The 57390-nt window shown below is 65.9% G+C and carries 55 protein-coding genes and 1 tRNA gene (1 of these 56 only partly in view); 29 read left to right on the forward strand and 27 right to left on the reverse strand.

Annotated elements, in window-relative coordinates; translation table 11 throughout:
• Positions 1-78: 78 nt before the first annotated feature.
• The 3 genes from AWB95_RS05885 to AWB95_RS05895 form a co-directional block, all read right to left on the reverse strand.
• Positions 79-576: a methylated-DNA--[protein]-cysteine S-methyltransferase gene (locus AWB95_RS05885; protein ID WP_062539584.1), complete on the reverse strand. Its 498-nt coding sequence runs from the start codon at positions 574-576 to the stop codon at positions 79-81.
• Positions 573-2060, reverse strand: a complete 1488-nt coding sequence (locus AWB95_RS05890) for a DNA-3-methyladenine glycosylase 2 family protein (protein WP_062539585.1) — start codon at positions 2058-2060, stop codon at positions 573-575. Before AWB95_RS05890 ends, AWB95_RS05885 begins: the two co-directional genes overlap by 4 nt.
• A 63-nt stretch (positions 2061-2123) precedes the next feature.
• The gene (locus AWB95_RS05895; protein ID WP_062539586.1) at positions 2124-3728 is read right to left on the reverse strand and encodes an adenylate/guanylate cyclase domain-containing protein; all 1605 of its coding nucleotides are present in this window, start codon (positions 3726-3728) and stop codon (positions 2124-2126) included.
• Positions 3729-3777: 49 nt separating this feature from the next.
• Here AWB95_RS05895 and nucS point away from each other — a divergent pair, with 49 nt between their 5' ends.
• Together nucS and AWB95_RS05905 are read left to right on the forward strand one after the other, a co-directional pair.
• A complete protein-coding gene (gene nucS, locus AWB95_RS05900) occupies positions 3778-4449 on the forward strand; it encodes an endonuclease NucS (RefSeq protein WP_062539587.1) in 672 nt (223 codons plus the stop codon).
• 4 nt (positions 4450-4453) lie between these two features.
• A complete protein-coding gene (locus AWB95_RS05905; protein ID WP_084707056.1) occupies positions 4454-4750 on the forward strand; it encodes a hypothetical protein in 297 nt (98 codons plus the stop codon).
• A gap of 51 nt (positions 4751-4801) precedes the next feature.
• Here AWB95_RS05905 and mce read toward each other — a convergent pair whose 3' ends face one another.
• Positions 4802-5278, reverse strand: coding sequence for a methylmalonyl-CoA epimerase (mce, locus tag AWB95_RS05910; protein ID WP_062539588.1), 477 nt, complete (start codon positions 5276-5278; stop codon positions 4802-4804).
• 80 nt (positions 5279-5358) lie between these two features.
• Between mce and AWB95_RS05915 the strand changes: the two genes are divergently transcribed.
• Together AWB95_RS05915 and AWB95_RS05920 are read left to right on the forward strand one after the other, a co-directional pair.
• Complete coding sequence (locus AWB95_RS05915; RefSeq protein ID WP_062539589.1) at positions 5359-6540, forward strand: acetyl-CoA C-acetyltransferase; 1182 nt, start codon at positions 5359-5361, stop codon at positions 6538-6540.
• A gap of 123 nt (positions 6541-6663) precedes the next feature.
• Complete coding sequence (locus AWB95_RS05920; RefSeq protein WP_062539590.1) at positions 6664-7575, forward strand: tetratricopeptide repeat protein; 912 nt, start codon at positions 6664-6666, stop codon at positions 7573-7575.
• 23 nt (positions 7576-7598) lie between these two features.
• On the opposite strand, the gene glgB is transcribed toward AWB95_RS05920, so the two are convergent.
• Together glgB and AWB95_RS05930 are read right to left on the reverse strand one after the other, a co-directional pair.
• Entirely contained in the window at positions 7599-9794 is a 2196-nt protein-coding gene (gene glgB / locus AWB95_RS05925) for a 1,4-alpha-glucan branching protein GlgB (protein WP_062539591.1), read from the reverse strand.
• Between the two features lie 7 nt (positions 9795-9801).
• Positions 9802-11880, reverse strand: coding sequence for an alpha-1,4-glucan--maltose-1-phosphate maltosyltransferase (locus AWB95_RS05930; protein WP_062539595.1), 2079 nt, complete (start codon positions 11878-11880; stop codon positions 9802-9804).
• Between the two features lie 186 nt (positions 11881-12066).
• Between AWB95_RS05930 and glgP the strand changes: the two genes are divergently transcribed.
• Entirely contained in the window at positions 12067-14679 is a 2613-nt protein-coding gene (glgP, locus tag AWB95_RS05935; RefSeq protein ID WP_062539592.1) for an alpha-glucan family phosphorylase, read from the forward strand.
• Here the strand turns inward: glgP and AWB95_RS05940 are convergent.
• Positions 14648-16624, reverse strand: a complete 1977-nt coding sequence (locus AWB95_RS05940; RefSeq protein ID WP_085167828.1) for an ATP-dependent DNA helicase — start codon at positions 16622-16624, stop codon at positions 14648-14650. The genes glgP and AWB95_RS05940 overlap by 32 nt on opposite strands.
• Positions 16625-16645: 21 nt before the next feature.
• Positions 16646-17986 (reverse strand): nicotinate phosphoribosyltransferase, encoded by a 1341-nt coding sequence (locus tag AWB95_RS05945; protein ID WP_420799437.1) that lies wholly within the window; start codon positions 17984-17986, stop codon positions 16646-16648.
• Here AWB95_RS05945 and clpS point away from each other — a divergent pair.
• From clpS to rdgB, 11 genes are all read left to right on the forward strand, one after another.
• Entirely contained in the window at positions 17971-18285 is a 315-nt protein-coding gene (gene clpS / locus AWB95_RS05950) for an ATP-dependent Clp protease adapter ClpS (RefSeq protein WP_062541806.1), read from the forward strand. The two genes, AWB95_RS05945 and clpS, sit on opposite strands and share 16 nt — an antisense overlap.
• A gap of 9 nt (positions 18286-18294) precedes the next feature.
• The gene (gene aosR / locus AWB95_RS05955; RefSeq protein WP_062541805.1) at positions 18295-18867 is read left to right on the forward strand and encodes an oxidative stress transcriptional regulator AosR; all 573 of its coding nucleotides are present in this window, start codon (positions 18295-18297) and stop codon (positions 18865-18867) included.
• A complete protein-coding gene (locus AWB95_RS05960; protein ID WP_085167830.1) occupies positions 18864-19892 on the forward strand; it encodes a P1 family peptidase in 1029 nt (342 codons plus the stop codon). The genes aosR and AWB95_RS05960 overlap by 4 nt, the downstream gene beginning before the upstream one ends.
• A 1-nt stretch (position 19893) precedes the next feature.
• On the forward strand, positions 19894-20307 hold the full coding sequence (locus tag AWB95_RS05965; RefSeq protein WP_062538935.1) for a M67 family metallopeptidase: 414 nt from the start codon (positions 19894-19896) through the stop codon (positions 20305-20307).
• Positions 20307-20582 (forward strand): MoaD/ThiS family protein, encoded by a 276-nt coding sequence (locus AWB95_RS05970; RefSeq protein WP_062538934.1) that lies wholly within the window; start codon positions 20307-20309, stop codon positions 20580-20582. The genes AWB95_RS05965 and AWB95_RS05970 overlap by 1 nt, the downstream gene beginning before the upstream one ends.
• On the forward strand, positions 20579-21547 hold the full coding sequence (locus AWB95_RS05975; RefSeq protein ID WP_062538933.1) for a cysteine synthase: 969 nt from the start codon (positions 20579-20581) through the stop codon (positions 21545-21547). The genes AWB95_RS05970 and AWB95_RS05975 overlap by 4 nt, the downstream gene beginning before the upstream one ends.
• Entirely contained in the window at positions 21538-22194 is a 657-nt protein-coding gene (locus tag AWB95_RS05980; protein ID WP_099539594.1) for a rhomboid family intramembrane serine protease, read from the forward strand. Before AWB95_RS05975 ends, AWB95_RS05980 begins: the two co-directional genes overlap by 10 nt.
• Positions 22194-23003: a glutamate racemase gene (gene murI, locus AWB95_RS05985; protein ID WP_062538932.1), complete on the forward strand. Its 810-nt coding sequence runs from the start codon at positions 22194-22196 to the stop codon at positions 23001-23003. Before AWB95_RS05980 ends, murI begins: the two co-directional genes overlap by 1 nt.
• A 73-nt stretch (positions 23004-23076) precedes the next feature.
• Positions 23077-23853 carry a cyclic nucleotide-degrading phosphodiesterase gene (locus AWB95_RS05990; protein ID WP_062538936.1) on the forward strand — a complete coding sequence of 259 codons (777 nt, stop codon included), beginning with the start codon at positions 23077-23079 and terminating at the stop codon, positions 23851-23853.
• Positions 23854-23871: 18 nt separating this feature from the next.
• Positions 23872-24651: a ribonuclease PH gene (gene rph / locus AWB95_RS05995; protein WP_062538931.1), complete on the forward strand. Its 780-nt coding sequence runs from the start codon at positions 23872-23874 to the stop codon at positions 24649-24651.
• Positions 24648-25244: an RdgB/HAM1 family non-canonical purine NTP pyrophosphatase gene (rdgB, locus tag AWB95_RS06000; RefSeq protein WP_062538937.1), complete on the forward strand. Its 597-nt coding sequence runs from the start codon at positions 24648-24650 to the stop codon at positions 25242-25244. The genes rph and rdgB overlap by 4 nt, the downstream gene beginning before the upstream one ends.
• A 73-nt stretch (positions 25245-25317) precedes the next feature.
• Here the strand turns inward: rdgB and AWB95_RS06005 are convergent, their stop codons facing one another.
• The 3 genes from AWB95_RS06005 to AWB95_RS06015 are packed head-to-tail and all read right to left on the reverse strand — an operon-like array spanning position 25318 to position 26571.
• Positions 25318-25647, reverse strand: a complete 330-nt coding sequence (locus AWB95_RS06005; protein WP_062538930.1) for a DUF3817 domain-containing protein — start codon at positions 25645-25647, stop codon at positions 25318-25320.
• The gene (locus tag AWB95_RS06010; protein ID WP_062538929.1) at positions 25644-26024 is read right to left on the reverse strand and encodes a hypothetical protein; all 381 of its coding nucleotides are present in this window, start codon (positions 26022-26024) and stop codon (positions 25644-25646) included. Before AWB95_RS06010 ends, AWB95_RS06005 begins: the two co-directional genes overlap by 4 nt.
• 16 nt (positions 26025-26040) lie before the next feature.
• Positions 26041-26571 (reverse strand): hypothetical protein, encoded by a 531-nt coding sequence (locus AWB95_RS06015; protein ID WP_238600903.1) that lies wholly within the window; start codon positions 26569-26571, stop codon positions 26041-26043.
• 293 nt (positions 26572-26864) lie between these two features.
• On the opposite strand from AWB95_RS06015, the gene AWB95_RS06020 reads away from it, so the two are divergent.
• Positions 26865-26948 (forward strand) — tRNA-Leu (locus AWB95_RS06020).
• 358 nt (positions 26949-27306) lie between these two features.
• Positions 27307-28548 (forward strand): hypothetical protein, encoded by a 1242-nt coding sequence (locus AWB95_RS06025; protein WP_085167832.1) that lies wholly within the window; start codon positions 27307-27309, stop codon positions 28546-28548.
• A gap of 126 nt (positions 28549-28674) precedes the next feature.
• On the opposite strand, the gene AWB95_RS06030 is transcribed toward AWB95_RS06025, so the two are convergent.
• From AWB95_RS06030 to AWB95_RS06045, 4 genes are all read right to left on the reverse strand, one after another.
• The gene (locus AWB95_RS06030; RefSeq protein WP_084707095.1) at positions 28675-29130 is read right to left on the reverse strand and encodes a lipoprotein LpqH; all 456 of its coding nucleotides are present in this window, start codon (positions 29128-29130) and stop codon (positions 28675-28677) included.
• 270 nt (positions 29131-29400) lie between these two features.
• Positions 29401-30243, reverse strand: coding sequence for an SDR family oxidoreductase (locus AWB95_RS06035; protein WP_062539840.1), 843 nt, complete (start codon positions 30241-30243; stop codon positions 29401-29403).
• 94 nt (positions 30244-30337) lie between these two features.
• Entirely contained in the window at positions 30338-31642 is a 1305-nt protein-coding gene (locus tag AWB95_RS06040) for a TetR/AcrR family transcriptional regulator (RefSeq protein WP_062539839.1), read from the reverse strand.
• Between the two features lie 90 nt (positions 31643-31732).
• A complete protein-coding gene (locus tag AWB95_RS06045; RefSeq protein WP_062539852.1) occupies positions 31733-32671 on the reverse strand; it encodes an SDR family NAD(P)-dependent oxidoreductase in 939 nt (312 codons plus the stop codon).
• Between the two features lie 130 nt (positions 32672-32801).
• Between AWB95_RS06045 and AWB95_RS06050 the strand changes: the two genes are divergently transcribed.
• The 7 genes from AWB95_RS06050 to AWB95_RS06080 all read left to right on the forward strand — a co-directional run bounded on the left by AWB95_RS06050 (position 32802) and on the right by AWB95_RS06080 (position 41177).
• Positions 32802-34424 carry a nitric oxide reductase activation protein NorD gene (locus tag AWB95_RS06050; protein WP_062539838.1) on the forward strand — a complete coding sequence of 541 codons (1623 nt, stop codon included), beginning with the start codon at positions 32802-32804 and terminating at the stop codon, positions 34422-34424.
• A complete protein-coding gene (locus tag AWB95_RS06055; RefSeq protein WP_062539837.1) occupies positions 34421-35236 on the forward strand; it encodes a CbbQ/NirQ/NorQ/GpvN family protein in 816 nt (271 codons plus the stop codon). The genes AWB95_RS06050 and AWB95_RS06055 overlap by 4 nt, the downstream gene beginning before the upstream one ends.
• Before the next feature lie 89 nt (positions 35237-35325).
• Positions 35326-36438: an ABC transporter substrate-binding protein gene (locus tag AWB95_RS06060; protein WP_062539836.1), complete on the forward strand. Its 1113-nt coding sequence runs from the start codon at positions 35326-35328 to the stop codon at positions 36436-36438.
• 3 nt (positions 36439-36441) lie between these two features.
• The gene (locus tag AWB95_RS06065; RefSeq protein ID WP_062539835.1) at positions 36442-37566 is read left to right on the forward strand and encodes a spirocyclase AveC family protein; all 1125 of its coding nucleotides are present in this window, start codon (positions 36442-36444) and stop codon (positions 37564-37566) included.
• On the forward strand, positions 37559-38461 hold the full coding sequence (locus AWB95_RS06070; protein ID WP_062539851.1) for an SDR family oxidoreductase: 903 nt from the start codon (positions 37559-37561) through the stop codon (positions 38459-38461). Before AWB95_RS06065 ends, AWB95_RS06070 begins: the two co-directional genes overlap by 8 nt.
• Complete coding sequence (locus tag AWB95_RS06075) at positions 38454-39938, forward strand: aldehyde dehydrogenase family protein (protein WP_062539834.1); 1485 nt, start codon at positions 38454-38456, stop codon at positions 39936-39938. The genes AWB95_RS06070 and AWB95_RS06075 overlap by 8 nt, the downstream gene beginning before the upstream one ends.
• Before the next feature lie 21 nt (positions 39939-39959).
• On the forward strand, positions 39960-41177 hold the full coding sequence (locus AWB95_RS06080; RefSeq protein WP_062539833.1) for a cytochrome P450: 1218 nt from the start codon (positions 39960-39962) through the stop codon (positions 41175-41177).
• Between the two features lie 80 nt (positions 41178-41257).
• Here AWB95_RS06080 and vapC read toward each other — a convergent pair whose 3' ends face one another.
• Together vapC and AWB95_RS06090 are read right to left on the reverse strand one after the other, a co-directional pair.
• The gene (gene vapC / locus AWB95_RS06085; protein WP_062539832.1) at positions 41258-41662 is read right to left on the reverse strand and encodes a type II toxin-antitoxin system VapC family toxin; all 405 of its coding nucleotides are present in this window, start codon (positions 41660-41662) and stop codon (positions 41258-41260) included.
• The gene (locus AWB95_RS06090) at positions 41659-41871 is read right to left on the reverse strand and encodes a type II toxin-antitoxin system VapB family antitoxin (RefSeq protein WP_062539831.1); all 213 of its coding nucleotides are present in this window, start codon (positions 41869-41871) and stop codon (positions 41659-41661) included. The genes vapC and AWB95_RS06090 overlap by 4 nt, the downstream gene beginning before the upstream one ends.
• Positions 41872-41979: 108 nt before the next feature.
• Here AWB95_RS06090 and AWB95_RS06095 point away from each other — a divergent pair, with 108 nt between their 5' ends.
• Entirely contained in the window at positions 41980-43098 is a 1119-nt protein-coding gene (locus AWB95_RS06095; protein ID WP_062539830.1) for a phosphotransferase family protein, read from the forward strand.
• A gap of 23 nt (positions 43099-43121) precedes the next feature.
• Here AWB95_RS06095 and AWB95_RS06100 read toward each other — a convergent pair whose 3' ends face one another.
• Both AWB95_RS06100 and AWB95_RS06105 read right to left on the reverse strand, forming a co-directional pair.
• Entirely contained in the window at positions 43122-43994 is an 873-nt protein-coding gene (locus tag AWB95_RS06100) for a mycofactocin-coupled SDR family oxidoreductase (RefSeq protein WP_062539829.1), read from the reverse strand.
• Positions 43995-44060: 66 nt separating this feature from the next.
• Complete coding sequence (locus AWB95_RS06105; protein ID WP_062539828.1) at positions 44061-45230, reverse strand: NDMA-dependent alcohol dehydrogenase; 1170 nt, start codon at positions 45228-45230, stop codon at positions 44061-44063.
• A gap of 386 nt (positions 45231-45616) precedes the next feature.
• Between AWB95_RS06105 and AWB95_RS06110 the strand changes: the two genes are divergently transcribed.
• The gene (locus AWB95_RS06110) at positions 45617-46351 is read left to right on the forward strand and encodes a FadR/GntR family transcriptional regulator (protein WP_232315661.1); all 735 of its coding nucleotides are present in this window, start codon (positions 45617-45619) and stop codon (positions 46349-46351) included.
• Between the two features lie 30 nt (positions 46352-46381).
• On the opposite strand, the gene AWB95_RS06115 is transcribed toward AWB95_RS06110, so the two are convergent.
• From AWB95_RS06115 to AWB95_RS06145, 7 genes are read right to left on the reverse strand one after another with little or no spacing between them, the layout of a single operon-like run.
• Positions 46382-47005: a DUF3558 domain-containing protein gene (locus tag AWB95_RS06115; protein ID WP_062539826.1), complete on the reverse strand. Its 624-nt coding sequence runs from the start codon at positions 47003-47005 to the stop codon at positions 46382-46384.
• A 5-nt stretch (positions 47006-47010) separates the two neighbouring features.
• Positions 47011-48648 (reverse strand): MCE family protein, encoded by a 1638-nt coding sequence (locus tag AWB95_RS06120; protein ID WP_062539825.1) that lies wholly within the window; start codon positions 48646-48648, stop codon positions 47011-47013.
• Positions 48648-49826 (reverse strand): MCE family protein, encoded by a 1179-nt coding sequence (locus AWB95_RS06125; protein WP_062539824.1) that lies wholly within the window; start codon positions 49824-49826, stop codon positions 48648-48650. Before AWB95_RS06125 ends, AWB95_RS06120 begins: the two co-directional genes overlap by 1 nt.
• Before the next feature lie 6 nt (positions 49827-49832).
• Positions 49833-51149, reverse strand: a complete 1317-nt coding sequence (locus AWB95_RS06130; protein ID WP_062539823.1) for an MCE family protein — start codon at positions 51147-51149, stop codon at positions 49833-49835.
• Positions 51146-52177, reverse strand: a complete 1032-nt coding sequence (locus AWB95_RS06135) for an MCE family protein (protein ID WP_084707093.1) — start codon at positions 52175-52177, stop codon at positions 51146-51148. Before AWB95_RS06135 ends, AWB95_RS06130 begins: the two co-directional genes overlap by 4 nt.
• Before the next feature lie 22 nt (positions 52178-52199).
• The gene (locus AWB95_RS06140; protein WP_062539821.1) at positions 52200-53231 is read right to left on the reverse strand and encodes an MCE family protein; all 1032 of its coding nucleotides are present in this window, start codon (positions 53229-53231) and stop codon (positions 52200-52202) included.
• Positions 53231-54430 (reverse strand): MCE family protein, encoded by a 1200-nt coding sequence (locus tag AWB95_RS06145; protein WP_062539820.1) that lies wholly within the window; start codon positions 54428-54430, stop codon positions 53231-53233. The genes AWB95_RS06140 and AWB95_RS06145 overlap by 1 nt, the downstream gene beginning before the upstream one ends.
• Positions 54431-54834: 404 nt before the next feature.
• Between AWB95_RS06145 and AWB95_RS06150 the strand changes: the two genes are divergently transcribed.
• Both AWB95_RS06150 and AWB95_RS06155 read left to right on the forward strand, forming a co-directional pair.
• Positions 54835-55599, forward strand: a complete 765-nt coding sequence (locus AWB95_RS06150; RefSeq protein ID WP_062539850.1) for an MlaE family ABC transporter permease — start codon at positions 54835-54837, stop codon at positions 55597-55599.
• On the forward strand, positions 55596-56438 hold the full coding sequence (locus tag AWB95_RS06155) for an MlaE family ABC transporter permease (RefSeq protein WP_062539819.1): 843 nt from the start codon (positions 55596-55598) through the stop codon (positions 56436-56438). Before AWB95_RS06150 ends, AWB95_RS06155 begins: the two co-directional genes overlap by 4 nt.
• Here AWB95_RS06155 and AWB95_RS06160 read toward each other — a convergent pair.
• Positions 56422-57390 carry the 3' portion of an ABC transporter substrate-binding protein gene (locus AWB95_RS06160; protein WP_062539818.1) on the reverse strand. It continues 162 nt past the right edge of the window, so the window shows 969 of its 1131 coding nt (coding positions 163-1131); its start codon lies beyond the right edge, outside the window — the gene reads right to left on this strand; it ends in the stop codon at positions 56422-56424. The genes AWB95_RS06155 and AWB95_RS06160 overlap by 17 nt on opposite strands.

Genomic DNA, 57390 nt, shown 5'->3' on the forward strand with positions numbered 1-57390 from the left:
ACCCACCCCGGGTGGAAAAGTAGGACACCGCCGAACACCCACAAAAAAGGGCACCCACAAGGTGCCCTTTTTTAATTCCTAGTCGAAAAGTGTGAGGGTGGCGGATTTATAGCGTTTCTCTAATTCGAGAAGCGATCGCTTGCGGTCCAATCCGCCACCATAACCGGTCAGGTTCCCGCCTGCGCCGATAACCCGATGGCAGGGCACGATAATGGCGATCGGATTCCGTCCGTTGGCCAATCCGACCGCGCGCGCGGCTCCGACAGCGCCAATTTGTGCTGCGATTTCGCCGTAGGAGCGAGTTTCGCCGTACGGGATTGTCGTCAGCGCCCGCCAAACCCGGCGCTGGAATTCTGTACCGGCCATGCTGAGTTCCAGGTCGAATTCGGTGCGGTTGCCGGCGAAATAGGCCTCGAGTTGATCGACGGCATCCGGAAACGCCCGATCGTCGAGCGTCCAGCCGGCACGATCGGGCTCATAGGTCTGATCGACCATGCGGAGGTTCGTCAATACGTCGCCGCACCCGGCCAGCGTCAACGGGCCGATCGGGCTGTCGATGGTGCGGTAGCGGATCACGCGATCTCCTTTGATGTCCAATGGTTCACCGGATGCTCGAGCGTCGTCCACAGATGCTGGGTGGCATAGGACCGCCAGGGACGCCATGGCAGGCTGCGGACGATGAGCGACCGCTGGTCCGTCGGCAAGCCCAGATGTTCGGCGGCCAGTCGCAGTCCGAGGTCGCTTGCCGGAAACGCGTCCGGGTCGCCCAGTGCGCGCATGGCAATCACTTCGGCGGTCCATGGGCCCACACCGGGCAGCGTCAGCAGTTGCCGGCGTGCGGCGTCCCAGTCGCAACCCGCATCCAGCACCACGCTGCCGTCGGCGAGCCCTTCGATCAACGCTGTCACCGTCCGCCGGCGTGCCTTGGGCACCGCCAGATGGGTCGGATCGATCTCGGCGAGCTGCTCGACTGAGGGGAAGGTGTGCGTCAGCGTGCCACCGGCTTCGGGTACCGGCTGCCCGTAAGCGGCGACCAGCCTGCCCGCGTGGGTGCTCGCGGCCTTCGTCGAGACCTGCTGAGCCAACACCGCACGGATGGCCAGTTCGCTTTCGTCGACGGTGCGGGGAATGCGTTGCCCCGGCGCCTTGGCCACCACCGCGGCCAGGTCAGGATCGGCCCCCAACACGTCAATCACCGCCTCGGGGTCGGCGTCAAGGTCTAACAGCCGTCGGCACCGGGCGATCGCCGTGGTCAGGTCGCGGAAATCGTCGAGGACCAGCTGGCAGCGGACATGATCTGGGGCCGGCGCCAGGCTGACGACGCCGTTGCCCGACGGGAGCCGCAGTGTACGGCGGTACATGCCATCGCGTACTTCCTCGCAGCCGGGTACCGCGCCCGCGGCCAGGTGACCGAACACACCTTCGTAGGCGAACGGCATCCGTACCGGCAGCCGTAATGTCACCGTCCCGGCTGACGTACGGTTGCAGCCGAAGTTGGCCATCGCTCGTTTGCGTAGCTCCGTGGGAGTGCTGTCGCACACCGCGCGCAGCGTCTCGTTGAACTGCCGGATGCTGGAAAATCCGGCGGCGAACGCGACGTCGCTGAACGGCAGGTCAGTCGTCTCGATCAGTACCCGGGCGGTCTGCGCGCGCTGAGCACGGGCCAGCGCAAGCGGACCGGCGCCGAGTTCTGCTTGCAGCAATCGCTCCAGCTGACGGGCGGTATAGCCGAGGCGGGCGGCCAGGCCGCTGACGCCTTCGCGGTCCACAGTGCCGTCGGCGATCAGTCGCATCGCCCGCGCGACGACGTCGCCGCGCACGTTCCATTCCGGCGACCCCGGCGACGCGTCCGGCCGGCACCGCTTACACGCCCGAAACCCGGCCCGCTGAGCCGCCGCCGCGGTCGGGTAGAACCGCACGTTGCGCGCGAACGGTGGCCGCACGGGACAGCTGGGCCGGCAATAGATGCCGGTGGTCAGCACGGCGGTGACGAACCAGCCGTCGAACCGGGCGTCCTTGGACTGCACGGCCCGATAGCAGCGGTCGAAGTCTTCATGCACGATTCGACCATTACACCTGGGCACCGACAGTACTAGCGGAAAAGCGACATCTAGGTGGCGGCGCTAGACCAGGGTCGCCAGCCTGGTGGGCTCGTCGTGGCCGCGCAGTGTGACCGTGTCACCCAGCGACCAATGGGCACGCTCCTCGTCGCTGGCGCTTTCGACCGCTTCCGACGACGCCAACAACCGCGTCGGATGCTCCTTGGCGAGTTCGCTGAGCCGCGATGCCTCGTTGACCGGCTCCCCGATCACCGTGTACTCGAATCGTTCTTTGGCGCCGACGTTTCCGGCGACCACCTGCCCGGCCGCTACCCCGATGCCTGCCTGGCACTCCGACACCTCGCGCTCCAGCCGCTCGGCGATGGCGCGAGCGGCGGCCAGTGCCTGGTCCTCGGGATGCTCGAGGCGATTCGGGGCGCCGAAGATCGCCAGCGTCGCATCGCCCTCGAATTTGTTGACCAGTCCGCGATGGCGGTCCACTTCGTCGACGATCACCGCGAAGAACCGGTTGAGCAGTTGCACGATCTCCGTGGCCGGCCGCTTCGTCACCAACTGCGTCGACGCGATGATGTCGACAAACAGCACTGCCACGTGGCGTTCTTCGCCGCCGAGCTTGGGTCGCTCCCGTTCGGCGGCCGCGGCCACTTCCCGTCCGACATGGCGGCCGAACAGGTCGCGCACCCGTTCGCGCTCTCGCAGCCCGGCGACCATCGCGTTGAAACCGCGCTGCAATTCGCCGAGCTCCGTCCCGTCGAACACCACCAGATCTCCGCGTAGATCGCCCTGCTCGACGCGCTCGAGCGCGGCGCGCACCACCCGGACCGGCGTGGCAATGAGCCAGGACAGCAACCACATGAGGAAGAAGCCGAAGATCAGCGTTGCGGTCGCCAGGATCAGGACCGCCACCCCGAGCTGCGTCATGGTCAGGTTGCGCAGTACCAGCGCGAAGAACGCCGTCAAAGCGACGCCGAGGACGGGCACACCCGAACCGAGCAGCCAGACCATCATGATCCGGCCCATGATCCCCGGCGCGAAACGTCGTGGCGGCGGTCCCGCGGCAAGTGCCTGGGCGGCGATCGGACGCAGCGCGAATTCGGTGAACAGATAGCACGCGGTTGCCACCAGAACGCCGCAAAAGCTGGTCGAGAACAGCATTTTCGGAATGAATACCGTGTTGGCCAACCCGTACAGGATGGTCAGCAACGCCGTCGCGAGTCCCCATAAGACCAGGGTGAGCGTCGCGATGCGCCACGGGGCCGCGAAGGTGTCGTGCTGGTCGATCTTGCTGGGTGTGCGTTCTTCGATTGCCCAGCGCAGCGATGTCACCGTCCGGCGGGTAATCCAGTAGGTGCCGATCACCAGCGCCATCACGATGTAGGCCGGGACAACCCCGAAGGTGAGCCACAGGGGTGCGTCGCTGAAGACGCTCGGTGTCGGCAAAGCGACGGTCTCGAGCATCAGAGCGACACCGATACCGATCAGGTTCGCCGCCACGATAAAGATGGTCAGGATGATCTGAATCCGGATCCGCCGTCGGCGCTGGCTTTCGGAAACCCGCCCGAGCAACCACGAACCGTACGCCGGGGTGTCCGATAGCCGTCCGCTCTGTCGGGTCAGTCGCTCCAGCAGCCGGCCCAGGCGCTGCGCCACCGTTTTCCTGGCCATCATGGTGGCGTCAGCCTAATTTGTCCGCTCGACGGCCCTTAAGGTGAGTCGCGTGCGTCTCGTGATCGCCCGGTGCACCGTCGACTATCTGGGCCGGCTTACCGCGCATCTGCCCTCCGCGCGCCGGCTGTTGTTGATCAAAGCCGACGGCTCGGTGAGCGTGCACGCCGACGACCGTGCGTATAAGCCGCTGAACTGGATGAGCCCGCCGTGCCGACTCACCGAAGAGCGCGACGGGCCTCTGCCGGTCTGGGTGGTCGAGAACAAGGCCGGCGAGCAGTTGCGTATCACCGTCGAGGAGATCGAGCACGACTCCAGTCACGAGCTGGGCGTGGACCCCGGGCTGGTCAAAGACGGCGTCGAAGCTCATCTGCAGGCGCTGCTCGCCGAACACGTTGAGCTGCTCGGCGCCGGATACACCCTGGTGCGCCGGGAATACATGACCCCGATCGGTCCGGTCGACCTGCTGTGCCGCGACGAGCACGGACGCTCCGTCGCCGTCGAGATCAAGCGGCGCGGCGAGATTGACGGCGTCGAGCAGCTGACCCGTTACCTCGAATTGCTCAATCGCGACAGTTTGCTGGCGCCGGTGAGCGGGGTGTTCGCCGCACAGCAGATCAAGCCACAGGCCCGGACCTTGGCTATCGACCGTGGAATCCGTTGTCTGACACTGGATTACGATCGAATGCGCGGCATGGATAGCGACGAATACCGGCTATTCTGATCACATGGCCCGGCGTCGCACATCACCACGTCGGCAGCAGCCGCCAAGCTCGCTGCCAGCTATGCGCCGGGTGGAAACCGGGCCCGACGGCTACGAATACGAAGTGCGACCGGTCGCTGCGGCCCGAGCCGTCAAGACGTACCGATGCCCGGGCTGTGACCACGAAATCCGTTCCGGGACAGCACATGTAGTGGTATGGCCGGCTGTTGCGGGAGAGGCCGCCGTGGAAGACCGCCGGCACTGGCACACGCCGTGCTGGGCTAACCGCGCAACTCGGGGGCCGACGCGCAAGTGGTCTTAGCGGCGATCGCAAGCGCGGCGGAGCCGGGCGCAGCGGGTCGCCGCCGTGGACTTAGTGGGCCGAATCGGCTGCCGACTCGACCAACTCGATCAACACGCCGCCGGCGTCCTTGGGATGGATGAAGTTGATCCGTGAATTCGCCGTGCCTCGCCGCGGCGCGTCGTAGAGCAGGCGAATGCCCTGGCTGCGCAGCCGCTCGGTCAGCGCCTCCAGGTCACTGACCCGGTAGGCCAGCTGCTGGATGCCCGGCCCGCGCTTGTCGAGGAATTTCGCGATCGCCGACGACTCGTCGATCGGGGCCATCAGCTGGACCTGCGCGCTGCCGACCGGAGCGCCGCGCACCGAAAGCATCGCCTCGCGGATGCCCTGCTCGTCGTTGACTTCCTCGTGCAGCACGATCATGCCGAGGTGGTCGTGGTACCAGGCGATCGCCGCGTCGAGGTCGGGCACCGCGATGCCGACGTGATCGACCGCCGTCACCAACGCGCTGGCCAGCGTACGACGGACGTCAACGTGTTCGGTGGTCATAACGTCACGGTAACCTGACGGGAAAGATTGCGCTTCATCGGCCACCAAATCGGCCGTTTTCGTCCTATTCGGAGGTTCTCATGACGACGTCGGTGATAGTTGCTGGAGCACGGACGCCCATCGGCAAGTTGATGGGCTCGCTGAAGGATTTCTCGGCCAGTGACCTGGGCGCCATTGCGATCGCCGGCGCGCTGGAGAAGGCCAAGGTGCCGACGTCGGCGGTCGAATACGTGATCATGGGCCAGGTGCTGACGGCAGGAGCCGGGCAGATGCCCGCCCGTCAGGCCGCGGTCGCCGCCGGCATCGGTTGGGATGTGCCGGCGCTGACCATCAACAAGATGTGCCTGTCCGGCATCGACGCGATCGCCCTGGCCGACCAGCTCATCCGGGCGGGCGAGTTCGACGTCGTGGTCGCCGGCGGCCAGGAGTCCATGACCAAGGCCCCGCATCTGCTGATCGACAGCCGGGCCGGCTACAAGTACGGCGATGTGACCGTGTTGGACCACATGGCCTACGACGGGCTGCACGACGTGTTCACCGACCAACCGATGGGTGCGCTGACCGAGCAGCGCAACGATACCGACAGGTTCACCCGCCGCGAACAGGACGAGTTCGCCGCGCGCTCACACCAGAAGGCGGCCGTTGCCTGGAAGGACGGCGTCTTCGCAGACGAGGTCGTGCCGGTGAATATCCCGCAGCGCAAAGGCGATCCGCTGCAGTTCAACGAGGACGAGGGCATTCGCGCCAACACCACGGCGGAATCGCTGGCCGGCCTCAAGCCGGCGTTCCGCAAGGACGGCACCATCACGGCGGGGTCGTCGTCACAGATCTCCGACGGTGCGGCCGCGGTCGTCGTGATGAACAAGGCCAAGGCCGAAGAACTCGGGTTGTCGTGGTTGGTGGAGATCGGCGCGCACGGCGTGGTGGCCGGTCCGGACTCGACGCTGCAGTCGCAGCCCGCCAACGCAATCAAGAAAGCGCTTGGCCGCGAGGGCATCTCGGTCGACCAACTTGACGTGGTGGAGATCAACGAGGCGTTCGCAGCGGTGGCGCTCGCGTCGACCAGGGAACTGGGTGTCGACCCCGAAATCGTCAACGTCAACGGCGGCGCGATCGCGGTCGGGCATCCGATCGGCATGTCGGGCGCCCGCATCACGCTGCATGCTGCTCTCGAGTTGGCGCGCCGCGGCTCCGGCTACGGCGTTGCGGCGCTGTGTGGCGCCGGTGGTCAGGGCGACGCGCTGATCCTGCGCGCCGGCTGAGGTTGATGCCCGCCAAAATGGTTGCTGGCGTCTGGTTGCTGGCGTCGTGAACTGTGATTTTGGTCACCGAAGCCCTGCGACCGGGTGGCAGGACACCGGTAGCGTCGTGCCAGACTTGACGACGTGAGCCGTCCCCGACCCCCGATTGGGCCCGCCCTGGCGGGAGCGGTCGACCTGTCCGCACTCAAGCAGCGGGCCCAGCAGAGTTCCCCCGCCGGAGCCGATGCCCAAGCCGGCTCGGCGAAACTGGCCGGCGTCGAGATCACCACGGCCAACTTCGAAGACGAGGTGCTGATCCGGTCCAACCAGGTGCCGGTCGTGGTGTTGCTGTGGTCGCCGCGCAGCGATGTGTGCCTACAACTGGCCGAGATCCTGTCCCGCCTGGCCAGCGACGACGGCGGCAAGTGGTCGCTGGCGACCGTCAACGTCGACACCGTTCCCGAGGTGGCCCAGATCTTCGGCATCCAAGTGGTCCCCACTGTGGTGGCATTGGCCGCCGGCCAGCCGCTGTCGAGCTTTCAGGGCATGCAGCCGGCCGACCAGTTACGCCGCTGGGTCGACTCGCTGCTGTCGGCGACCGCCGGAAAGCTCAGCGGCGCAGCCGATTCCGAGGGCGCGGAAGAAGTCGACCCCGCACTGGCGCAAGCGCGCCAACAGCTTCAGGACGGCGACTTCGCCGCGGCGCTGGACTCGTACCAGGCGATCCTGGACGCCAACCCCAACCATGCCGAGGCCAAGGGCGCGGTCCGTCAGATCGCCTTCCTGATGCGCGCGACGGAGCAGCCCCCGGATGCGGTGGCGGCCGCCGACGCCGCGCCCGACGACATCGACGCGGCGTTCGCCGCCGCCGATGTGCAGATCCTCAACCAGGATGTGACCGGCGCGTTCGACCGGTTGATCGCGTTGGTGCGACGGACATCCGGCGACGAGCGCACGAAGGTCCGCACCCGGCTGATCGAATTGTTCGAGCTGTTCGATCCGGCCGACCCCGAGGTCATTGCCGGCCGGCGCAACTTGGCCAACGCGCTGTACTGACCGCGTCTGCTCGCGCCGGGACTCTACTCGGGTTCCAGCCAGAGCGCCGAGCTCGGCGGCAACACCAGCACCGCCGACGCCGGGCGGCCGTGCCACGGCTCGTCGGTCGCATCGACGCCGCCGAGGTTTCCGATACCGCTGCCGTGATAGTCGGCCGCATCGGTGTTGAGCACCTCGCGCCAGCGGCCGGCGGTGGGCAGGCCGAGCCGGTAGTTGCCGTGCTCGGTGCCGGCAAAGTTGAACACGCACGCCATCACGGAGCCGTCGCTGCCATAGCGCAAGAAGCTCAACACGTTGTTGGCCGAGTCGTTGGCGTCGATCCAGGAGTAACCCTCGGGCGTCGTGTCTTGGCTCCACAGTGCGGGGTGGCTGCGGTAGATCGCGTTGATGTCACGCACCAGATGCAGGATGCCGGTGGAGAAGCTGTTCTCGTCGAGCTGGAACCAATCCAGGCCGCGTTCCTCGGACCACTCGGCACGCTGCCCGAATTCCTGTCCCATGAACAGCAGCTGCTTGCCGGGGTGGGCCCACTGGTAGGCCAGCAGGCTGCGTAGCCCGGCCGCCTTGAGGTGGTCGTTGCCGGGCATGCGTCCCCACAGCGTGCCCTTGCCGTGCACCACCTCGTCGTGGCTGAGCGGCAGCACGAAGTTCTCGCTGAACGCGTACAGCATCGAAAAGGTGATCTCGTGGTGGTGGTAGCTGCGATGCACCGGATCGTGGCTGAGGTAGTCGAGTGTGTCGTGCATCCAGCCCATGTTCCACTTCATCGAAAAGCCCAGGCCGCCAACGTTGGTCGGCCGCGATACGCCGGGCCACGACGTCGACTCCTCGGCGACGGTGACAATGCCCGGCGCCACCCGGTGTGCGGTGGCGTTCATCTCCTGCAGAAATTGCACCGCTTCGAGGTTTTCCCGGCCGCCGTAGATGTTCGGCGTCCAGCCGCCGGCGGGCCGCGAGTAGTCCAGGTAGAGCATCGAGGCGACGGCGTCCACCCGCAGGCCGTCGACGTGGAACTCTTGCAGCCAGTACAGCGCGTTGGCCACCAGGAAGTTGCGGACCTCAGGCCGGCCGAAGTCGAACACGTAAGTGCCCCAGTCGAGTTGCTCGCCGCGTTTGGGGTCGGAATGCTCGTAGAGCGGCGTACCGTCGAACCGGCCGAGCGCCCAGGCGTCCTTGGGGAAGTGCGCGGGGACCCAGTCGACGATGACACCGATACCGGCCTGGTGCAGTGTGTCGACCAGGTAGCGGTAGTCGTCGGGTGTGCCGAACCGGGACGTCGGTGCGTAGTAGGACGTGACCTGGTATCCCCACGACCCGGCGAACGGGTGCTCGGCGACCGGCAGCATCTCGACATGGGTAAAACCTTGCGCCACAACATAATCGGTCAGCTCACGAGCAAGGTCGCGGTAGCTCAGCCCGGGCCGCCACGATCCCAGGTGTACCTCGTAGGTGCTCATCGGCTCGAAAACCGGGTTGCGCTGGGTGCGCCGGGCCATCCAGTCGGCGTCGCTCCACGTGTAGTCACTGGCATAGACCCGCGACGCGGTGTGCGGGGGCACCTCTGTGGCGAAGGCGAACGGGTCGGCGCGGTCGGTGACGCTGCCGTCGGCGCCATGCACGCGGAACTTGTACAGGCCGTCGGGCGGGAAGCCGGGCCAGAACAGCTCCCATACACCCGAGGAACCCAGCACCCGCATCGGCGCGTCGTTGCCGCCCCAGTGATTGAACTCCCCGATCAGGCTGACGCCCTTGGCATTAGGTGCCCACACGGCGAACGACACACCTTCGACCACGCCGTCGGCGGTGGTGAACGAGCGAGGGTGCGCGCCCAGCACCTCCCACAGCCGCTCGTGGCGGCCCTCGGCGAACAGGTGCAGGTCCATTTCACCCAGCGTGGGCAGGAAGCGGTACGCGTCGGCGACGGTGTGCGGCTGCGAGCCGTCGTAGCCGACCTCGAGCCGGTAGTCGATGAGGTTGGTGAACGGCAGCGCGACAGCGAACAGGCCCGAGTCGATGTGCTGCAACGGATAGCGGTCCGCGCCGACCAGCGCCACGACTTCAGTCGCGTGCGGGCGAAACGCCCGGATGACGGTGTGGTTGCCGTATTCGTGGGCGCCCAGGATGCCGTGCGGATTGTGGTGTACGCCGGCCAGTAGGCGATCCAGATCGCTGGGTTCGGGCGTCAGGTGTGTCCTGGCGAGTTGGTCGGTCGGCGTCATTGCGGCGTCACCTCCGGCGCAGCAGCGGGTATCGGGATTCGGACGGGATCAGCGGCATGTTGATGATGTGGGCGACTGCCCGGGCAGGATCGATGCGCACGTAATTGGCTTGGCCCCACTGGTATTCCTCACCTGTTATCTCGTCGCGCACCCAGAATCGTTCGTAAGGCTCCATACCCAGTGCGGCCATGTCCAACCACAAGGTCGCCTCTTCGGGCCCGAACGCGTTGAGCGTCACCACCACCAGCACACAGTCGCCGGTGGTCGGGTCGAACTTGCTGTAGGCCAGCAGCGCGTCGTTGTCGATGCTGTGGAACCGGATGGTGCGCAGCTCCCGCAGCGCCGGATGCAAGCGACGAATGTTGTTGAGCCGCGCGATGAACGGCTCCAGCGACTTGCCCTCGGCCAGGGCGCCCGCGAAGTCGCGGGGTCGCAATTCGTATTTCTCCGAGTCCAGGTATTCCTCGCTGCCTTCGCGCACCGCGCGGTGCTCGAAAAGCTCGTAACCCGAATACATTCCCCAGGCCGGGCCCATCGTCGCGGCTAGCACCGCCCGGATCGCGAACATGCCGGGCCCGTTGTGTTGCAGCACGGCATGCAGGATGTCGGGGGTGTTGACGAACAGGTTGGGCCGACGGAAATCGGCGAGTTCGGCGATCTCCTGGCCGAATTCGGTGAGCTCCCACTTGGCGGTGCGCCAGGTGAAATACGTGTAGGACTGGGTGAAGCCCAGTTTGGCGAGACCGTACTGGCGGGCCGGTGGCGTGAACGCCTCCGACAAGAACAGCACGTCGGGATCGGCCGCTTTCACCTGAGCAATCAGCCACGCCCAGAAATTCGGCGGCTTGGTGTGCGGATTGTCGACCCGAAAGATCTTGACGCCGTGGTCGATCCAATGCCGCACCACGCGCAGCACTTCGTCGTAGAGGCCCGCCGGGTCGTTGTCAAAGTTGAGCGGATAGATGTCCTGGTACTTCTTCGGCGGGTTCTCCGCGTAAGCGATGGTGCCGTCGGGCAGTTCGGTGAACCACTCGCGGTGTTCGTGCGCCCATGGGTGATCGGGCGCGCATTGCAGCGCCAGATCCAGTGCGACCTCCATCCCCAGCTCGCGGGCCGCCGCGACGAAGTCGTCGAAGTCGTCGATGGTGCCCAGCGCCGGATGCACCGCGTCGTGGCCGCCCTCGTCGCTGCCGATCGCCCACGGCGATCCGACGTCACCAGGCACGGCGGTGGCGGTGTTGTTGCGGCCCTTGCGGTGGATCTTGCCGATGGGGTGGATCGGCGGCAGGTACACGACGTCGAAGCCCATTTCCGCGATGCGGGGCAGCGCCGCCGCGGCGGTGGCGAAGGTGCCGTGCACCGGGTTGCCGTCGGCGTCCCAGCCGCCGGTCGAACGCGGGAACATCTCGTACCACGCGCCGAAGCGGGCCTCCGGCCGGTCCACCCAGACGCCGTACTGGTCACCGCGGGTGAGCAGGTCGCGCAGCGGATACTGCGTGAGCAGTTCTTCGACTCTGGGGCTCAGCGCGGCGGCCGCGCGGGTCAGCGGATCGCCGGGTTTGCGCAGTGCTGCTGCGGCCGTCAGCAGGGGTTCGCGCTGGCTGCGCGGCACGCCGGTCGCGGCGCGTTCCAGCAACCGGGCGCCGACCAGCAGGTCGTTGGACAGCTCCGTCTCGCCCTGGCCGGCGTCCAACTTGGCCACGACCGCGTGCCGCCAACTGTGAATCGGATCACCCCATCCGTCCACCCGGAAGGTCCACAGCCCGACGCTGTCGGGGATGAACTGTCCGTGGAACACGTAGGGCTCTTCACCCATTGTCATCGGCAGCAGCAGCGGCTTGACCCGCGGCGGCGTCTCGAGCGCGTCCTTTTCGGCCACCTGCACGGCCTTGACCCGCCGTGTCTCGCTTACCTGCGGGTAATGGGGTCCCAGGTAGCGAACCACCAGCGTGGCCGCCACGGCCTCATGTCCTTCGCGCCAGACCGATGCCCGGACCGGAACCACCTCGCCGACCACGGCCTTAGCCGGGTATGCGCCGCAGGACACGACGGGTGCGACGTCATCGATCTCGACACGACCTGGCACCGCGACTTCCTCCAATCGGCCGGCTCCTCCCCGGGCCGCCGCGCGGCCCGCATCGTCGCCGGGCGGTCATCTTCGGGAACACCCCTTGCGCCCAATACCCACCGTAGTGTCGGGCCACACCCGGGGCCCGAGAAGCGGGCGCTGTCGCACGTCGGCGTGTGCTCGTCGTCAGTAAGGTATGGACGCGTGAAAGCCCTCCGCCGGTTCACCGTCCGCGCGCATCTTCCCGAACGTCTGGCGGCACTGGAGAAGCTGTCGACCAACTTGCGGTGGTCGTGGGACAAGCCAACGCAGGATCTATTCGCGGCCATCGACCCGGAGCTTTGGACGCACTGCGGGCAGGACCCGGTGGCGTTGCTGGGAGCGGTGCGTCCGGCACGGCTCGACGAATTGGCGGTCGACGGCGACTTTCTGGACCGGCTCGACGGGCTGGCGGCCGATCTGGACAATTACCTGACCAGGCCGCTGTGGTATCAGCATCAGCAAAACGACGGCGTCGCGATGCCTTCCGGGATCGCCTACTTCTCGATGGAATTCGGGGTCGCCGAGGTGTTGCCCAACTACTCGGGCGGCCTGGGAATCTTGGCCGGCGACCATCTCAAGTCGGCGTCGGATTTAGGTCTGCCGTTGATCGCCGTCGGCTTGTACTACCGGTCGGGGTATTTCCGTCAGTCGCTGACCGTGGACGGCTGGCAGCAGGAGACGTATCCGTCGCTGGACCCGCAGGGGCTGCCGTTGCGGCTGCTCACCGACGCCGACCGCCACCCGGTGTCGATCGAGCTGGCGCTGCCCGACGCCGGCCGGCTGCGGGCCCGGATCTGGGTCGCGCAGGTCGGCCGCGTCCCGTTGCTGCTGCTGGACTCCGACATCCCGGAAAACGAGCACGACCTGCGCAGCGTCACCGACCGCTTGTACGGCGGCGACCAGGAGCACCGCATCAAGCAGGAGATCCTCGCCGGGATCGGCGGCGTGCGGGCGATCCGCGCCTTCGTCGACATCGAGGGTCTGGCCTCGCCGGACGTCTTCCACATGAACGAGGGCCACGCCGGTTTTCTCGGCGCGGAACGCATCCGTGAGCTGGTCACCGACGCCGGACTGGATTTCGATACCGCGCTGACCGTCGTGCGCTCCAGCACCGTGTTCACCACCCATACCCCGGTGCCGGCCGGCATCGACCGGTTCCCGATGGAGATGGTGCGGCGCTACTTCGACGACACCCGCGACGGCTCCATGCTGCTGCCCGGGGTGGCGACCGAGCGGATCCTCGAACTCGGCGCCGAGGAGGATCCGGAACTGTTCAACATGGCCCACATGGGTCTGCGGCTGGCGCAACGGGCCAACGGCGTCTCGCTGCTGCACGGCCGGGTGAGCCGGGTGATGTTCAACGGGCTCTGGCGTGGCTTCGATCCCGACGAGGTGCCGATCGGGTCGATCACCAACGGCGTGCATGCGCCCACCTGGGCCGCGCCGCAGTGGCTGGAACTGGGCCGCGAACTGGCCGGCTCGGACTCGTTCAGCGAACCCGAAGTGTGGCAACGGCTCCAAGGCGTCGACGCCGGGCATCTGTGGTGGATCCGCTCGCAGCTGCGGGCGTTGCTGATCGACGACGTCCGGGCGCGGCTGCGCCGGTCTTGTCTGGAGCGTGGGGCGTCGCAGGCCGAATTAGGCTGGATCGCAACGGCTTTCGATCCCGAGGTGCTCACCGTCGGGTTCGCCCGGCGGGTGCCGACGTATAAGCGGCTGACGTTGATGCTGCGCGACCCGGACCGTCTCGAGCGCCTGCTGCTCGACAACGACAACCCGATCCAGCTGATCGTCGCAGGCAAGTCGCATCCCGCCGACGACGGCGGCAAGGCGCTGATCCAGCAGGTGGTGCGGTTCGCCGACCGGCCCGCAGTGCGTCATCGCATCGCCTTCCTGCCCGACTACGACATGTCGATGGCACGACGGCTGTACTGGGGCTGCGACGTGTGGCTGAACAATCCACTGCGGCCGTTGGAGGCCTGCGGCACGTCGGGGATGAAGAGTGCGCTCAACGGCGGGTTGAACCTGTCGATCCGGGACGGCTGGTGGGACGAGTGGTATGACGGCCAAAACGGCTGGGAGATACCGTCCGCGTCGCGGATGGCGGACGAGGACCGTCGCGACGATCTGGAGGCCGCCGCCCTCTACGAGCTGCTGGAGCACTCGGTGGCGCCGACGTTCTACGAGCGCGACGAGCGCGGCGTGCCGCCGCGATGGATCGAAATGGTGCGGCACACCTTGCAGACGCTCGGGCCGAAGGTGCTGGCGTCGCGGATGGTGCGCGACTACGTCGAGCAGTACTACCGGCCGGCGGCCCAGTCGCTGCGCCGCACGGTCGCGGTCGACGCCGACGGGATGGTGAGGTTCGACGCCGCCCGCGAGCTGGCCGCCTACCGGCAACGCGCCGCTGCGGCCTGGCCGAAGATCCGCATCAACGACGTCGACAGCACCGGACTGCCCGACAGCCCGGTGCTCGGGTCGGAGCTGACCTTGACCGCGACCGTGCAGCTGGCCGGTCTGCAGCCCGACGAAGTGGCCGTGCAGGCGGTGGTCGGCAGGGTCGACGCCGGCGACGCCCTGCTGGACCCGGTCACCGTCGAGATGTCGCACACCGGGACCGCGTTCGGCGGCGACGAGGTCTTCTCGACGACGATGCCGCTGCCGGTGGCCGGATCGGTCGGCTACACCGTGCGGGTGCTGCCGCGCCACCCGATGCTCGCCGGCGACACCGAGCTGGGTCTGGTCACGCTGGCTGAACGCTCGGCGACGGAGTAACCGGGCGGTCCTCCAGTGAGGTCCGTAGCCGCGCCAGCGCCGCGCGGACCGTGGCGCCGTCGGTGGTCGGCCAGAACGGCGGCAGCGATGCGCGCAGGTAGCCGCCGTAGCGCGCGGTGGCCATCCGGGAGTCGAGCACCGCGACCACGCCGCGGTCGTCGACGCGGCGCAGCAGCCGGCCCGCGCCCTGCGCCAGCAGCAGCGCCGCGTGGCTGGCGGCGACGGCCATGAAGCCGTTGCCGCCGTGCGCGGTCACCGCGCGTTGCCGCGCGGAGAGCAGCGGATCGTCGGGCCGCGGAAACGGGATCCGGTCGATGATCACCAACGACAGCGACGGGCCGGGCACGTCGACGCCCTGCCACAGCGACAGCGTGCCGAACAGCGACGTGGCGTCGTCGGCGGCGAACTGCTCGACCAGCGCGCCGGTGCTGTCGTCGCCCTGGCAGAGCACCGGGGTGGACAGCCGGTCGGCCATGGCGTCGGCGGCCGCGCGGGCTGCCCGCATCGACGAGAACAGGCCCAGCGTGCGTCCGCCCGCGGCCGTGACGAGCTCGGCGATCTCGTTCAGCTGCTCGGCCGAGCCGGTGCCGTCGCGGCCCGGCGGCGGCAAGTGGGCGGCCACATAGAGGATCCCGGCCTTGGCGTGGTGAAACGGCGATCCGACATCGAGCCCACGCCAGCCGTCGTCGCCGGCCAGGCCCCAGGCAGCGGCCATCGTGTCGAAGCTGCCGCCGACCGTCAGCGTCGCCGAGGTGAGCACCGTCGTCGATCGCTCAAACACCCTGCCGCGCAACAACTCTGCTATCGATAGCGGCGCCACCTTCAGCACCACGCGGTTGTCGTCGTGCTCCAACCAGACCACGTCGGTGCGGTCGGGGATCGCCGGCGCTAATGACGTCAGGACCCGGGCCGCGGTGTCGGCGATCTCCGCGAGCCCGGCCACCGCCTCGGCGCGCGCGGACGCCGCCTTCGGGTCGCTGGGCGCGGTGTCGATGGCCGAGCGGGCCTTGCCCGCCGCGTCCCGCAGTGCCGCCAGATAGCTGGCCAGTTGGTCGTCGAGCCGGTCGATGCGCCCGGGTGGCGCGTCGTGGATCGCCGACGAGAACGTCGCCGTCGCGGCCTCGAGCCGTTCGGACAGTTCCGGGTCGATCAGCCGCGCCGCCCGCCGATGGGCAACACCGAGCGCGGTGGCCGACAACTCGCCGGTGGCCACCGCGGTCACCCGATCGGCAAGCTCGTGCGCCTCGTCGACGACCAGCAGCTCGTGTTCGGGCAGCACCGCCGACTCGGAGACGGCGTCGATCGCCAGCAGCGCGTGGTTGGTGACGACGACATCGGCCTGGCCGGCCTTGGCGCGGGCCCGTTCGGCGAAGCATTCGCCGCCGAACGGACAGCGCGCCACACCGAGGCATTCGCGGGCGGACACGCTGACTTGGGCCCACGACCGGTCGGCTACGCCGGGCTTCAGGTCGTCTCGGTCGCCGGATTCCGTCGTCGACGCCCACGCGGTGAGCCGCTGCACGTCGCGGCCCAGCGCGGTTGCCGCCACAGGCTCGAACAGCTCGTCCTGCGGGCCGTCTGTGGCGGCGCCGTTGTGAATCTTGTTGAGGCACAGGTAGTTCCGCCGCCCCTTCAGCAGTGCGAACCGTGGCCGGCGGGGCAGTTCGTCGGCGAGCGAGTCGACCAACTGGGGCAGATCGCGGTCGACGAGTTGGCGTTGCAGCGCGATGGTCGCCGTCGACACCACGACCGGCGCGTCGTCGGATACCGCACGCACGATCGCGGGCACCAGGTACGCCAACGATTTTCCGGTGCCGGTGCCCGCCTGCACCGCGAGATGCTCGCCGGTTTCGAAGGCGTGCCAAACCGCGGTGGCCATCTGCAGCTGACCGCTGCGCTCGCTGCCACCGAGCGCCGCCACCGCAGTGGCCAGCAGAGCGGGCACCTCGGGCGTGGCTACTCCTGGTTATCGGTGTGAGGCCGGGATTTGCGTGGTGGGGATCGCGGGATCGCCGTGCGACAACATCAGACCCTCCCAGGGCAAGCTTCGCAAGCCCGACGCCACCAGCTTGCGCGCCACGCCGAGATCCGTGTCGGCCACAGGTTCGCCGTCGCGCACCAGAGGAACCGTCAGCACCCGGCACGGCTCGGCGGTGTCGGGTGGTTGACCCGCGGGATACACGATCTCCTGGGTGATCGTGCCGGTCGGGCGGCTCGTCCGCACAGCTTGTTTGCGCCCGCCGTGTGACTCCTTGTGGGTGCTGCGCTTCTGCACCGGGATGCCGTCGACCTCGACCAACTTGTAGATCATGTTGGCGGTCGGTGCGCCGGACCCGGTGACCAGCGAGGTACCCACCCCGTAGCTGTCCACCGGTTCGGCCCGCAGCGCGGCGATGGCGAACTCGTCGAGGTCGCCGGAGACCACGATCCGGGTCTGCGTCGCGCTCAACCGGTCCAGTTGTTCGCGAACCTGGCGGGCCAGCACGCCCAGCTCGCCGGAGTCGATCCGCACCGCGCCGAGCCGGGTTCCGGCGGCCGCCACCGCGTTGGCGACGCCGGTCGTCACGTCGTAGGTGTCCACCAGCAGTGTGGTGTCGGCGCCCAGCGCCTCCACCTGGGCGCGGAAGGCGGCCGGTTCGTCGGGCCCGTCCGGGCCGGTGTGCAGCAAGGTGAACGAATGCGCGGCGGTGCCCTCGGCGGGCACGCCGTAGCGCCGCTGCGCTTCGAGGTTCGACGACGCGGCGAAGCCGGCGATGTAGGCGGCGCGGGCCGCCGCGACGGCGGCGTGCTCGTGGGTGCGCCGGGAGCCCATCTCGATCAGCGGCCGGCCCGCCGCGGCGCTGACCATCCGTGCGGCCGCCGATGCGATCGCGCTGTCGTGGTTGAAAATCGACAGCGCGAGTGTTTCCAGCACGATGCATTCGGCGAAACTGCCGTGCACCGAAAGCACCGGCGATCCGGGGAAGTACAGCTCGCCCTCGGCGTAGCCGTCGACGTCGCCGCGGAACTGGAAATCGCGAAGGTAGTCCAGTGTGTGCGAGTCGAGAAATTCCGCCAGCGACGTCAGCGCCGCGTCGTCGAACCTGAAGTGCGGCAACGCTTCCAGGAAGCGGCCGGTGCCGGCGACGACGCCGTAGCGCCGCCCGTCGGGCAGCCGGCGGGCGAACAACTCGAAGGTACTCCGCCGCGCCGCGGTGCCGTCGCGCAGCGCGGCCGCCAGCATCGTCAGCTCGTATTTGTCGGTCAGCAACCCCAGGGTCACCACGCAACGGTATCGGTATCCTGGAAGCCATGGTTGCGTCAGCACCGACCAAGCCGGGAACCAGTGGTTCGCAGCAGGTCGCCCCGGTCATCGACCGGGAGGAAGTCACGGCCAGTCCGTGGGTCACGATCGTGTGGGACGACCCGGTCAACCTGATGAACTACGTGACGTACGTCTTCCAGAAGTTGTTCGGCTACAGCGAACCGCATGCCACCAAGCTGATGCTGCAGGTGCACAACGAGGGCAAGGCGGTGGTGTCGTCGGGCAGTCGAGAAGAGATGGAAGTCGACGTGACCAAACTGCACGCCGCCGGCCTCTGGGCCACCATGCAGCAGGACCGGTGAGATCGAGGCGTGCGCAAGTGGAAGCGGGTTGAGACCGCCGACGGTCCCCGTTTTCGGTCCGCATTGGCGCCGCACGAAGCGACGTTGCTCAAGAGCCTGGTCGGCTCGATGATGGGCCTGCTCGACGAACGCGAATCCTCTTCGCCGCGAGACGAACTCGAACAGATCACCGGGATGAAGACCGGCAACGCCGAACCCCCCAACAACGAGACGCTGCGGCGGCTGTTGCCCGATTTCCACAAGCCCGACGACGAGGCGGAGGACTCCGCGGAGAGCCTGAACGCCGCATTGCGCAGCCTGCACGAGCCGGAGATCATCGATGCCAAACGTGTTGCGGCACAGCAACTATTGGATACAGTTCCCGACGACGGCGGCCGGTTCGAGTTGACCGAGGACGCCGCCAACGCCTGGATCGCGGCGGTCAACGACGTCCGACTGGCCCTGGGCACCATGCTCGACATCCGTCCCGACGGGCCGGATCAGCTGCCCGACGACCATCCGCTGGCCCCGCATCTGGACGTCTATCAGTGGCTGACCTTTCTGCAGGAATACCTGGTGCTGGCGCTGATGGGGTCCCGGTGAGCTCCATCACCGACGTCGGGGGCATCCGCGTCGGACAACACCACCGACTGGACCCCGACGCGACCCTCGGCGCCGGATGGGCGAGCGGCGTCACCGTCGTGCTGACCCCGCCGGGCACGGTCGGCGCCGTCGACTCCCGCGGCGGCGCACCCGGCACCCGTGAGACGGACCTGCTCGATCCGGCCAACACCGTGCGCTATGTGGACGCAGTGTTGCTCGCCGGCGGTAGCGCCTATGGGCTGGCGGCAGCCGACGGCGTGATGCGCTGGCTGGAGGAACACGATCGCGGCGTGGCGATGGACGGCGGTGTGGTGCCGATCGTGCCGGGCGCGGTCATCTTCGACCTGCCGGTCGGTGGCTGGGATTGCCGGCCGACGGCCGAATTCGGCTACGCCGCCTGCGAAGCTGCCGGCGCCGATTTCGCCCTGGGCAGCGTCGGCGCCGGAACCGGCGCCCGGGTGGGGGTCCTCAAGGGCGGCGTGGGCACGGCCTCGGTGACGCTGCCGCCGGGTGTCACCGTCGGGGCGGTTGCGGTCGTCAACGCCGCGGGGGAGGCGGTCGACACGAAGACCGGGCTGCCATGGCTGGCGTACCTGATCGACGAGTTCGGGCTGACGCCGCCGCCGGCCGAGCAGATCGCGGCGTTCGCGCAGCTGAACGCGGAGCGAAGCCCGCTGAACACCACGATCGCGGTGGTCGCCACCGATGCCGCGCTCAGCCCGGCCGCGTGCCGCCGGGTCGCGATCGCCGCCCACGACGGCCTGGCCCGCACCATCCGGCCGTCGCACACCCCACTGGACGGCGATACGGTATTCGCGCTGGCCACCGGCGCCGTCGAGGTGGCGCCGGCCGAAACACCGGCCGCGCTCTCCCCGGAGACCGCGCTGGTTACGCAGGTCGGCGCGGCGGCGGCCGATTGTTTGGCCCGCGCGGTGCTGGACGGTGTGCTGGCCGCCGAGTCGGTGGCCGGAATACCCACCTACCGGGACCTGTTGCCCGGAGCGTTCGAGACAAAAGGAGCCTGACGTGCTGGTGATTCGTGCCGACCTGGTCGACGCGATGGTCGCCCACGCCCGGGCCGACCACCCCGACGAAGCCTGTGGCGTGCTGGCCGGCCCTGAGGGTTCGGATCGCCCCGAGCGGCACATCGCGATGGTCAACGCCGAACGCTCGCCGACGTTCTACCGGTTCGACTCGGCCGAGCAACTCAAAGTGTGGCGCGCGATGGACGAGGCTGACGAGGTGCCGGTGGTGATCTATCACTCGCACACCGCGACCGAGGCCTATCCCAGCCGCACCGACATCAGCCTGGCCGCCGAACCCGACGCCCACTACGTGCTGGTGTCCACCCGCGACCCCGAGCAGCACGAGCTGCGCAGCTACCGCATCATCGACGGCGTCGTCACCGAAGAGCCCGTCACCATCGTCAAGGAGTATTGATGAGCGTCACCGTGTCCATTCCGACCATCCTGCGCACGCACACCGGCGGGGAGAAACGCGTCGAAGCCAGCGGCGACACGCTACAGGCGGTGATCAGCGACCTGGAGGCCAACTACTCGGGCATCTCCGAGCGTCTGGTCGATAACGGCAAGCTGCACCGCTTCGTCAACATCTACGTCAACGACGAGGACGTGCGGTTCTCCGGCGGGCTGGACACCACGATCGCCGACGGCGACTCGGTGACCATCCTGCCCGCCGTCGCCGGCGGCACATGAGATACGACTCGTTGCTGGGGGCGCTCGGCAACACCCCGCTGGTCGGTTTGCCGCACTTGTCACCCCGCTGGCTTGATGGACCAGCCGAGCCGCACGTGCGGCTGTGGGCCAAGCTCGAAGACCGCAACCCGACGGGGTCGATCAAGGACCGGCCCGCGCTGCGGATGATCGAGCAGGCCGAGACCGACGGGCTGATCAAGCCGGGCGCGACGATCCTGGAACCCACCAGCGGAAACACCGGCATTTCGTTGGCGATGGCGGCCCGGCTGAAGGGCTATCGGCTGATCTGCGTGATGCCGGAGAACACGTCGATGGAACGACGCCAGCTGCTCGAGCTCTACGGCGCGCAGATCATCTACTCGCCGGCCGAGGGCGGCTCGAACACCGCGGTCGCCAAGGCCAAGGAGCTGGCGGCGGCCAACCCGTCGTGGGTGATGCTCTACCAGTACGGCAACCCGGCCAACACCGACTCCCACTATCTCGGCACTGGCCCCGAGCTGCTGGCCGACCTGCCGGAGATCACCCACTTCGTCGCCGGACTGGGCACGACCGGCACCTTGATGGGCACCGGACGGTTCCTGCGCGAGCGGGTGCCCGACGTGCAGATCGTGGCCGCCGAACCCCGTTACGGCGAGGGTGTTTACGCACTGCGCAACATCGACGAGGGCTTCGTGCCGGAACTGTACGACCCTGACGTGCTGACCACCCGCTACTCGGTCGGCAGCGTCGACGCGATGCGGCGCACCCGGGAACTGATCGAGATCGAAGGCATCTTCGCCGGCATCTCCACCGGCGCCGTGCTGCACGCCGCACTGGGGGTGGCCGCGAAGTCAGTCAAGGCGGGCGAGCGTGCCGACATCGCGTTCGTCGTCGCCGACGCCGGATGGAAGTACCTGTCCACCGGCGCTTACGCCGGTACCTTGGACGAAGCCGAGGACGCGTTGGAAGGGCAGCTATGGGCGTGAGTCGACCGGTGGTGCCGCCCGCCCAGCAGCCCAAGAAACGTTCGACGGTGGTGGTCGGCGGGGCCACGATCATCAGCTTCGTGGTGCTGCTCTACGTCGTCGAGCTGTTCGACCAGCTGGGCGGACATCAGTTGGACCGCAACGGAATTCGCCCGCAAAAGACCGACGGGCTGTGGGGCATCGTCTTCGCGCCGCTGCTGCACGCGAATTGGGCGCACCTGGCCGCCAACACCGGCCCCGCATTGGTGCTCGGTTTTCTGGTGACGCTGGCCGGGCTGTCGCGGTTTCTGTGGGCGACCGCGATCGTGTGGATCGTCGGCGGTTTTGGCACCTGGCTGATCGGCAACGTGGGCTCGCCGTGCGGGGAGACCGACCACATCGGCGCGTCCGGGCTGATCTTCGGGTGGCTGACCTTCCTGTTGGTCTTCGGGTTCTTCACCCGCTCGGGCTGGCAGATCGTGATCGGGATCGTGGTGCTGTTCCTCTACGGCGGGGTGCTGTGGGGCGCGGTGCCGGTGCTCAACGTGTGCGGCGGCGTGTCGTGGCAGGGCCATCTGTGCGGCGGCATCGCCGGCGTGTTGGCGGCTTACCTGTTGTCCAGCCCGGAACGTAAGGCCCGCGAACGCCGACGGGCGCTACCGACGTGATGGCACCCGTCGGGATCTTCGACTCCGGCGTCGGGGGATTGACGGTCGCCCGCGCGATCATCGACCAGCTGCCCGACGAGGACATCATCTACGTCGGCGACACCGGCAACGGCCCGTACGGTCCACTCACCATTCCCGAGATTCGCGCGCACGCGTTGGCCATCGGCGACGACCTGGTCGAGCGCGGCGTGAAAGCCCTTGTCATTGCGTGCAATTCGGCGTCCTCGGCCTGCCTGCGCGACGCCCGCGAACGCTACGACGTGCCCGTCGTCGAGGTGATCCTGCCGGCCGTGCGCCGCGCCGTCGTCGCCACCCGCAACGGCCGCATCGGGGTCATCGGCACCCAGGCCACCATCACCTCGCACGCGTACCAGGACGCGTTCGCCGCCGCCCGCGACACCGAGATCACCGCGGTGGCCTGCCCGCGTTTCGTCGACTTCGTCGAACGCGGCATCACCAGCGGGCGCCAGGTGCTCGGCCTGGCGGAGGGCTACCTCGAGCCGCTGCAGCGCGCCGGCGTCGACACCCTGGTGCTCGGTTGCACCCATTACCCGCTGTTGTCCGGGCTCATCCAATTGGCGATGGGTGACACGGTCACGTTGGTTTCCAGCGCCGAGGAGACCGCCAAGGAATTGCTGCGGGTGCTCACCGAACGCGACCTGTTGCGCCCGCATGATGCGCCGCCGGCCACCCGAGTCTTCGAGGCCACCGGCGACCCGGAGGCGTTCACCAAGCTGGCCGCGCGGTTCCTCGGACCCGCCGTCACCGGGGTCCAACCCGTTCATCGTCACGTCGGTATATCGAGATAGTCGCCGTCGCGTAGTAAAGCCGTGATGTTTTCGCCAACACGGTGCCGAACATGGCACAGTAGGCAACGTGCGAATGACCGTCCTCGGCTGCTCCGGCAGCGTGGTGGGTCCTGATTCGCCGGCATCGGGATATCTGCTGCGGGCGCCGGACACTCCACCGCTGGTCATCGACTTCGGGGGAGGCGTCCTGGGGGCGCTGCAACACCAAACCGATCCGAGTGCGGTGCACGTACTGTTGTCGCATCTGCACGCCGACCACTGCCTTGATCTGCCCGGGCTGTTCGTGTGGCGTCGCTACCACCCGACACCGCCGACGGGCAAGGCGTTGATGTATGGCCCGAGCGACACGTGGTCGCGGCTGGGCGCGGCGTCGTCGCCGTACGGCGGGGAGATCGACGACTTCTCCGACATCTTCGACATCCACCATTGGGTCGACAACGAGCCGGTGACGCTGGGCACGCTGACGGTTCTGCCCCGCGTCGTGGCCCACCCGACCGAGTCGTACGGCCTGCGGTTCACCGATCCCGACGGAGTGTCGTTCGTCTACAGCGGCGACACCGGCTACTGCGATGCGCTCATCGACTTGGCTCGCGACGCCGACGTCTTTCTGTGCGAGGCGTCCTGGACGCATTCACCGCATCGTCCGGGCGGTTTGCATCTGTCGGGCACCGAGGCCGGCCGGGTCGCGGCGGAAGCCGGGGTGCACGAGTTGCTGCTCACCCACATTCCGCCGTGGACGTCGCGCGAGGACGTGATCAGCGAGGCCAAGGCGGAGTTCGACGGGCCGGTGCATGCGGTGGTGTGCGGCGAGACGTTCGAGATCATGCACTCGGGCAGCCCCGCGAGCTGACCGATTAGGGTAGGCGGCGTGTCCAGACGAGAAGACGGCCGCCTCGACGACGAGCTTCGCCCCGTGGTCATCACCCGCGGCTTCACCTCACATCCGGCGGGTTCGGTATTGGTGGAGTTCGGCCACACCAAGGTCATGTGCACGGCAAGCGTCATCGAGGGCGTGCCGCGCTGGCGCAAAGGGTCCGGCTTGGGTTGGCTCACCGCCGAATACGCGATGCTGCCGGCGGCCACTCATACTCGCGGCGACCGGGAATCGGTGAAGGGCCGGCTGTCCGGGCGTACTCAGGAGATCAGCCGGCTGGTCGGACGCTCGCTGCGGGCCTGTATCGACCTTGCGGCGTTGGGGGAGAACACAATTGCGATCGACTGCGACGTCCTGCAGGCTGACGGCGGCACCCGCACCGCCGCGATCACCGGTGCCTACGTGGCGTTGGCGGACGCGGTGACCTATCTGTCGGCGGCCGGCAAGCTGTCCGATCCGCGGCCGGTGTCGTGTGCGATCGCCGCGGTCAGTGTCGGCGTGGTCGACGGCCGGATCAGGGTGGACCTGCCCTACGAGGAAGACGCGCGCGCCGAGGTCGACATGAACGTCGTCGCCACCGACACCGGGACGCTGGTCGAGGTGCAAGGGACGGGCGAGGGTGCGACGTTCCCGCGCTCGACGCTGGACAAGCTGCTCGACGCTGCGCTGGCCGCGTGCGACAAGCTGTTCGCCGCGCAGCGCGAAGCGTTGGCGCTGCCCTATCCGGGTGTGCTGCCCGAAGGTCCGCCGCCGCAAAAGGCGTTCGGAAGCTGACCCGCTTGCTGGTGGCCAGCCGCAACCCGAAGAAGCTGGCCGAGCTGCGGCGGGTGCTGGACGCGGCCGGGTTGACAATGGAGTTGGTGTCACTCGACGACGTCGCGCCGTTCGAGGAATCGCCGGAAACCGGTGCCACATTTGAAGACAACGCGCTGGCCAAGGCGCGTGACGGGTTTGCCGCCAGTGGGTTGCCTTGTGTCGCAGACGATTCAGGCCTGGAAGTGGAGGCGTTGAACGGCATGCCCGGGGTGTTGTCGGCCCGGTGGGCCGGTGTGCATGGCGACGACGCCGCCAACACCGTGCTGCTGTTGGCGCAGTTACGCGATGTGCCCGACGAGCGTCGCGGCGCGGCGTTCGTGTCGGCGTGTGCGCTGGTGTCGGGGTCGGGCGAAGTCGTGGTGCGCGGCGAGTGGCCGGGCAGCATCGCGTACGAGCCGCGCGGCGACGGCGGCTTCGGCTACGACCCGGTCTTTGTTCCCGACGGCTCGGATCGCACCGCGGCGCAGCTCAGCCCCGACGAGAAGGACGCGGTGTCGCACCGCGGCCGTGCGCTGAGGCAGTTGGTGCCGGCGTTACGTGAGCTGTCCTAGCCGCGCCGTCGCGACTGTGCGGTTTCATACGCGACACGCCGGTGTGGCCGTATCAAACCGCACAGTCGACGGGCTATAAGCCAAAGCGCGCCTTGACGTTTCGGGTCTGGAAGTGCTCGACGATGATGCCAAGCAGCGGAATGGTGCCGGCCAGCAGCACGCCGATCGTTTTGCCAATCGGCCAGCGGACCTTGATTGCGAGGTTGAACGCGGCCAACACGTAGATGAAGTACACCCAGCCGTGCACGACTTCGATCCACCGGATCTCGTGATGGAAGACCAGGTGCGAGACGATCTCGTAGCACAGCGCGATCAGCCAGATACCCGTCGTCCACGCCATGACGCGGTAGCCCAACAGCGCGGTGCGGATCTTTGCAACCGGCACGGTCCCCGGTGTGGTCATGTGGTGGTCCTCTTCTGTCTCTGGTGGTCGGACTTCGCCAGCTCGGCCAGGTAAGCGTTGTACTCCCGCAGTGCGGGATCGTCGTCCGCTTGGGCTACCGGTTTCGGTCGCTCCGGCAGCAGTCCGTCGGGTATCTCCGTCATGGTGTGGTCGTGCGGCGGCTCGGGGGGTGCTTCTTCGTAGCGGACGAATTTGCGATAGGCGTACACACAGAACCCGGCGAACAGCGGCCACTGCAACGCGTAGCCCAGGTTCTGGAAGGTGCCCGACGCCGACTGAAACCTGGTCCACTGCCACCAGCCCAGCGCCAGACAACCGCAGGCAGCGACGATCACAAGCGCGACGAGCGCCCATCTCCGACGCCGTGTAGTGGACACGATTAGACGGTACCGCTCACCCCTTCGGTCGGACGAACTCGTCGAGTCGCGCGACCGCCGCCTTGCGGTAGATCGCAACCTGGTATTTGCTCGGCAGCGTCCACGGAATGCCGAGGTCGTCGAGCGCGGCACAGAACAGCCCGCGGATATCGTCGGAGCGGTTCGAGAAGTGATAGCGGACGCTTCGGACGCCGCGGTCATTGGCCACCACGCGGCAGCCGTCGCTGTCGATCAGGCCGCGGATGAAGTCCTCGGTGGCTTCCTTAACGAGTACTTCCTGCCAGGGCTCCAATCGGATCGGTCTCAAGTGTTTGCGGCCGGGACCATGCTGTGGAAGCAGGCATGGCCAGTGCTTGGAGTACAGCGAGACCTCGACGCATCGACTCTTACGACGTAGCGTTGCCGCCCGCTGTCCTGCCATCAGGACGTCCATCGCCTCGCGGCAACGGTCGACGATCGCAGGGTATTTGGCGTCGAGAATGATTCTCAGTCGCCAGGCGCGGGGGTGCCGCGAGATGCAGCCATCGCCGAGGTAGAGGCCGAGCAAGTAGCAGTACGCAGCTGCCGGTAGCGCCGCGAAATCATGATCGATACCGCAGGCTGACGACCCACTCCTAGCCCTCGCTCGAGTTGGTGGCCGGCGCCGCCAGCCCCACACCGTGGGTCGCGGAATCCCGGTCTGTCGTGCGATCGCGCAGTCGTTTAGGCCGGACATGACGAGGCGCTGCACAGCTTCGAATTCCTCCGCGGATCGCATGGCCCCTCCTGGCGTTGGAGCTCAACGTCGGCCGCGGCACCGACAGATTGGTCGCTCGATTGCAGCGATAGGATCGTTGGCCTGCGGGCGTGGCGAAACTGGCAACCGCTCGGGTTTTAGGTGCCCGTGCTCGAAAGAGCTTGAGGGTTCGAGTCCCTCCGCCCGCACAACGTGTGGACTGCCGCGCATGCAAACTGTCTTGTAGCGCAAGCACATTCGTCTCCTGGGCGGATACCTCGACGGGCCTTCCTGCGTCGGGCTGCACGGCCCGCTCGTCGTTGAGCTAGCTCGCCTAAGCAGTCAAAAACCACCCGACTTGTAAAGACATCTTGCCCAGAAGCGAGTGGTTATCCCGCCGTCGCGAGGGCTGTGGCAGTACGCTACAGCCGGTATCTCCTCGAAGGAGAGGGATCATGCAGTGGTTGCGGTGGTCTCCGAGAAAATAGGGGGCCGGGTCGGCATCCGCGGGCGGCGAGGGCGTCCGCGGGGTCCGTTATTACCGCGGTGCGGTTCTAGGACGCGGCCATGATGAGCTGGCCAGACAGCGCGGCTGTGGCTTTTGCGGTGCCACTGACGATCGGGCTGGCCGGCCTGGCCCTAGGCGTGGTGGATTTCTTCAACGGCCCGAAAAAGGCGGTTGCGCGACCGGCACACGTTACGCCGGCCCCGCCGAAACGCAGCCGCCAACCGCGCGACAGCCACACGAGGCCACCGACCCCGCGAAAGCTGCCGCGAGTCAAGTTGAGAGCCGAGGATCGGGCGCAGGCACGAGCCGGCGCAGCAGAAGCTCTGGCCGATGAAGCGCGGGCGCGGTCAGGGGCGGCAGAAGCCGAAGCGCTGGCCGCCGAGGCCGGAGTTCTGGCCGCTGAAGCGGAAGCGTTGGCTGCGGAGGCGCGAGCGCGGGCAGAAGCCGGCGAAGCGGAAGCCTTGGCCGCCGACGCGCGAGTGCGGGCAGACGCCGCCGAAGCCGAAGCTGTGGCCGCCGAGGCGCGGGCGCGGTCAGGGGCGGCAGAAGCCGAAGCGCTAGCCGCTGAGGCCCAGGTGCGGAGGCGGGCGCGGGCCGAAGCCGCTGACGCCGCGGCTGTAGCCGCCCAGGTGAGGAAGCGGGCAGAAGCTGCCGAAGCTGAAGCCGCTTCCGCCCAGGCGCGGGCGAGGGCGGAAGCGGCTGAGGCCCAAGCGGTGTCGACCCAGGCGCGGGCGAGAGCGGAAGCAGCTGAGGCTCAAGCCGTGTCGGCGCAGGCGCGGGCGCGCGCCGAAGCCCGCGAAGCCGAAGCGCTGGCAACCCAGGCCCGGGCGCGACGACGGGAGCGGGCGGAAGCCGCCGCCGCTGAAGCTGTGGCCGCGCAAGCACGGAAGCGTGCAGAAGTTGCAGAAGCCGAAGCCGTGGCCGCCGAGGCGCGAGCGCGGACAGCGGCGGGCGAAGCCGAAGCGCTGGCCGCCCAGGCCCGGGAGCGGGCAGAAGCCGCTGCGGCCCAGGCAGTGTCGGCGCAGGCGCGGGCCCTCGCCGAGGCTCGCGAAGCCGAAGCGCTGGCCGCCGAGGCTCGGGCGCGCGCACGGACGCGGGCGCAAGCCAGCGAAGCGGAAGCGCTGGCGGCCGAGGGGCGGGCGCGGGCAGAAGCCGCCGAAGCGGAGGCCGTCGCCGCCCAGGCGCGGGCGCGGGCAGCGGCCGGCGAAGCGGAAGCTTTGGCCGCTGAGGCGCGGGCGCGGGCGATCAGGCTGCGACTTGAGGCGGACGCGATTGCCAAAGGGGCTCCCCCGCCCGATTAAGCACGGCGACCCTCAGCGATTGCGACCGCCCCGCTGGACGAGCCAAAGGCTTAACAGAACGGAGGCGATCACCGCGACGCTGAGCAGGATGGTGCTTGTCATTGCAGTAAATCTATCCGGTGACGATCAACAACTCACTTCGATCTTGAAGTCGGCCGTGGCTGGCGTGTTGACATTGTTCGGGTCAGTGCCCTGGGCAGTGCCCGTGATGGTGTAGGTGTCCCCGGCAAAAGCTGCCTTGGCCTTGCCAACTCCAGCGTCGGCAACGCCGGTGAAGCCGTCGAAGTTGTCGATATGCACCGACTCAGGTTTGGGCTTCTCCGCATCGAGACGCACGACCGCCTGGACGTGTGCAGGCGCCGCGCCGATGTCGGCGGTCAGCAACCACTGCACCTGACTACAGGAAACTGCATGCGATGTCCGAGTGGTGTTGTTGACCGTGACCCGTGCCGTTTTCTGCGGCACCCTCTCCGAGTGCAGGAAGCAACCCGAAGTCCCTAGCGCCAACACCGAAGCCGTCACCGCGACCGCGACGAACCGGACCCCCACCGGCCACCTCCATTCCCACGGGGTACGTCGCACGTCTTTCTACCAGTGCGCCGTCATTTTTGGGCGGCTGTTGGTCGAATTGGGGAAGCGGCTGCCGCCATCGTGTTAGAACAAAGATTAGGTGGCATCGGCCCGCGGCGTCGAAGACAGACATCTACCCCGTCGCGCAGCGGAGCTGTGACCAAGCGACGGCCGGCCATGTATTGTGATTTACCGCGCAGGCAGATCCCCTGGGGCTCAACGAGTTTCCCATGGAATCTGTCGATGTACGAGGGCGCCGCTCACGTTGCCCCGTCACGCGCTCTAGGCAAGCGAAACGCGGCCCATGATCAGATCCATGATGGGCTTTCCGGGCGGGAACGCTCCGGTGAGCGAGGACATCACGTGCCCGTTGTCGACGAGCAGGGTCACACCGCTGATGCCGCTGGCCGCCTGGCTGTTGAGGAAGCACATCGTGTTGGCCATCTGCTCAGGCGTGTGGACTTGGCAGCCGGTGGCGTCGCGGTAGTCCTGGGCGAAGGTCAGCCACAGGTCGGCGTTGGCGCGGGCCAGTGGCGTGTCGGTCGGTCCGGGACAGATGGCGTTGATGCGCACCCCCTCTTTCAGCAAGGGGAAAGCCTGGGTCGCCACGTAGGCGTTGATGGCCTTCTTGCTGAAGCCGTAGTGGATGAGGCCTTCCGGCTCGTGGGCCGTGACCCAGGCGTCGGCCGATTCGTAGTCAGGCGTGGCCAAGAATTCCTGCAGCAGCGGCAAGTCGTTCTCCCAGCCCATCCCGGCGACCGAGGAGATGAAGCAGATCGCCGAACCGCGCGAAAGCTTGCCGTCGGCCCGAACCCGGTCGATGAGATGGCGATGACCGATGAAGTTGACTCTCATCAGCTTTGGCCCGTCGGCAACGCCGGCGGCCGAGAAGATGGCGTCGATGGGTCCCTCGACCTGGTCGACCGCAGAGTCGATCGAGGATCGGTCGGATAGATCGACTCTCACCTCGCGGGCGGCCTCATAGGAGATGGGCGCGTAGTCCATCACAATCACCTCGGCACCGAGGGCTGCTGCCGTCTGGGCGGCGGCTGCCCCCATGCCGGTGGCGCCACCCACGACGAGCACTCGCTTGCCGTCGTACCGGAATTGCTCGATGCCGGTCATTGCTCTCCCTCTTCTCGTGGCCCGCCACTCTGCGGGCACGCAAAAACTCTACGGGGAACATATTTTTGGTTCAATACCCCATTTCGGGCTGGGCCTAACGACCGGTGTTGCGCTGTGCGACGCCGCGCACGACGGTGTCGCGGGCATGCACCAGTGCCGCGCTCTTTCCCTGGTCCCGCACGATGTTTTCGGGCATCCAGATGACATCCATCACGCATCGAGCCAGCATCTCGACGGAGGGAGTCTCGACACGGATATTGCCTGACCGAATCCCTTCGGACAGCAGTGTTTTGAGTTGCCGCAGGCGTGTGGTGAACAGCAGGCCGGGATTCGGGGTATCGGGTGGGGACTGCCGCATCCAGGCCAGCTGGATCTTCCACTCATCCGGAAACTGATCCAGCGCGTTGATGTTGACCCAGGCCAGCGCATCCAGCTTCTCGATGGGCGTCGCATCCGCGCGAAGGACGCTGACGAAGCCACCCCCGGCTTTCTTACCGAACGACTCCATGATCGAGGCAAGTAGCTCGTCCTTGGACCCGATCAGCCGATAGACGGTCCCGGTGCCCAGACCTGCCGCCGAAGCGATGTCGCGGACTGTGGTGACTTCATATCCTTTGCGGCCGAACTCGGCTCGGGCAACCGCGCGAACGTGGGCGGCTTTGTCGTTGCCCTCGGAATCCGTCTCCGGCCATGTCTTGATCGCCGCTTCCGCGGCCGCAAATGCGTTGGAGCGATCCAACTCTTGGTCGCTGTGCTCGCGACTGGCCAGCCCCTGCAACATGATGCGGCACAGCAGTGCGGAGGCCTGATCGGCGGCGGCGGTGTGGCGGATGACGTCGAGACCGACGTGCATCATCGACTGGCACATCCGGTCCGCCAGCGTCGGAAGATCGATGTCCGCCCGGATATAGCCGCTCCACCTGCCCGCGCGCAGGGTTTGCAGCATCGCCTGCTGGACTGCGGTCGGGGGATGGCGCAGCAGTTCCACCAGCTCGCGATTTGCGCTCGGCGCCTCGTAGAACGACATCTGCAGGGCCGCGCGGTGTGCCACGGCGCAGCGCGCGATGGCCGAGCCCAGTTCGGTGATCGTTTCGGAGACGGGCCGCGAGCCCGGGTCGTCTAATTTCTGATATGCGATGTCTCCAATGCGTTCCAGATCGGCGTAATACCGCCGGACCAGCTCGACCAGGATCGCTTCCTTCGACTCGAAATGGTGATACAAGCTTCCCGGCAGAATGCCTGCGGCGTCGGCGATTTCCTGCAGCGAGGTGCGTAACCCAGAGGAGGCGATCAGCGACGCGGCGGTTTGAAGGATCTCGGTCCGGCGCGTGCTGTCGTCGTAGGCGCCGCCGGCAAGGCCGGCAGAGGTTGCCGCCTCGGCTGGTTGCTGGCGCCCCACGTCACCTCCACAGCTCCCGCTAGAGGACCTACTGACCGAATGTTTGGTTAAACGCTACCAGACAGTAGCTACTTTGCCGGGAGGCTGGCGTCACTGCGAGAATACGTCGATCCCGAGCCGGTCGCAGACGCCGAACACTTCGTCGAAGATCGAGGCGGGCACCGTGAACGGTTCTGTCGCAGTCACTTCGGGCAGGTGTGCGGCAATGTCGTCGGCAGTCGGGTTACTGCCAGGTTCGGCGAGCCAGCCTTCGCCGAGGCCGACAAAAACCCGCGCGAACCGGCCGGCACAGGCCGAGTAGTTTTGATGGGTGAAGCCGCAGGCCCGGCTGGCGAGGTAGACGACGATCGGCACGACGAGTTCGGGCTGGATCACTTTCAGAAAACCGGTCTCCTCGAGCCCCTTGGGGTCGCCAACGGTTTCGGTCACCATCCGGGAAAACCCGAACGGCAATACGGTATTAGCGCGGATCCCGTGTGGTTCACCCTCGATAGCGATCACGTTCGCCAGTCCAACCAGTCCGGCTTTGGCGGCGGCGTAGTGGGCTTCCAGCGGTTGCCCGAACATTCCGCCGGACGACGAGATGAACACGAAGCGGCCGTAGCCTGCCGACTTCATCACTCGATATGCCGGGTGACTCAAATAGAAGCCGCCGTCGAGGTGTACGCGTAACATGCGCCGCCAGTCGTCGGCCGACAATTCTTCGAACGGGATCGTGGTGAAAATGCCGGCGTTGCTGACCACTGCGTCCAGGCGGCCGAATCGCTCGACCGCCGATGCGACAATGGCCTCGCCGCCCTCGGGTGTATCCACCGAGTCGTGCGACGCTACCGCTGTACCGCCGGCGGCCTCGATCTCGGCGACAACCGTGTCGGCCACCGCGGTGTCGGCGCCGTCGCCGTGCATGGAGCCGCCGAGGTCGTTGACCACTACTGACGCACCGCGCCGGGCCAATTCGAGCGCGTAGAGGCGACCGAGTCCACGGCCCGCGCCGGTGACGATCACGACTTGGTCGGTGAAATCGATCATTCGTTGCACCATCGGAGTTGATTGACTGCGGACAGCACGGACTCTAGGGTGGAACAGATATTTGGTCAACAATTGGTGGTGAGAGTCGTTGGCGAACCACACTGCAACCGATGCCTTGCCGCGATGGAGCATGCTGGCGTCTGCGATCGCCGGCCGCAGCGTCGAGGTGGCGGCTGCCGGTCCGGGTGAGCCGGCGTGGACGGACGGTAAGACGATATTTCTCGACTCCGGCGCCGGCCCGCGCCACCAGTTGCAGGCAGTGGCCGTCCAAGCCTGCCTCCTGGCCGCGGGAAGCCTGGAGCCGGCCGTCGCACGCCGTCTTGGCCGGCGGCGTGGCCTGACTGCGCGATACCTTGCGATAGAGGGACATCGGGCGCTTGCGGCCAACGAGGAGTTGCTGCCGGCAGCGGTGTCTTTGCTCGTGGACCGCGATATGGCGGGCCGCAGCGACTCGCCGACAGGCTCGCTGGCTCTGGCGAGCAGCCGCGCGGTCGGCAGCGAGCCGCCGACGGTATTCGGTACCATCTATCCGCGAAAGATGTTGGCTGCCAGCAAGAGTCGAGCGACAAGCCAATCTGGTACACACGCTGCTCAACGGGGCAAGCCCTTGCCAGAACTTGAGGTCCCCGACTCGAATGATACCGCGGATTTCTTCTCGAGCCCGGTCGGCGCCGGAGGTGCTCTCGGCCGGTGGCTCAAGAACATGCTGGATTCGGTGCGCCGGCTCAACGGAAATGGACCGCCGGGCGCCGATGGACCGACGCACCGATCGGGCATCCGCGGCGGCGGATCTGCCGTCGTATCGACCGTGGCGCTCGCCGTCGACGAGTACGACCTCGCCGGCGCGGCCGCGGGAATTAACTACCCCGAGTGGGACTTTCGTCGTGGGCAGTATCGGCCGAACTGGTGCACCGTGCAGGAAGTTGCGCCCAGACCCGGCGACGCCGCGTCGATCAGCCTGTCCGGCGGGTACCGGTTGCGTCGAGCACTCGCCCGACTCGCGGTGGGTCTCGACCGATATCACCGCCAGGTCCAGGGCGACGACGTCGACATCGATGCGGCCGTCGAGGCGCGTGTGGAGACCATCGCCGGGTCAGCGCCCGGCGAAGCGGTCTACGTCGACAGTCTGCGCCGCCGCCGCGACCTTTCCGTGCTGATCCTTCTTGACATCTCGGGTTCGTCGGCCGAATCGGGAACGATCGGCCATACCGTGCACGAGCAGCAGCGCGCGGCGGCCGCCGCGTTGATCGCGGCGTTGCACGATCTGGGAGATCGCTTGGCGTTGTACGGTTTTCGTTCTCACGGTCGATCCGCGGTGCATCTGCTACCGGTGAAACGGTTCGACGACGTTCTCGACGCCCTGGCGATGCGGCGTCTGTGGGGTCTAACACCTGGCGGCTACTCCAGATTGGGTGCCGCGATCCGGCACGGCACCGCCGTATTGGAACGCCGGGGAGGCACGGCGCGGCGGTTGTTGGTCGTGTTGTCCGACGGATTGGCGTACGACCACGGTTACGAACGTGACTACGGCGCGGCCGATGCGCGTCGGGCGCTGGCCGAAGCCCGTCGGCGTGGCATCGGCTGCCTTTGCCTGACCATCGGTGCCGCCACGGACGTCGCCGAGCTGCAGCGGGTATTTGGCAGCGCTGCGCATGCAACCATTCCGCGGCTTGACCAAGTGAACAAACTGATCGGTCCGTTGTTCCGATCAGCCTTGGCCTCGGCAGACCTTCGACGACGGATGGTGGCATGACTAGCCAAAGACAGGGACCGCGGCCCTACTACGTGCCGGTCGCAAACGAGGAGCATGTGTTCAAAGCGGCGTTCCGGCAAGGGTTGTCGGTGGTGCTCAAAGGCCCCACTGGTTGCGGGAAGACGCGCTTTGTCGAGGCCATGGCCCACGACCTGGATCGACCGCTCATCACGGTGGCCTGCCACGACGACTTGACGACTGCGGATCTTGTGGGCCGATTTCTGCTGCGCGGCGGCGAAACCGAGTGGGTCGACGGGCCGTTGACGCGGGCCGTGCGCGACGGTGCCATCTGCTACCTCGACGAGGTGGTGGAGGCCCGCCAGGACACCACCGTCGTGCTGCACCCACTGGCCGACCACCGTCGCCAGCTTCCCATCGAGCGGTTGGGGGTGACGCTGGATGCGGCGCCAGGTTTCTGCCTGGTGGTTTCCTTCAACCCGGGATACCAAAGCGTTTTGAAAGACCTCAAGGACTCCACGCGTCAACGTATGGTGGCCATCGAATTCGGCTTTCCCACTCCCGACGCCGAGGAGAAGATCGTTGCTTGTGAGGCAGGTGTCGATCACGAGACCGCGGTTGACCTGGTGCGGTTCGGGCAGGCGATTCGGCGCCTGGACACCGCGGGACTGCGCGAGGTGGCCTCGACGCGGGTGCTGATCGCCGCCGGGCGGCTGATCGCCGAGGGACTGACCCCCCGCGAAGCCGCCCGGGCCGCGATCGCCGGGCCACTCACCGACGACGCCGCAGTGACCAGCGGCCTGGACAAGATGATCGACGTGTATCTGCCCGGGCAAGGAGGACACGATGATTGACGATCCGAGGGCAGCCGCGCTAGGGTGTGAACAAATTTTAGGTTCAGTAGTGGGACGGCGGCCGTAAGCGCTGCGCCAATGGAGGTGAGATGTCCTACGAGAGCACCGCAGAGCCGATCAAGATCGGCTATCTGATGGACTTCCGTCTGCCAGAGGGCTTTCCGAAGACATATTTCGAAGACCTGACCCAGCCGTTCGATCTGGTTTTCAGGCAAGCGGGCGAACAAGGCCTGCTCGATCGACCCATCGAAATCATCTACCGCGAGGTGGAAGGTCTGCCTAAGGGATCGGTTAAAGCGGTCATCGACGCCTATGGCGACCTGTGCGACGAGGGATGCCTGGCCGTTTTCGGCCCGAACATCACCGACAATGTGGTTCCCACCCGTGAAGCCATCGAAGAGCGCTTCAAGGTGCCGGCGATCAGCGTCACCGGATCCGATGCGGCCCTGGGGGAGTGGGTCTTCTCCTTCCCGATGGGATCACTGACCGACGAGCCGATCTTCTGGTCGGACATGTTGACCAAGGGTGGGCACACCGAAGTCGGCGTTCTCGTCGAGCAGTCGTTGGTGGGCACGACCTATCTGGAGAACTTCCGTAAAGCCTGCCAGCGCAGAGGTATTCGCATTGTTGCGGAGGCCGCCATCGCGCAGACGGCCCAGGATGTCAGCGAGGCGGTCCGAACCGTTCACGACGCCAGGCCCAGCGCATTGGTGCACTGCGGCTTCGGGTTCGGGATTGTCTTCATCAATCCGGCGCTCGAGACGCTGGACTGGAATCCGCCCCGGTTCACCAGCACCGCGTTCCAGAACGCCTGGCTCAACCCGATCATGTGGAACGGGTTCATGGGCTGGACCGGCGTCGACCAGTACGACGAGGGCAACATGGTCGGCCAAAAGTTCCTCGACGAATACCACGAGGCCTATGGCCGGCGCCCGGAATGGTGTGTGCCCGTCGTCAACCGCGATGTTGCGATGACGTTGGTGCGCGCCTTGAGCGACGCGCATCCGTTGAGCCCGCGCGGGGTCAAGGAAGCCCTCGAGCGCGTGAAGATGATGCCTGCCGCCTCCGGCGCACCCGGCACCCGAGTGTCGTTCGGGAACTGGACCCGCCGTGCGTGGATGGGCGCCGGGTACCTGGTGGCCCGCAAGCTCGATCCCGACGGCGTCAACTCCCACCTCGTCGACCGCTTCGGTGAGGAGTAGCCCGTGACCGCCGAGCAGACAACACCTGCTACCGCCCCGCCCGCCGAACTGCGGCAGCGCTCATGGGCCGGACCCGTGTGGGTCGCGGTCGCGCTGGTGCTACTGGCGCTCGTTGCCGCCAACGCTCGCAAGGGTGCGGTGTCGCCGCGCATCCGCAATCCCGAGGTCCATGGCGCGCCAAGGCCGGTGGAGCCGTTGTTCGGCTATCACCATTGGCTGGATCTGTTCCAGATCTTCACGATCGTCTCGATGCTCACCATTATCGCGGTCTACGTGGTGGTGTGGCGGCGTCATCCCAAACACCCTGTGCTGCTGATGGGAATCGTCACGACGCTCATCGTCTGGCAGGACCCCATCATGAACTGGTCACCGTATGCGGTGTACAACCCGGAACTGTGGCACTGGCCGGAGGACTGGCCGCTGGTGTCACTGTCGCCGACGGTGGAACCGTTCCTGGTGATCGGGTACATCATGTTCTACCTGGGCCCGTACTTTCCGGCGATCTGGATTCTGCGCAGGATTCAGGCCCGCAGGCCCGTCGACTCGTTTGTCTGGCGTCACCCGCTGATCAGTATGGCGTTGATCATTTTGCCGGTCGGGATCGTCGTCGACGCGATGCTCGAGATGACGTTGGTGCGCACCGGCTTTTACATCTACTCGCAAGTCGTTCCGTTCGGCTCGGCGTTCGCCGGAGAGACGTACCAATTCCCCTTCGTCTGGGAAACGGTGATGGTGACGTTCGTGATGATCCCGGCCGGTGTACTGCTCTACCGCGACGACACCGGCCGCACCGTGGCCGAGAAGTTGGCCCAGCGGGCGCGGATGTTCGCCGGCCGGCCCGCACTCGGCATGTTCGTGGTGATGTTCGTGCTGGTCAACCTCGCCTACTTCGGCTACGGCACCGGCTTCGCGATCATCAAGTGGACCAGGACCGCCACCTCGGTCGCCTGTCCGTGGCCGTATCCGGAAGCCAAAGTGTATGACCCGCAAGGCTTCTACGAAAAGAACGGACAACCCGGACCATACTCGGTCGGTATCTGGTCAACCTGGATGAGCGCACAGCCGAACGGACGTCCGCATGTCGAGCCGCCTCCGGACGGCGGGCGATGTGGGCCCGGCCATGGGTGACCCGCGCACCGTCGTCATCACCGGCGCCTCGCGCGGACTCGGCCTGGCCTCGGCCGTGGTCCTGCACAAGCGGGGATGGCGAGTGGTGGCAGCGATGCGCTCGCCCGAAACTGGGCTGGAAGCACTGCAATCGAATATTGGTGCCGCAGTTGACGGTTCCCGACTGATCGCCGTCCCGCTGGACCTCACCGACTCCGCATCGGTGACGGCCGCCGCCAAGGCCATCGTCGAAGTCGTCGGAGCTCCCCATGCGCTGGTGCACAATGCGGGGATCTCGGCCGCCGGGATGCTCGAAGAGACGCCAATGGACCTGTGGGAGCGGATGTTTGCCACCCACATCTTCGGGCCGGTATTGCTCACCAAGACGCTGTTGCCGTCGATGCGGACCGCGGGCCGGGGGCGCATCGTGGTGATCTCCAGCCAGGGCGGGGTACGGGGCATGCCCGAGACGTCGGCGTACTCCGCGGCCAAGGGCGCACTCGAACGCTGGGCCGAATCGCTGGCCGGCGAGGTAGCACCGTTCGGACTGGGCGTCACCATCTTGGTGACGGGAACCTTCGACACCGACATCATCACCGACGAGGGGACCTCGGACCTCCGTGACTTCAGCGGGCCGTACGCGGCGTTGCACAACAAGATCGACCGGCGGGGCCGCGCCGCGATGACGTTGCTGGCGCGGCCGCCGGATCGTTTCGCCCTGCATCTCGCCGAGGCGCTGGACGACCGTGCGCCGTTCGCGCGGCATGCCGTCGGCGTCGACGCCCGCATGTTGATGGTTGCCAACCGGCTGCTTTCCAGTAAGGCTCTCCATAGGATGACCCGTCTGGCGATGGGCATCCCGCGTTCCGGCGCGCTGCGCAGCACCCCAACCACAGAGAGCGATAACCATGACTGAGGCTGTAAAGGTCCGTTTCGAGTCGAAAATGATGATCGACGGCAAACTCGTCGACGGCCAGGCCGGCACCTTCACCAACATCAACCCGGCTACCGAGGAGGCGATCGGCGAAGTCGCCGACGCGTCGAGGGAGGACATGCACCGGGCCATCGACGCGGCCCGGCGGGCCTTCGACGAGACCGACTGGTCGACCAACCACAAGCTGCGTCAGCGCTGCCTGTTGCAACTGCACGACGCGATCGACGCCGAGCGCGAAGAGCTGCGCGAGGAACTCATCCTCGAAGCCGGCGCGCCGCGGGCCATCACGTTCGGACCCCACCTGGACGCCCCGCTGGAAGACGGGCTTCGCTATCCCGCCAAGCTGATCGACGAGTACCCGTGGGAAACTGACCTGGGCGACAAGACGATCAGCATCACCGGCACGCTCACCACGCGCAAGGTGTGGCGGGAACCGGCCGGGGTGGTCGGTGCGATCGTGCCGTGGAACTTCCCGTTCGAGGTCACGATCAACAAGATCGGCCAAGCGCTGGCCACCGGCAACACCGTGGTGCTCAAACCGGCGCCGGACACCCCGTTCAATGCGACCCGCCTGGGCCGGCTGATCGCCGAGAAGACCGACATCCCCGCCGGTGTCGTCAACGTCGTCACCGCATCGGATCACCTGGTGGGTGAGGAACTCACGCTGTCGCCGAAAGTGGACCTGATCTCGTTCACCGGCTCGACCGCGGTCGGCAAGCGAATCATGGAAAAGGGCGCGGCGACCATGAAGCGGCTGTTCCTCGAGCTCGGCGGCAAATCGGCCACGATCGTGCTGGAAGACGCCGACTTCGGGATGGCCTGCGCGATCGGCATCGCGCCATGTATGCACGCCGGGCAGGGCTGTGCCAACCCGACCCGAATGCTGCTGCCGCGGTCCCGCTACGACGAGGGCGTGGCGATCCTCAAGAGCATCTACGAGAACGTCGTGCCCGGAGACCCGCAGGATCCCGGAACCTTGTGCGGCCCGGTCATTTCGGACAGACAACGCAAGCGGGTGCTGGGCTACATCCAAAAGGGCGTCGACGAGGGCGCGACGGCGCTGGTCGGCGGTCCGGACGCGCCGACCGGGTTCGACAAGGGGTTCTTCGTGCGGCCAACGCTTTTCGTCGACGTCGACAACTCGATGACGATCGCCCAGGAGGAGATCTTCGGGCCTGTGCTGGCTGTGATCCCATTCGACGACGAGGAAGATGCGATCCGGATCGCCAACGACAGCCCTTACGGGTTGGCCGGCAATGTCATGTCGGGGTCTTTGGAGCGTTCATTGGCGGTGGCGCGCCGTATTCGGGCCGGCTTCATCGGCGTCAACGGCGGCGCTCCGTACGGCGCCGACACCCCGTTCGGCGGATACAAGTACAGCGGCGTGGGGCGGCAGAACGGTGTGGCCGGGTTCGACCAGTACACCGAAATCAAATCCGTGGGCTATCCAGCGGGATAACGACATCGGGAAAGGGCACTAGTGCAGCTGTTTGACGATCTCGAGGATTTCGGGGCATTCGACGACGCGGTCTCCGGAGATGTCCGGGACCCGTATACCGAGCTGGCGCGGTTGCGCCGCGAGCAGCCGGTGCAACGCCTCGACTTCTCAGACATGCCGCACGACGAGTCCAAGCCGGTGTTCATCGTCTACCGCTTCGAAGAGGTGCAGCAGATGCTGCGCGACAACGAGACGTTCTCGTCGGCGATCATCATCGACGCGTTCGGCGACGTGCTGGGCCGCCACGTCATGCTCGGGATGGACGAGCCGGAGCACGGCCGTCACCGGTCCCTGGTCGCAAAAGCCTTCTCGCAGAAGGCGATGGCGAGGTGGGAGGACGAGCTGGTCGGGAAGGTCGGCAACGAGCTGATCGACCAGTTCGCCACCCGCGGCCGCGCCGATCTGGTGAAGGAATTCACTTTTCCCTATCCGACCCAGATCATCGCCGGCCTGCTCGGTTTGCCGCGCGAGGACTATCCGCAGTTCCAGCGCTGGTCGATCTCACTGCTGTCCTTCACCGTCAACCCCGAACGCGGCCGCGCCGCATCGGCTGCATTGACCGAGTACTTCACGCCGATTCTCGCAGCGCGGCGCGAGGAGCCGCGGGACGATCTGATCAGCGGTCTCGCCCAAGCCGAGATCGACGGCGAGAAGCTGTCCGACGAGGAGATCTTCTCGTTCTTGCGCTTACTACTTCCGGCCGGCGTCGAAACCACCTACCGCTCATTGGGAAACATGCTGTTCGGATTGCTGTCCAACAGCGATCAGCTCGACGCGGTGCGCGCCGACCGCTCGCTGCTGCCGCAGGCGATCGAGGAAGCGGTGCGGTGGGAACCGCCGCTGCTGACGATCACCCGGATAGCGACCCGTGACACCGAGTTGGCCGGGGTGCCGATACCCGCGGGCTCCTCGGTGATGCCGATGCTGGGCGCGGCCAACCGGCAAGACGACCGCTATCCCGACCCGGACCGCTTCGACATCTTCCGTTCGCCCAGGGCGCATATCGGCTTCGGTCACGGTGTGCATGTGTGCCTGGGAATGCACCTGGCCCGCATGGAAATGCGGGTGGCGATCAATTTGCTGTTCGACCGGCTGTCGAACCTGCGGCTCGACCCCGACGGCGACGATCCGCACATCCGCGGTCAGGTGTTCCGCTCGCCGACGTCGCTGCCGGTGCTGTTCGATGCGCAGTGCGGGTAATGGGCTTGTGGCGAGCAGGCGCCAAGACCTTCATTTCCAACGGAAATGGGAACTATTTGCGTCTGCTCGCCAAGGTAGAGCTAACGGAACGATGTGGCAGCGAGGGGGGCAATCCCTGCTATGACGTCAAAGTCCGCGTCGCGGTGCACAATGCCGACTCCATGACGAATGGCCACCGCTGCAATCAAGCAGTCGTTGATGCTGCGCACGGTTTGGCCCGACCGACGCGCTGACCGGTAAATTGAAGCGGCTGTACGGAAGTCGACGGCTTGGTCGACGGTCAGCGAGGGCAAGCCGTTCACCAACTGCTCGAGTCTTGCTTGCGCGCGGTCATCTGTTGCCCCGGACAAGATCTCCATTGCAATGGGTTCGCACATCGTGATCTGGTCCGCCTCCTCCGAGAGCAATCGACGGACTTCGACCGCAGCGGAAGAACCGGTCGCCCGGAAGTATTCGACCCAAGCCGAGGTATCCACCAGGATCATGAGAATTCGTCGGGCCGCTCACTGCGCAACTCCGCGAGGTCGCCGTTCCAGCCGACACCTTCGAGCCCAAGCAGGAACTCTCTTTTCAGCGGAACACCAACCAGCCGCCGCAGAGCCAACTCAACGGCTTCCTTCTTCGACTTCACGCCGAACCTGCGCATCACTTCGGCGACAAGCTCGTCGTCAATATCGATGTTGGTGCGAGACATACACCAATAATACACCTGGTATACACCACCAAGCTTTCCGGCACTCAGATGCCACCGATGCCGTATGGCTTACAGTTGTCGAATCGGTCGGACAGGGGTGTCCGACGAATGCTGCTGCTGGGAGGCACATTGTCGACGACGAGCGCTGACCGCCGGAACCGGCCGATACCGCGATGCCCGACCGACGTCACTTGCGAGTGGCTGTCGGCGGTACTCAGCACTGACCGAACGCCGGTCGAGGTGTCCGCGGTCGACGTCGTGCCCATCGGCACCGGGCAGACCGGGGCGACCTATCGGGTGTCGGCCAGGTATGCGAAGAACCCGGACGGCTTGCCGGACACCTTCGTGATCAAGCTGCCGGCCCAGGACGACACCGTCCGCGACCGCGTCACAATCGGCTACCGCAGCGAATGTGCGTTCTACACGGGCGTGGCAGACCGCGTCCGGGTCCCGACGCCGCAGTGCTTCTACAGCGAAATCACCGACGACGCGATGGAATATGCGCTGTTGCTGGCAGATCAGGCGCCCGCGGTGCAGGGCGACCAACTCGCGGGCTGCGGTGAGCAGGAGGCGCGGCTGGCCGTCACCGCACTGGCCGGTCTGCACGGGCCGAGCTGGTGTGATCCGGTCTGGCTGGACTTTCCCGGCATTGCCTTCGCACGCCCCGACCAGGCTTCGGCGAAGGGGCTGGGTGAGGTAGCGCAAATGAGCGCGGACATCACACTGGACAAGCTCGGCGACCGGATGAGCGCCGCCGACCGCGAGACCTTCACCACCGCAATGGGGTTGGTGACACCCTGGGTGCTGGCCGAGCGGGACCGGTTCGCCTTGCTGCACGGCGACTACCGCCTCGACAACATGCTGTTCGACCGCGACGCCAACACCGTCTCGGTGGTCGACTGGCAGACACTCGGTGTCGGCTTGCCTGCGCGTGATCTCGCCTACTTTACCGCCACCAGCCTCGTCCCGGACCTGCGCGCAGCCATCGAAGCGGACCTTGTCGACGAGTATCACCGGACACTTCTCGGCTACGGCGTCACCGACTACGACCGCGAAACCTGTTGGCGTGATTACCGACTCGGCATGCTTCAGGCGCTGCTGATCTCCGCCTTGGGGTTCGCGTTCGCCACGGCCACCGACCGCGGCGACGACATGGTGCTGACGATGTTGAGCCGCGGCTGCCGGGCCATCCGCGACCTCGGCACGCTGGACCTGATCGGGGGCTAGCCCCGGCCCAAATTACCTGGCCACTAGCCCGCGGGACCGTTGGGAAACTTCAACAAAGCTCCGGCGTCGACGCGGATCTGCTGGCCGGTGATGTATCGCGACTCGTCACTGGCGAGAAACGCAGCCAAGTTGGCGATGTCTTCTGGCTCGACGTAGGGGATCGGCATCGCCTGAAAGTGCGTGAACGCCAGTTCGGCGTCCTCCCGCGTCGGCTTGGTCCCGCGCATGTCCGGGCGGAAGACCGCGTAGAGGCCGTCGTTGTGGAGCAGGTGTGTGTTGCAGTTGGTGGGGTGGATGGCGTTTACCCGAATCATGCGGGGAGCCAAGTGCAGAGCCATCTGCTCGACGTAACCAATCAGGGTGTTTTTTGCCCAGGCGTACCCCGAACCTCCGGGACCCATCAACGAATTGCTGGTAGTGCCCGGCATCAGCCCTGCGGTCGACCCTGTGATGATCATCGATCCGCCGTCGGTGATCAGGGGCAAGGTCACCGCGACGGCGTTCATCACGCCAAGCAGGTCGACGTCCGTAGCGTCGACGAAATCCGATGGCTTCGGATTGCCCAGGGCCATAGGCAGAATTCCCGCATTGGCAACGAGGATGTCGAGGTGGCCGAGTTCGGTGACACCGGTTTGAACCGCATCACGCAGCTGATCGCGTTCACGCACGTCTGCCTTGACAGCGATACAGCGCCTCCCGAGGTTTTCGACCAGCTTGGATGTCGTTTCCAGATCCTCGATGGTCGACAGCGGATACTTGTTCGACTCGATCTGCTCGCAGATGTCGATGCAGATGATGTCTGCGCCGTCGTGTGCCATTCGGACCGCGTGGGCGCGGCCCTGGCCGCGTCCGGCCCCCGTGATGAAGGCAACCTTGCCGGTGAGACGACCATTCATTTGTATTCCTCATCCAATCCTGATGTGTTCGGGCGTATTCGGGTCGATGCGGTCCGCTGACCCGGATCAGGTCATGCCGAAGTCGATCACTCCACGGATATTGCGACCGTCGCGCAGATCGGCGAAGGCGTCATTGATGTCGTCGAGTTTGTAACGACGGGTGATCAATTCGTCGAGTTTGAGTGTGCCCGCCTCATACATCGACAGCAGCATCGGCATGCCGGCGCGTGGATTCATTTCGCCGTACAGCGAACCCTTGAGTGTCTTGCACGAGTTCACGACGTCGGTGAGGATGAGCGGCACCATCGTCTCCGATATCGGTGTCATACCGATCAGCACACAGGTTCCGCCCTTGCGAGTGAGCATCATCGCGGTGGTGACAAGATCGGGAGGCACTACTCCCGCGGCGACGACCACGGCGTCAGCCATCACGCCCCAGGTGATGGATTTGACCAGCGAGATCGCCGATTTCGCGTCGGCGACGGTGTGGGTGGCGCCGAAGGAGGGCGCAAGCTCTCGCTTGAACTCGATCGGGTCAACGGCCACCACGTATTTGGCGCCCGCCGAACGAGCACCCTGTACGGCGTTGATACCCACCCCGCCGACGCCAATGACGACGACGGTGTCACCCGGTTTGGTACGCGCACTAACGCTGGCGGCCCCGAAACCCGTCGGGACTCCGCAAGAGACGAGTGAGGCCGCTTCCAACGGAATCCAGTCGTGGACCTTGATCAATGAGCGTTCAGAGGCCACGACGTACTCGGAGAACGTGCCCACCTGCATCATGGCCATGAGTGGCTGACCGTCCAGGTGACGGCGCGACGTGCCGTCGGAAATCATTGTCTTGCTGTAGATGTCGGCGCCGACGTCGCACAAGAAGCTCGATCCAGAAGCACACCAGCGGCAGTTGCCGCACGCCGGGATGAACGACATCGCGACGTGGTCGCCCGGTGCGACGGTGGTGACGCCCGGCCCGACGTCCTCGACGACACCGGCGCCCTCGTGGCCGCCGATCATGGGGAACCACTCGGGAACGGGGATGTCGGCAGCGCGCATCATGGCGACCATCTCGTCGCCGGGCACGCTATCGCCGGTGACGAAGTGGTCGTCGGAGTGGCAGATCCCCGCGATCGCCATTCTCACCAGAACCTCGCCGGCTTTGGGTGGGTCCAGGTCGATCTCGGTGACGTCCCAGTCGCTGCCCACACCGTGCAGGATCCCGGCCCTGGACTTCATGATGTCTCCTCTGCAATCTCGCGCTAGGCGGAGCTAGGTGGGCACTTGCCACCCGCAGTCCTGTTGGCCCATGCATCAAAGCCTCCGAAATATCTATAGGTATATCATCCGAGGATCGAGAGGTTTCACCGCGTTATCTGTTCGCGCGGGACTGGGCGGCCTATGATCAGGTTGGTGACAAAACCGGGGAAGCTGGTATGCGTCATTAGTAGGCGTCTACCAGGTGTTTTAGGGGAAACAACGGCGGTGCGGCGGTTGCTGCTCGACGCGGTGCGTCGCCCCGCGGTAGAGTCCGGAGGCTGCGGGGGCCGGCCGGTCCATGCCCGGGGCCACATATCGGATGGGCGGTGAGGATGACGGAAAGATCAGACATTGCGTCAGCTGACGTGCTCGGGACCGACGAGCCCGAGCAGATCGCTGCACAGCTACGTGAACTGATGACCGGCGGCCACTATGCCGAAGGCGACCTGCTGGGCACAGAGGCTGAACTGATGGAGAAGTTCGACGTTTCGCGTCCGTCGTTGCGAGAAGCCCTGCGCATCCTGGAGCGCCGCGGCCTCGTATCGGTCATTCGGGGTGCGCGCGGCGGCGTGGTGGTTCACGAACCGGATCGCCAAATGGCGACATGCACGGCGGCGCTGCTGCTCCAATCACGCAACGTTGCGCTGACCGACCTCTTTGAAGCCAGCGCGATCCTGGAGCCGCCGGCTGCTCGCATGGTTGCCGAATCCGGGAGCAACAAGCGCGCGGCCAAAGAGCTGCGGGAGCTAGTTGTGGAACAGAAGCAGACGATCAGCGATCCCGACCGGTTCACCAACGCCGTTCAGCGCTTCCACGAACAGATAATTACCCTGGCCGGTAACCAGACGCTGCTGATGATCAAGGAGATGCTTCACGAGGTGATTGCGCGCGCTGTGGCCGATGTTGTGGAGCGCAGTCGCCACGACAGCCTCGCCGAGCGTCACCGGGTGATCCGCTCGCATGAGTTGCTGGTGACCCTGATCGAGGAAGGCAATGGTGAAGTGGCCCAGGCGCACTGGAACTCGCACATGGGCTATGCGCGTCGCCAACTGCTCGGGACGCAAGCAACCAACGTCATCAGGCTGTCGGATCACCGCTGATAGGCACGGATGCGGCCTTATGGGCCGATATCAGAAGACGTAGTAGGGGCTGAGCTGTTGGGCGCGTTGCAGATTGGTCCGCAGGCAGTCAGGCCCGTCCGGTGAATAGATCGGGGAGTAGAACAGCGACTGTTGAAGGACGCCGTAGCTGGTCTTAAACGCGATCATGCAGGTGATCCACCAACGGTTGTCCCAGTCGGTCGGTTTCATGATCCAGTACTGGGCCGAGCGGTGGCCGTTGATGTCGAATTCGACGGCATCGGCTGGCAGGGTGGCCTCGTATGTGCGCCAGATGACGGCCTCGACTGCCATCTGATAGTTGCCGGCGTCGTAATGGCAGCGCAGCCCCTCCTCGGGTTCCGGCGGGGTATAGGCGAGGCCGATCCGCTGGATGGCCTCGAGCGGAATGTCCTCGCAGGGGTCGAAGGGCCGCGGATTGACGGTCGCGATGACCGGCGACTTCGCCGATGTGGACGGAGTCGGCAACGGGGCCGCTGTCGAGCGCAGGTCCACCGTGGCCGGCGCAGGCGGTTGCGCCGGGGCGGAATGGAATACCAGGGCTAACGCCGACAGCAGCGCTCCGAGCACTGAAGTCAGGCTTCCCCTCCGACCGTGGAGCGGGCTGACTGCGTAATTCGTTCGCTGCTTGGACATGTCGGCTATTTCGGTTTGGGGTAGGTCATCAGGTCGACCCAATTCTCGGCCGGCCTGAACTGTGCGGCGCCGGCGGCGAACGTGGCGATATGACCGTCTTGGTCGAGGAACGCCCCCGATGTGGAGTCGTACGTCGTCATCGCTTCGCCTTGAGCCTGAGGTTGTTCGGCCGGCGGTGGCGGTGATTGCCCGTAAGGCGGCGCGATCTGGTCGGGTGGCGGGTGGTAGGGATACGGCGGCGGTGGGGGCCCGTCGGGCGGTGGGACGGGCAGCGGGTAGGGCGGAGTGTGCGCGGGTCCGGGTCCCGGCGCCACGCCGGGCGGAAGCCGAACAACCGGTGGGCCCGGGTCATAATCGGCATCGGGAGGCAACAGCGGATACTTGTTGGGTGGCAGGATGTTTCGTGGGTCGGTGACAGGGGTGTCGACCGGCACCGGCGGGCCACGCCAGGCGTTGCGTCCCAGGGGAACGTAGCCGACGGGATCACGGCACAGTTGAACAGTCGGGGCGCGCCGCCCGGGGAATTCCTGGCATGGGTAGTTGCGCGCGCCGCGCACGACGGTGGGGTCGTTTTGCGGAACCATGCAGTACATCGGGGGAAGGTCGCGCAGTGTCTCGTCGGCCGGGGAGCGAATCTGGTTGGGTGGGATGAAACCGACGTTGCACGGGGGCGGATCGTTCATGCTGATTTTGAAGTCGGCGCGTGCGCCTTCGTCGGGCGGAACCTGCTGGGCGATGGTCAGCAAGGACGCCGTCAGGGCGGGAAAGATCACCAGCACTTGTTCGAGTGACTTGTGATAGATCACTCCGATGCGGCCGAGATTCGCCAGATTTGCCGCCAGCATGGGAAACGTCGGTCGTATCCCGCGCATGGTTGCAGCCGCCTGGTCGGCGGTATCGGGAGTGTTTTGCAGGAGCGTGCGCACTTGCCCGTCGGCGCGGCGGACGTCGCCCGTGAAGCGTGCCAGCCCGTCGGCCAAGGATCTGATCGCGTCTCCGCTGCGGATCTGGGCGTCGAGGAATGGACCGCTCTCATCGATGAGGCCGGTGATGTCCTCGGCGTGGGTGTTGGCCTCGTCGATGAGTAGACGCGCCGATTCGATCAGTCGTGCCAACTCGGGCCCGGAGCCGTCAAATGCCGCAAACGTTTCCCGCAGCAGGTCACGCAGGCGACTTTGATTGATCGAATCGACGAGGATCTGGGCCCGGTGCAGCAGGCCGGCGACATCTTGGTTGAGCCGTGTGTGATCGCGGGTGATGCATGACCCGTCGCGCAATCTGGCCGATGAGGGGGCCGGCGGGGGGATGAGATCGACGTACTGTTCACCGATCGCAGACACGCTTTTGACAGTTGCGATGACATCGGCGGGCACTGGTGTAGAGGAATTGAGCCGCAGCGCCGCATCCACACCGTTGCGCATGGCAAGCGACACATCGGTGACACGGCCGATGGTGGTTCCCCGGTAGGTTACGTTGGCGTTCTTGTACAGCCCGCCGCTGGCAGCGAAATTCGCTGTCACCGTGTATGTTCCGATCCCGAGGGCGGCCGGCAGGCGGAGATAGAACACAGCTGTCACACCGACGGTGACCACGGTGACGACCGCGAAGATCGCCAATTGTCCCCGAACCAGACGGGTCAGCATCAGTGCGCTCCGGTGGCGGCAGCAGGCGGAATCTTGAACGGGTCGGCCGCTTGACCCGACAGGTTGGCGAGCGAGCCGACCAGATAGTCGGGCGGAGTGATCATTTCGTTGAGGTGCTTCATGTTCGGGTCCAGCGGCGAGGTGGTGAAGAGCGTCTCGCCCAGCTTGCGCACAGTGAGGTCGAAGGTTGCGTAAATGTTCAGGTAATCGCCGCGCACTGCCTGCCTGAGGCCGGGCTGTGGCAAGGGATAGGTCACCATCACCGGCAGTGCGGTAATGAGTTGATCGGCGTTGTCCGCCAACGCCTTCACCACTGGGTAGAGATCTTTGATGTCCTTGGCGAAATCCGTCTTGGTTTCGGCCAGCATGCGTGCCGCGACTGTGGCGAAGCGGCGCAACGCGGCAAAGGTGGCGACGATCTGGTCCCCGCTGGTGTTGAGGATCTGCAACGCGTGGGGCACTGTCCGCAGTGCTGCGTCGAGCTTGTCGTTGCCGCTGGCCAGCACTGAGGTGAATCGGTCGAGCTTTTCCATCGCGTGGACGATGTCGTTGCTTTGCTGGTCTGCAGCGGCGGCCAGCTCGGCGAGCCGCGGAAGGAAGTCGGCGAACTGTCCGGCCCGTGCTGCGGTGGCGTTGTAGAGCTCGTCGGTGACGTCTTGCAGCGCACCGAGATTGCCCTTGTTGACCACTACACCGAGCGACGACAGCACCTCTTCGGTCGTGGGATAGCGTCCGGCGTTGGCCATCGGGATGGTCTGGCCATTACCCAGCCGTGGCGCTGAGCGCTCGGAGTGTCGCGCCGCGAGTTCGATGTGCTGAGATCCCAATAGCGAGGTCTGAGCCACCTTGACCGTGACGTCGGTCGGAAGGTCGACGTGGGAATCCAGCGACAACTTGACCGCCGCGTAGAAGCTGCCGTCCGGGCGCTGCCGGGCTTCCATCCCCGAGACGCTGCCGACGGTAACGTCGTCGACCATCACCGGTGAGTTCTGCGCCAACGTTGCCACGTCGGGTAACTCGACGGTGACCGTGAACGAGCCTGGTCCATGTCCGGCTGTGCCGGGCATATCCAGGGAGTTGAGCCCGCCGAACTGGCAACCGGAAACCAGTAGAACCGTCGCGGCGCCGGCCAATCCGCACCGGACGGCCCGCGTTGCAAGGCGTTGGGCTACAGCCATTCTGGATCAGCCTCCCCGTACTGCGTGGTCGGACGTCGGCGCTGGCGGCGGAACCATCAATGAGCTCAGGTCGGTCCCCGGGGGAATGCTCGGCGGATTTACACCTGGCTGCGGAAGCCATTGCAGCTGTGAGAGCGGCGTTCGCGCCTTGGCTTCTGTCTCGGGTGTGTCGTAGATGATCTGCCCCTTGTAGGCGTTGATGCTCGTGATCGGGTGAAACAGGATGGGCGGGTAGTTCATCGAGAGACGTCTGAGCACCGGCGCCATGCGCTGCCGGCAGATCTCGGCCCGTTTGAAGTATTCCGGCGTGCCTCCGGTGTCGAAGGTTCCGCAGATGAATTGCACCGGGTTGGCCAGGTTGGGCAGGGTCAGCAGTCCCGACAACGATCCCTGCGCCGGGTCGTAGAGGTTGTAGAAGTTCGCCAGGCCGTTGGGGGCTACGTGGAGTACCTGTTCAAGGTCTTCGTCGTGGTCGTTGAGAAGTTTGGTGAAACTGGTCAGCCGGTCGATTTGGCCGACGAGCACGTCGTTGTTGTCGTTGAGGAAACCACGCACGTCGTCGAGTGCTTGGTTGAGTGCCCCCAGCGCGTTATCCAAGTCGGCAGAGCTGTCGGCCAGGACCTGGCTGACAGCGGCGACGTGGTTAGAGAACTGCACGATCTGCTCGTTGCTGTTCGAGAGGGCGTCGATGAGAGTGTGCAGGTTCTTGACCGTGCCCAACAGGTCGCTGCGGGAATCGCCGAGTCGCCCAGCAGCCTGCGATAATTCGCGGACGGCTTGGCGAAACGACGTCCCTTTTCCCTCAAAGGTGTCGGCGGCCTGATTGATGAAGGTAGTCAGCGGGCCCTGCAATGAGCCGGCCTGCGGGCCGAGTTGCGCGCTGAGTTTGGTGAGTTCGTTTTTGACCTCGTCCCATTCCACCGGAACCGCGGTGCGCGTGTCGGGAATCACCGCGTGATCGGCGAGCCGGTCGCCGTGGGTATAGACAGGGGCGAATTCGATGAAGCGGGCCGAGACCAGATTGGGTGCGACGATGATCGCCTGCGCGTCGGCGGGTATCTCGACATCGCCGCGGACGCTCATGATGATCTTGGAGGCTTGTGCCTGCGGCTGAATCGAGGTGATTTTCCCGACGGGCACGCCGGCCACTTTGACCGCATCACCGGGGTAGAGCCCGACGGCCGACGAAAAGTAGCCGGTGACGGTGATGTCCTTCGTGTGCGGCCAGACTTGGATGACGCCGCCGCACAGCGCGAGTGTCAGCGCAGCCGTGGTGGCCCACTTCAGGGTCCGTCGTGGTCGCGTGAATCGCTGTGTGCTCATGGCGATTGCGGTTTGACGGTGGCGCGGTCGACGATGAACCCTCGGAGAAAGTCAGCGAGGCTTTCCGGTAGCTTGCCGGGCTGGAACACCGCATCGAGCAAGACTCCGGCGATCGACATGGGAGGCAGACCGTAGGTGTTCACGCTGAATCCGGGTCCCGAGCCGACCACCTCGCCAAGCTGTGTGGCGTATTGGGGGAGTCGTTTGAGTGCCTCGCCGATCCTGTCCTGCCGGGCGTTGAGGTTGTCGAGCACCAGGTTGAGTTTCTGTAGGGCCGGGCCGAACTCGCGGCGGTTATCGGCGACCAAGCCCGATAACTGGCGCGCTACGTCCCGGATGCCCGAGATCAAGGTCGCCAACTGTTGGCGCCGCTGCGAGAGCGCTGCGAAGAGCGTGTTGCCGTCGACGATGAGTTGGTCGATCTGTTCGGCCCGCTTGGCCAGCAGCGCCGAGACCGACTGCGCGTGGCCGAGCAGATCGCTCAACTGACCGTCGCGGGTATTGACGCTGCGTGACAAGGCAGCCACGCCGTCGAGGGCAGCCCGCAGTTTCGGAGTGGCGTCGCGCAAAGCGTCGGTAAGTACTTGCAATGCTTGAGTGAATCGGCCGTTATTGATGCCGCCGGCGTTGCGGCCGAGGTCCTGCACCGCGTTGTTGAGCGTGTAGGGAGTTGTGGTGCGGCCCAGCGGAATCGACGTCACCGATCCGTCCCCCGCCGGGGTGACTGCCAGTGAGCGTTGACCAAGTACGGTGTCGGCTTTGATGGCCACAAGCGATTGAGAGCCGATCCGTATTTTCCGGTCGACGGTAAAGCCGATCCGGGCGGCGTGGTTGACCAAGTCAACCGACGTCACTTTGCCGACCCGGTAGCCGTAGACCTCGACGTCGTTGCCGGCGACCACGCCGGCCGCATTGGCGAAGTAGGCTTCATAGGCTCGGCCCTGCGGCCAGAATGGCAACTGGGTGTAACCGGCCGACACCAGCATCAGGCACACGACCAGCACGATCCCGAAGAGACCGGTCCGCAATGGGTCACGCTTCGTGGGAAAGTCACTTGGCAAAGGAGCACCTGCCCTTGGTGGGGTCGGGCGGTCCGCCGGCGGGAATGAGGATGTCGCTGCCAGCGGGACCGTTGATCTTGAGCTTGACCGAGCAGTAGTAGAAGTTGAAAAACGCGCCGTAGGCACCCAAAGCGCTCAACCGTAGGTAGTCCTCACCGAGCGGGTCGATCGACTTGTTGATCTCGTCTTTGCGGGCATCGAGCGCGGTCGCCAGCGGGCGGATGTTCTCCAACACGCCCTGAATGGGTCGGCGAGAAGCGGCGAGCATCTGGGTCAGGTCGGTCTCCGCCGAGGCCAATGGCGCGACCGCACCGGCGATCGGGTCGCGGCCGGCCGCCAGCTTGGACACGAGCTGCTGAAGCTGGTTCACACTGGTGTCGAGCTGGGCCGACTTGTCGTCGACGGTGCTCAGTACCTGATTGAGATGGCCAATCACGTTGCCGATCAATTGGTCTCGGGCCGCGAGGGTCTGGGTGAAGGACGCGGTGGACGACAGCACGTCCGATAGCGGTCCGCCGTTGCCTTGCAACAATTCGATGATGGCATTGCTGACCTCGTTCACCTTGGTGGAATCGAGTCCTTTCAGCACGGGTCGCAGTCCGCCGAGCAGCGTGTCCAAGTCGAGGGCGGGCTGGGTGTTTGCCCGGGGAATGGTGGCGCCAGGCGACATTTTGTGCAATTCCCCTGGCCCGGCGGTGATCTCGAGATACCGGTTACCGATGAGATCCTGATAACGGATCACCGCGCGGGTAGACGTATACAGTGTGTAGCGCTTGTTCACGTCGAATGTGACGCTGGCGTGGCCGTCACGGATAGCGATATCTTCGACGCTGCCGACGACGATGCCCGCAATGCGGACGTCTTGCCCCGGCTTAAGCCGCGACACCGAGGCAAAGTCGGCGTGGTACGTCACCGTCGAGGCAAACCTGAACTGGCCGAAGGTGATGACCAGAGCGGCGAGCACCAGCAGCATCACCAACGTGAAGACGCCGACCTTCAAACCCGTGCGCTGGCGCTGCATCAGTAGTCGTCCCGTTCGGCGTAGGCGCCGTTGAAGAGGAACTGCAACGTACTCGGCGCGTCGAACTGCAATTCGGTGTTCGGCTTATAGGGAACGTACGCATTGTCGGTGACCAGAAACGGTGGGCGGTACCAACTTCCGGTGCTCTGCTTGGTGGGTAAGTTGGGCAAACCCCGGCAGTTCGGCCCGCCCGAAGCGTTAACGATCGGTAGGCTCTCCGGATAGGTGTAGCTCGGCGCACCGGGCAGAATGCCGGCGCTGACGAACAATCCGGGTTTGATTTGGCCGAAGAATGGCGCGAACCGCGTCAACGCGTCGGCCAGCGCGGTGATCACGCAGCCGTATTCCGGCGAGTAGTCGGCGAGGACTTTCAGCGGCGCGCGTGAGCGGGCGATAGCGGCAATGTAGTTGTCAGCGGCCGGCGACAGCGTCTGGTCGGCATCTTCGGCTATTCCCGCTGCGGCGAGCAAGGTGGCATCGAGGTTGCGTCGTTGGGAGACAACGGTCTCACTGATCGTCGGCGCGTTGTCCAGGACCGAAACAACGTCGGGTGCGGCGTCACCGTACGCGTCGAGGACGTCGCCGGCACGCTGTATGTCGCTGTGTACGGTGGGCAGCCGGGGGTTGATCTGAGCCATCAGCGATTTCAGCTCTGTGATAGCAGCCCCGGCGTTGCCACCGTTGTCGCGTAACCCGTCACTGACAGCCGACAATGTGGCGTTCAGTTCGGCCGGGTCGATCTTGTGCAGAGTGTCCACCAAGGTCTGAAACAGGGTGTTGACCTCAGTGGCGACGGCAGCAGCTGTGAAGTGGGCGTTAGGCGCGACCGAGGCCGGCGATGGATGGGCAGGTTCCAGAAATTCCACAGACTTGGATCCGAATACTGTCGTGCTCGCGATCCGCACGGTGGCATTCGACGGTATGTAAGCCAACTGATCGCGCCGTATCGCCAGCGTGAGCCGGGCCTTATCGGCGATGTAGTCAATGGCCCTGACGTTGCCGATCTGAACGCCAAGGTATTTCACCTTCGCATCGCGATCCATGACGAGTCCTGCGCGCTGCGCCGTCACGATGACTGTTGCGACAGGGGTGAACGCACCGCTATAGGCGAGGTAGGTCACCGACGCATACGCGCCGGCCAGAACAGCCGCCACAAGGGCAGCGATGCGTGCGCGACGCCGACGGGGGGCGCCATACATCTCGGCCGGCCCTCCCTTCGCACCCGAATGACATGCGGCGGACACCGACCGCGGTGGCAGGTTTTCGGCACCCCCCCGGCGGTGTCGCTGGCGACCACTGTTGAGGCGCCCTCCTGACGGGCGGCCGCCACATGGGCCCAGCTTGACGAAACTATACGGTAAGCCCCACAGTTAGCACCACAGTTTATGGAGGTTTCCTTTAGATGTTTTGGTCGGGAGCCACCAGCCCGTCCGACGGTCACCGGCGCGATCGGTGAGCGGATTGGGCCACCCGGTCCGGCCAGGCGACAGATGGTCGCCGGGATAGTCCTAATGCAGGACCAACAGTTGCATTTACAGTTTACTATTCAGTAGTGCCTACGAATCAGATCTACGCAGGTGTCCGACGTCCGAGGAGCGCGAGGCTGACCAACCAGCTGGCGGTACCGGCGCGGGCGGTGGGTGGCTTCGTCGACGTGTCCCTGGATACCTGCGCCAAGGTCTTCTCCCGCCCTTTCCAATTTCGCGAATTCCTCGACCAGACCTGGATGATCGCGCGGGTCTCACTGATCCCGACGCTACTTGTCGCGATCCCGTTCACGGTCTTGGTGGCGTTCACCCTCAATATCCTGCTTCGCGAGATCGGCGCAGCCGACCTGTCGGGCGCCGGGACCGCCTTCGGCACCATCACGCAGCTCGGCCCGGTCGTGACCGTGCTCGTCGTGGCCGGCGCCGGTGCCACCGCCGTCTGCGCCGACCTCGGCGCCCGGACCATTCGTGAGGAGATCGACGCGATGCGGGTGCTGGGCATCGACCCCATCCAGCGCCTGGTGGTGCCCCGCGTCCTGGCCTCGACCTTTGTCGCGCTGCTCCTGAACGGCCTCGTCTGCCTCATCGGCCTGTCCGGCGGCTACGCCTTCTCCGTGTTCCTTCAAGGGGTCAACCCCGGCGCGTTCATCAACGGGCTGACGGTACTGACCGGTCTGGGTGAGTTGATGCTCGCTGAAATCAAGGCCTTGCTGTTCGGGGTGGTCGCCGGGCTGGTCGGTTGCTATCGCGGGCTGACCGTACGGGGCGGTCCCAAGGGCGTCGGGACGGCAGTCAACGAAACCGTGGTGTACGCGTTCATCTGCCTGTTCGTGATCAACGTGATCATGACCGCCATCGGCGTTCGGGTGTTGGCGCGATGAGCTACGACCTCACCGTCCGTATTCGCTGGGCGTTCCGTCGCGTCCCCAACGTCATCGACACTGTCGGTACGCAGACGTTGTTCTACGGCGAGACCATGCGGTATGTCCCCAATGCGCTGACGCGGTATCGAAGGGAGACGATCCGTCTCATCGCGGAGATGACGATGGGCACGGGCGCGTTGGTGATGATCGGCGGGACTGTTGGTGTCGCCGCTTTCCTCACCTTGGCCTCGGGCGGAGTCATTGCGGTGCAGGGGTATTCGTCGCTGGGCAACATCGGTATCGAGGCGCTGACAGGCTTCTTGTCGGCGTTTCTGAATGTCCGCATTGTCGCCCCAGTGATCGCGGGCATCGCGCTGGCGGCGACGATCGGCGCCGGTACAACCGCGCAGTTGGGCGCGATGCGAGTGGCCGAGGAGATCGATGCGGTCGAAGCGATGGCGGTGCATTCCGTGTCGTATCTGGTGTCCACTCGGCTCATCGCCGGTTTGATCGCGATCGTGCCGTTGTATTCGCTGTCGGTATTGGCGGCGTTCTTCGCGGCGCGATTCACGACGGTGTTGATCAACCATCAATCCGCGGGCTTGTATGACCACTACTTCAATACGTTCCTGATAGCGACGGACCTGCTGTGGTCGTTCTTGCAAGCCATCGTAATGTCGATAGCGGTGATGCTGGTGCATACGTATTACGGCTACAACGCATCTGGTGGCCCGGTCGGCGTCGGTTTGGCGGTCGGTCAAGCGGTGCGCATGTCGCTGATCGTCGTCGTCACCGTCACCTTGTTCATCTCACTGGCGGTCTACGGAGCGTCCGGAAACTTCAACCTCGCCGGTTAGTGGCCTGCAGCGCCGGGTCGATCAAACCCTCGATGGTCGCGTGCAGGACGCTACGGCTGCCATCCTCGAGAACCCTTCGAGCCACCAAGAATTCGCTACCCATCCAGCCATGTCGGATGTACTTGCCGAATCGCAGCCGCGTGCCGGGTGCACCTGTCGCCGCCGGCATCATCTTGATCTTCTCCAGTGCTTCCTTGACGCCCGGCCCACACAGCGGCCGTGCGCCGGCCAGCGCCGACATCATCAGCCGGCCGACGTCGTAGCAGTACACGGGGAAGAAGTAGTCGGGTCGACGGCCGTGGCGAGCCTCGAACTGATCGAGAAATGCCTGACCGGTTTGATTGCGTTCATCGTACTGGTCCAAGCCGATCCACCCGGCCAGATGCTGACGCCACCACTTGTTGGTCGCCGCGAACTCGAAGGCGGTGGTGGTGTAGCGGGGAGGCATCCAGCCGAGCTCGGTTAGAGCGTCGTTGATTCCGGGGATGCCCAGGCCGAAACCCACGTGCAGGATTGCGTCTGGTTGAGCGGTGGCCAGCGAGGCCATCGCGTCGCGTTTGTCGCTCTGAACCTGTGGGATGGCAACTTCAGTGGTGATGTGCAGTCCCGCAGCCGAACACCCGACGCGGGCCGTGCGCAAGTATTCTGCGCCGATCAGCGAGTCTTCGTAGGCAATTCCCACCCGGCGGTGGCCGTCGAGCGCCGCGACGGTAGCCATGATCAAGGGCTCCTCCTCCATGGATCCCGCAGGAAGCCCGAACACCCACTCGCCCAGCATGCTTTCCGAGGCGGCCATGGTGATGATCGGAACAGTAGCCAGGTCCTCGACGTATCGGCGCAAAGCGACACCGTTCTCGGACACCCATGGTCCGAATATGACCAGAACATCTTCGGCGATCAATTCATAGAACGCGTCGCGAACGGCGGCGAACGACCCGTTGGGCAGCCCTTG

The organism is Mycobacterium celatum, assembly GCF_002101595.1.
GTDB classification, from domain to species: Bacteria; Actinomycetota; Actinomycetes; order Mycobacteriales; family Mycobacteriaceae; genus Mycobacterium; species Mycobacterium celatum.

Bases quoted from the DNA above. Each gene is read 5' to 3' on its own strand.
- AWB95_RS05895 (WP_062539586.1), bottom strand. From the start codon at position 3,728: ATGATGGCCAGGAAAACGGTGGCGCAGCGCCTGGGCCGGCTGCTGGAG.
- AWB95_RS06115 (WP_062539826.1), bottom strand. From the start codon at position 47,005: ATGTCCAAGCAGCGAACGAATTACGCAGTCAGCCCGCTCCACGGTCGG.
- AWB95_RS06090 (WP_062539831.1), bottom strand. From the start codon at position 41,871: ATGTCTCGCACCAACATCGATATTGACGACGAGCTTGTCGCCGAAGTG.
- AWB95_RS05975 (WP_062538933.1), top strand. From the start codon at position 20,579: ATGAGATACGACTCGTTGCTGGGGGCGCTCGGCAACACCCCGCTGGTC.
- AWB95_RS06100 (WP_062539829.1), bottom strand. From the start codon at position 43,994: ATGAATGGTCGTCTCACCGGCAAGGTTGCCTTCATCACGGGGGCCGGA.
- AWB95_RS06025 (WP_085167832.1), top strand. From the start codon at position 27,307: ATGATGAGCTGGCCAGACAGCGCGGCTGTGGCTTTTGCGGTGCCACTG.
- AWB95_RS06005 (WP_062538930.1), bottom strand. From the start codon at position 25,647: ATGACCACACCGGGGACCGTGCCGGTTGCAAAGATCCGCACCGCGCTG.
- AWB95_RS05980 (WP_099539594.1), top strand. From the start codon at position 21,538: ATGGGCGTGAGTCGACCGGTGGTGCCGCCCGCCCAGCAGCCCAAGAAA.
- AWB95_RS05990 (WP_062538936.1), top strand. From the start codon at position 23,077: ATGACCGTCCTCGGCTGCTCCGGCAGCGTGGTGGGTCCTGATTCGCCG.
- AWB95_RS06140 (WP_062539821.1), bottom strand. From the start codon at position 53,231: ATGCAGCGCCAGCGCACGGGTTTGAAGGTCGGCGTCTTCACGTTGGTG.
- AWB95_RS06050 (WP_062539838.1), top strand. From the start codon at position 32,802: ATGCTGGCGTCTGCGATCGCCGGCCGCAGCGTCGAGGTGGCGGCTGCC.
- murI (WP_062538932.1), top strand. From the start codon at position 22,194: ATGGCACCCGTCGGGATCTTCGACTCCGGCGTCGGGGGATTGACGGTC.
- AWB95_RS06055 (WP_062539837.1), top strand. From the start codon at position 34,421: ATGACTAGCCAAAGACAGGGACCGCGGCCCTACTACGTGCCGGTCGCA.
- AWB95_RS06095 (WP_062539830.1), top strand. From the start codon at position 41,980: ATGCTGCTGCTGGGAGGCACATTGTCGACGACGAGCGCTGACCGCCGG.
- mce (WP_062539588.1), bottom strand. From the start codon at position 5,278: ATGACCACCGAACACGTTGACGTCCGTCGTACGCTGGCCAGCGCGTTG.
- AWB95_RS06075 (WP_062539834.1), top strand. From the start codon at position 38,454: ATGACTGAGGCTGTAAAGGTCCGTTTCGAGTCGAAAATGATGATCGAC.
- AWB95_RS06105 (WP_062539828.1), bottom strand. From the start codon at position 45,230: ATGAAGTCCAGGGCCGGGATCCTGCACGGTGTGGGCAGCGACTGGGAC.
- AWB95_RS06155 (WP_062539819.1), top strand. From the start codon at position 55,596: ATGAGCTACGACCTCACCGTCCGTATTCGCTGGGCGTTCCGTCGCGTC.
- vapC (WP_062539832.1), bottom strand. From the start codon at position 41,662: ATGATCCTGGTGGATACCTCGGCTTGGGTCGAATACTTCCGGGCGACC.
- AWB95_RS06125 (WP_062539824.1), bottom strand. From the start codon at position 49,826: ATGGCTGTAGCCCAACGCCTTGCAACGCGGGCCGTCCGGTGCGGATTG.
- AWB95_RS06130 (WP_062539823.1), bottom strand. From the start codon at position 51,149: ATGAGCACACAGCGATTCACGCGACCACGACGGACCCTGAAGTGGGCC.
- AWB95_RS06060 (WP_062539836.1), top strand. From the start codon at position 35,326: ATGTCCTACGAGAGCACCGCAGAGCCGATCAAGATCGGCTATCTGATG.
- AWB95_RS06145 (WP_062539820.1), bottom strand. From the start codon at position 54,430: ATGTATGGCGCCCCCCGTCGGCGTCGCGCACGCATCGCTGCCCTTGTG.
- AWB95_RS06045 (WP_062539852.1), bottom strand. From the start codon at position 32,671: ATGATCGATTTCACCGACCAAGTCGTGATCGTCACCGGCGCGGGCCGT.
- AWB95_RS05915 (WP_062539589.1), top strand. From the start codon at position 5,359: ATGACGACGTCGGTGATAGTTGCTGGAGCACGGACGCCCATCGGCAAG.
- clpS (WP_062541806.1), top strand. From the start codon at position 17,971: ATGGTTGCGTCAGCACCGACCAAGCCGGGAACCAGTGGTTCGCAGCAG.
- AWB95_RS06070 (WP_062539851.1), top strand. From the start codon at position 37,559: ATGGGTGACCCGCGCACCGTCGTCATCACCGGCGCCTCGCGCGGACTC.
- AWB95_RS05970 (WP_062538934.1), top strand. From the start codon at position 20,307: ATGAGCGTCACCGTGTCCATTCCGACCATCCTGCGCACGCACACCGGC.
- glgB (WP_062539591.1), bottom strand. From the start codon at position 9,794: ATGACGCCGACCGACCAACTCGCCAGGACACACCTGACGCCCGAACCC.
- AWB95_RS06120 (WP_062539825.1), bottom strand. From the start codon at position 48,648: ATGCTGACCCGTCTGGTTCGGGGACAATTGGCGATCTTCGCGGTCGTC.
- AWB95_RS05905 (WP_084707056.1), top strand. From the start codon at position 4,454: ATGGCCCGGCGTCGCACATCACCACGTCGGCAGCAGCCGCCAAGCTCG.
- AWB95_RS06035 (WP_062539840.1), bottom strand. From the start codon at position 30,243: ATGACCGGCATCGAGCAATTCCGGTACGACGGCAAGCGAGTGCTCGTC.